At 67.1% G+C, this 56,689-nt stretch carries 57 protein-coding genes and 1 pseudogene (2 of these 58 only partly in view); 26 read left to right on the top strand and 32 right to left on the bottom strand.

The window, feature by feature from the left end; genetic code table 11:
• On the top strand, positions 1-842 hold the 3' portion of the coding sequence (locus ACTWPB_RS02695) for a sensor histidine kinase (protein ID WP_446224156.1). The gene continues 574 nt to the left of window position 1, outside the view; 842 of the gene's 1,416 nt are visible here — the last part of the coding sequence; its start codon lies beyond the left edge, outside the window; it ends in the stop codon at positions 840-842.
• Positions 843-974: 132 nt separating this feature from the next.
• On the opposite strand, the gene ACTWPB_RS02690 is transcribed toward ACTWPB_RS02695, so the two are convergent.
• The 12 genes from ACTWPB_RS02690 to ACTWPB_RS02635 form a co-directional block, all read right to left on the bottom strand.
• Complete coding sequence (locus tag ACTWPB_RS02690) at positions 975-1,460, bottom strand: h domain protein (RefSeq protein WP_446224155.1); 486 nt, start codon at positions 1,458-1,460, stop codon at positions 975-977.
• Complete coding sequence (locus tag ACTWPB_RS02685) at positions 1,457-2,197, bottom strand: hypothetical protein (protein WP_446224154.1); 741 nt, start codon at positions 2,195-2,197, stop codon at positions 1,457-1,459. The genes ACTWPB_RS02690 and ACTWPB_RS02685 overlap by 4 nt, the downstream gene beginning before the upstream one ends.
• Positions 2,194-3,597: an MCE family protein gene (locus ACTWPB_RS02680; RefSeq protein ID WP_446224153.1), complete on the bottom strand. Its 1,404-nt coding sequence runs from the start codon at positions 3,595-3,597 to the stop codon at positions 2,194-2,196. The genes ACTWPB_RS02685 and ACTWPB_RS02680 overlap by 4 nt, the downstream gene beginning before the upstream one ends.
• Positions 3,594-4,820, bottom strand: coding sequence for an MCE family protein (locus ACTWPB_RS02675; RefSeq protein ID WP_446224152.1), 1,227 nt, complete (start codon positions 4,818-4,820; stop codon positions 3,594-3,596). Before ACTWPB_RS02675 ends, ACTWPB_RS02680 begins: the two co-directional genes overlap by 4 nt.
• Positions 4,817-6,082 carry an MCE family protein gene (locus tag ACTWPB_RS02670; protein ID WP_446224151.1) on the bottom strand — a complete coding sequence of 422 codons (1,266 nt, stop codon included), beginning with the start codon at positions 6,080-6,082 and terminating at the stop codon, positions 4,817-4,819. The genes ACTWPB_RS02675 and ACTWPB_RS02670 overlap by 4 nt, the downstream gene beginning before the upstream one ends.
• Positions 6,079-7,146 carry an MCE family protein gene (locus tag ACTWPB_RS02665; protein ID WP_446224150.1) on the bottom strand — a complete coding sequence of 356 codons (1,068 nt, stop codon included), beginning with the start codon at positions 7,144-7,146 and terminating at the stop codon, positions 6,079-6,081. The genes ACTWPB_RS02670 and ACTWPB_RS02665 overlap by 4 nt, the downstream gene beginning before the upstream one ends.
• The gene (locus ACTWPB_RS02660) at positions 7,139-8,167 is read right to left on the bottom strand and encodes an MCE family protein (protein ID WP_446224149.1); all 1,029 of its coding nucleotides are present in this window, start codon (positions 8,165-8,167) and stop codon (positions 7,139-7,141) included. Before ACTWPB_RS02660 ends, ACTWPB_RS02665 begins: the two co-directional genes overlap by 8 nt.
• On the bottom strand, positions 8,164-9,366 hold the full coding sequence (locus tag ACTWPB_RS02655; protein WP_446224148.1) for an MCE family protein: 1,203 nt from the start codon (positions 9,364-9,366) through the stop codon (positions 8,164-8,166). The genes ACTWPB_RS02660 and ACTWPB_RS02655 overlap by 4 nt, the downstream gene beginning before the upstream one ends.
• 4 nt (positions 9,367-9,370) lie before the next feature.
• Positions 9,371-10,222, bottom strand: a complete 852-nt coding sequence (locus tag ACTWPB_RS02650) for an MlaE family ABC transporter permease (protein ID WP_446224147.1) — start codon at positions 10,220-10,222, stop codon at positions 9,371-9,373.
• A 4-nt stretch (positions 10,223-10,226) separates the two neighbouring features.
• A complete protein-coding gene (locus ACTWPB_RS02645) occupies positions 10,227-10,991 on the bottom strand; it encodes an MlaE family ABC transporter permease (protein ID WP_446224146.1) in 765 nt (254 codons plus the stop codon).
• A gap of 324 nt (positions 10,992-11,315) precedes the next feature.
• Positions 11,316-12,218 (bottom strand): 3-oxoacyl-ACP reductase, encoded by a 903-nt coding sequence (locus ACTWPB_RS02640; protein WP_446224145.1) that lies wholly within the window; start codon positions 12,216-12,218, stop codon positions 11,316-11,318.
• A gap of 43 nt (positions 12,219-12,261) precedes the next feature.
• Positions 12,262-12,450, bottom strand: coding sequence for a ferredoxin (locus tag ACTWPB_RS02635; protein ID WP_446224144.1), 189 nt, complete (start codon positions 12,448-12,450; stop codon positions 12,262-12,264).
• 187 nt (positions 12,451-12,637) lie between these two features.
• Between ACTWPB_RS02635 and ACTWPB_RS02630 the strand changes: the two genes are divergently transcribed.
• Entirely contained in the window at positions 12,638-13,831 is a 1,194-nt protein-coding gene (locus ACTWPB_RS02630) for an acyl-CoA dehydrogenase family protein (protein WP_446224143.1), read from the top strand.
• Positions 13,832-13,852: 21 nt separating this feature from the next.
• Complete coding sequence (locus ACTWPB_RS02625; RefSeq protein ID WP_446224142.1) at positions 13,853-14,950, top strand: acyl-CoA dehydrogenase family protein; 1,098 nt, start codon at positions 13,853-13,855, stop codon at positions 14,948-14,950.
• 61 nt (positions 14,951-15,011) lie between these two features.
• Here the strand turns inward: ACTWPB_RS02625 and ACTWPB_RS02620 are convergent, their stop codons facing one another.
• Both ACTWPB_RS02620 and ACTWPB_RS02615 read right to left on the bottom strand, forming a co-directional pair.
• Positions 15,012-15,170, bottom strand: a complete 159-nt coding sequence (locus ACTWPB_RS02620; RefSeq protein ID WP_446224141.1) for a hypothetical protein — start codon at positions 15,168-15,170, stop codon at positions 15,012-15,014.
• 191 nt (positions 15,171-15,361) lie between these two features.
• Positions 15,362-17,005 (bottom strand): acyl-CoA synthetase, encoded by a 1,644-nt coding sequence (locus ACTWPB_RS02615; protein ID WP_446224140.1) that lies wholly within the window; start codon positions 17,003-17,005, stop codon positions 15,362-15,364.
• A gap of 59 nt (positions 17,006-17,064) precedes the next feature.
• Here ACTWPB_RS02615 and ACTWPB_RS02610 point away from each other — a divergent pair, with 59 nt between their 5' ends.
• Positions 17,065-17,847 carry a crotonase/enoyl-CoA hydratase family protein gene (locus ACTWPB_RS02610; RefSeq protein ID WP_446224139.1) on the top strand — a complete coding sequence of 261 codons (783 nt, stop codon included), beginning with the start codon at positions 17,065-17,067 and terminating at the stop codon, positions 17,845-17,847.
• A 518-nt stretch (positions 17,848-18,365) separates the two neighbouring features.
• Here ACTWPB_RS02610 and ACTWPB_RS02605 read toward each other — a convergent pair.
• Positions 18,366-18,782 (bottom strand): VOC family protein, encoded by a 417-nt coding sequence (locus ACTWPB_RS02605; RefSeq protein WP_446224138.1) that lies wholly within the window; start codon positions 18,780-18,782, stop codon positions 18,366-18,368.
• Between the two features lie 140 nt (positions 18,783-18,922).
• Between ACTWPB_RS02605 and ACTWPB_RS02600 the strand changes: the two genes are divergently transcribed.
• A complete protein-coding gene (locus ACTWPB_RS02600) occupies positions 18,923-19,921 on the top strand; it encodes a sigma-70 family RNA polymerase sigma factor (RefSeq protein WP_446224137.1) in 999 nt (332 codons plus the stop codon).
• 39 nt (positions 19,922-19,960) lie between these two features.
• Here ACTWPB_RS02600 and ACTWPB_RS02595 read toward each other — a convergent pair whose 3' ends face one another.
• The gene (locus ACTWPB_RS02595; RefSeq protein WP_446224136.1) at positions 19,961-21,496 is read right to left on the bottom strand and encodes an acyl-CoA synthetase; all 1,536 of its coding nucleotides are present in this window, start codon (positions 21,494-21,496) and stop codon (positions 19,961-19,963) included.
• Between the two features lie 24 nt (positions 21,497-21,520).
• Positions 21,521-22,555 (bottom strand): LLM class F420-dependent oxidoreductase, encoded by a 1,035-nt coding sequence (locus tag ACTWPB_RS02590; protein WP_446224135.1) that lies wholly within the window; start codon positions 22,553-22,555, stop codon positions 21,521-21,523.
• Positions 22,556-22,615: 60 nt separating this feature from the next.
• Here ACTWPB_RS02590 and ACTWPB_RS02585 point away from each other — a divergent pair, with 60 nt between their 5' ends.
• From ACTWPB_RS02585 to ACTWPB_RS02565, 5 genes are read left to right on the top strand one after another with little or no spacing between them, the layout of a single operon-like run.
• Positions 22,616-23,587, top strand: a complete 972-nt coding sequence (locus tag ACTWPB_RS02585) for a Zn-ribbon domain-containing OB-fold protein (protein ID WP_446224134.1) — start codon at positions 22,616-22,618, stop codon at positions 23,585-23,587.
• A 16-nt stretch (positions 23,588-23,603) separates the two neighbouring features.
• On the top strand, positions 23,604-24,617 hold the full coding sequence (locus ACTWPB_RS02580; protein ID WP_446226216.1) for a thiolase domain-containing protein: 1,014 nt from the start codon (positions 23,604-23,606) through the stop codon (positions 24,615-24,617).
• Positions 24,614-25,783 (top strand): thiolase domain-containing protein, encoded by a 1,170-nt coding sequence (locus tag ACTWPB_RS02575; protein WP_446224133.1) that lies wholly within the window; start codon positions 24,614-24,616, stop codon positions 25,781-25,783. The genes ACTWPB_RS02580 and ACTWPB_RS02575 overlap by 4 nt, the downstream gene beginning before the upstream one ends.
• A complete protein-coding gene (locus tag ACTWPB_RS02570; RefSeq protein WP_446224132.1) occupies positions 25,780-26,670 on the top strand; it encodes a TIGR03619 family F420-dependent LLM class oxidoreductase in 891 nt (296 codons plus the stop codon). The genes ACTWPB_RS02575 and ACTWPB_RS02570 overlap by 4 nt, the downstream gene beginning before the upstream one ends.
• Entirely contained in the window at positions 26,667-27,086 is a 420-nt protein-coding gene (locus ACTWPB_RS02565; RefSeq protein ID WP_446224131.1) for a nuclear transport factor 2 family protein, read from the top strand. Before ACTWPB_RS02570 ends, ACTWPB_RS02565 begins: the two co-directional genes overlap by 4 nt.
• A gap of 59 nt (positions 27,087-27,145) precedes the next feature.
• On the opposite strand, the gene ACTWPB_RS02560 is transcribed toward ACTWPB_RS02565, so the two are convergent.
• Positions 27,146-28,438, bottom strand: a complete 1,293-nt coding sequence (locus ACTWPB_RS02560) for a cytochrome P450 (protein WP_446224130.1) — start codon at positions 28,436-28,438, stop codon at positions 27,146-27,148.
• Between the two features lie 132 nt (positions 28,439-28,570).
• Between ACTWPB_RS02560 and ACTWPB_RS02555 the strand changes: the two genes are divergently transcribed.
• On the top strand, positions 28,571-29,734 hold the full coding sequence (locus ACTWPB_RS02555; protein ID WP_446224129.1) for a steroid 3-ketoacyl-CoA thiolase: 1,164 nt from the start codon (positions 28,571-28,573) through the stop codon (positions 29,732-29,734).
• 365 nt (positions 29,735-30,099) lie between these two features.
• Positions 30,100-30,516, top strand: a complete 417-nt coding sequence (locus ACTWPB_RS02550) for a helix-turn-helix domain-containing protein (protein WP_019044759.1) — start codon at positions 30,100-30,102, stop codon at positions 30,514-30,516.
• Between the two features lie 156 nt (positions 30,517-30,672).
• Here ACTWPB_RS02550 and ACTWPB_RS02545 read toward each other — a convergent pair whose 3' ends face one another.
• The 5 genes from ACTWPB_RS02545 to ACTWPB_RS02525 all read right to left on the bottom strand — a co-directional run bounded on the left by ACTWPB_RS02545 (position 30,673) and on the right by ACTWPB_RS02525 (position 35,624).
• Positions 30,673-31,686 carry a hypothetical protein gene (locus ACTWPB_RS02545; protein WP_446224128.1) on the bottom strand — a complete coding sequence of 338 codons (1,014 nt, stop codon included), beginning with the start codon at positions 31,684-31,686 and terminating at the stop codon, positions 30,673-30,675.
• Complete coding sequence (locus ACTWPB_RS02540; RefSeq protein ID WP_446224127.1) at positions 31,683-32,198, bottom strand: ImmA/IrrE family metallo-endopeptidase; 516 nt, start codon at positions 32,196-32,198, stop codon at positions 31,683-31,685. The genes ACTWPB_RS02545 and ACTWPB_RS02540 overlap by 4 nt, the downstream gene beginning before the upstream one ends.
• Before the next feature lie 11 nt (positions 32,199-32,209).
• Positions 32,210-33,430 (bottom strand): hypothetical protein, encoded by a 1,221-nt coding sequence (locus ACTWPB_RS02535; RefSeq protein WP_446224126.1) that lies wholly within the window; start codon positions 33,428-33,430, stop codon positions 32,210-32,212.
• A gap of 283 nt (positions 33,431-33,713) precedes the next feature.
• Positions 33,714-34,625, bottom strand: coding sequence for an SDR family oxidoreductase (locus ACTWPB_RS02530; RefSeq protein WP_446224125.1), 912 nt, complete (start codon positions 34,623-34,625; stop codon positions 33,714-33,716).
• Between the two features lie 222 nt (positions 34,626-34,847).
• Positions 34,848-35,624, bottom strand: a complete 777-nt coding sequence (locus ACTWPB_RS02525; protein ID WP_446224124.1) for an SDR family oxidoreductase — start codon at positions 35,622-35,624, stop codon at positions 34,848-34,850.
• A gap of 70 nt (positions 35,625-35,694) precedes the next feature.
• On the opposite strand from ACTWPB_RS02525, the gene ACTWPB_RS02520 reads away from it, so the two are divergent.
• The 6 genes from ACTWPB_RS02520 (at position 35,695) to ACTWPB_RS02495 (ending at position 42,359) form a co-directional block, all read left to right on the top strand.
• Positions 35,695-36,459, top strand: a complete 765-nt coding sequence (locus ACTWPB_RS02520) for an enoyl-CoA hydratase family protein (RefSeq protein ID WP_446224123.1) — start codon at positions 35,695-35,697, stop codon at positions 36,457-36,459.
• Entirely contained in the window at positions 36,456-37,346 is an 891-nt protein-coding gene (locus ACTWPB_RS02515) for a CoA transferase subunit A (protein ID WP_446226215.1), read from the top strand. Before ACTWPB_RS02520 ends, ACTWPB_RS02515 begins: the two co-directional genes overlap by 4 nt.
• Entirely contained in the window at positions 37,343-38,110 is a 768-nt protein-coding gene (locus tag ACTWPB_RS02510; RefSeq protein WP_446224122.1) for a CoA-transferase subunit beta, read from the top strand. Before ACTWPB_RS02515 ends, ACTWPB_RS02510 begins: the two co-directional genes overlap by 4 nt.
• A gap of 83 nt (positions 38,111-38,193) precedes the next feature.
• Complete coding sequence (locus tag ACTWPB_RS02505; protein WP_446224121.1) at positions 38,194-39,267, top strand: NAD(P)H-dependent flavin oxidoreductase; 1,074 nt, start codon at positions 38,194-38,196, stop codon at positions 39,265-39,267.
• Positions 39,268-39,641: 374 nt separating this feature from the next.
• Entirely contained in the window at positions 39,642-41,081 is a 1,440-nt protein-coding gene (locus tag ACTWPB_RS02500; RefSeq protein ID WP_446224120.1) for a basic amino acid/polyamine antiporter, read from the top strand.
• 27 nt (positions 41,082-41,108) lie between these two features.
• Positions 41,109-42,359 carry an arginine deiminase gene (locus tag ACTWPB_RS02495; RefSeq protein WP_446224119.1) on the top strand — a complete coding sequence of 417 codons (1,251 nt, stop codon included), beginning with the start codon at positions 41,109-41,111 and terminating at the stop codon, positions 42,357-42,359.
• Between the two features lie 20 nt (positions 42,360-42,379).
• Here ACTWPB_RS02495 and ACTWPB_RS02490 read toward each other — a convergent pair whose 3' ends face one another.
• From ACTWPB_RS02490 to ACTWPB_RS02460, 7 genes are all read right to left on the bottom strand, one after another.
• Positions 42,380-42,667, bottom strand: a complete 288-nt coding sequence (locus ACTWPB_RS02490; RefSeq protein WP_446224118.1) for a molybdopterin dinucleotide binding domain-containing protein — start codon at positions 42,665-42,667, stop codon at positions 42,380-42,382.
• A 26-nt stretch (positions 42,668-42,693) separates the two neighbouring features.
• Positions 42,694-42,825: a hypothetical protein gene (locus tag ACTWPB_RS02485; protein WP_446224117.1), complete on the bottom strand. Its 132-nt coding sequence runs from the start codon at positions 42,823-42,825 to the stop codon at positions 42,694-42,696.
• Positions 42,791-43,312, bottom strand: a complete 522-nt coding sequence (locus ACTWPB_RS02480) for a hypothetical protein (protein WP_446224116.1) — start codon at positions 43,310-43,312, stop codon at positions 42,791-42,793. The genes ACTWPB_RS02485 and ACTWPB_RS02480 overlap by 35 nt, the downstream gene beginning before the upstream one ends.
• Before the next feature lie 242 nt (positions 43,313-43,554).
• A complete protein-coding gene (locus ACTWPB_RS02475; protein WP_446226214.1) occupies positions 43,555-44,718 on the bottom strand; it encodes an acetyl-CoA C-acetyltransferase in 1,164 nt (387 codons plus the stop codon).
• A 46-nt stretch (positions 44,719-44,764) separates the two neighbouring features.
• Positions 44,765-45,376 carry a TetR/AcrR family transcriptional regulator gene (locus tag ACTWPB_RS02470; protein WP_446224115.1) on the bottom strand — a complete coding sequence of 204 codons (612 nt, stop codon included), beginning with the start codon at positions 45,374-45,376 and terminating at the stop codon, positions 44,765-44,767.
• A 55-nt stretch (positions 45,377-45,431) separates the two neighbouring features.
• On the bottom strand, positions 45,432-46,253 hold the full coding sequence (locus ACTWPB_RS02465; RefSeq protein ID WP_446224114.1) for an SDR family oxidoreductase: 822 nt from the start codon (positions 46,251-46,253) through the stop codon (positions 45,432-45,434).
• On the bottom strand, positions 46,250-47,437 hold the full coding sequence (locus tag ACTWPB_RS02460) for an acyl-CoA dehydrogenase family protein (RefSeq protein ID WP_446224113.1): 1,188 nt from the start codon (positions 47,435-47,437) through the stop codon (positions 46,250-46,252). Before ACTWPB_RS02460 ends, ACTWPB_RS02465 begins: the two co-directional genes overlap by 4 nt.
• 79 nt (positions 47,438-47,516) lie before the next feature.
• Here ACTWPB_RS02460 and ACTWPB_RS02455 point away from each other — a divergent pair, with 79 nt between their 5' ends.
• The 7 genes and pseudogenes from ACTWPB_RS02455 (at position 47,517) to ACTWPB_RS02425 (ending at position 54,357) form a co-directional block, all read left to right on the top strand.
• Positions 47,517-49,070, top strand: a complete 1,554-nt coding sequence (locus tag ACTWPB_RS02455; RefSeq protein ID WP_446224112.1) for a FadD3 family acyl-CoA ligase — start codon at positions 47,517-47,519, stop codon at positions 49,068-49,070.
• The gene (locus ACTWPB_RS02450) at positions 49,067-49,942 is read left to right on the top strand and encodes an enoyl-CoA hydratase (protein WP_446224111.1); all 876 of its coding nucleotides are present in this window, start codon (positions 49,067-49,069) and stop codon (positions 49,940-49,942) included. The genes ACTWPB_RS02455 and ACTWPB_RS02450 overlap by 4 nt, the downstream gene beginning before the upstream one ends.
• Positions 49,943-51,085 (top strand): acyl-CoA dehydrogenase family protein, encoded by a 1,143-nt coding sequence (locus ACTWPB_RS02445; protein ID WP_446224110.1) that lies wholly within the window; start codon positions 49,943-49,945, stop codon positions 51,083-51,085.
• A gap of 49 nt (positions 51,086-51,134) precedes the next feature.
• The gene (locus ACTWPB_RS02440) at positions 51,135-52,205 is read left to right on the top strand and encodes an acyl-CoA dehydrogenase family protein (protein WP_446224109.1); all 1,071 of its coding nucleotides are present in this window, start codon (positions 51,135-51,137) and stop codon (positions 52,203-52,205) included.
• Complete coding sequence (locus ACTWPB_RS02435) at positions 52,192-53,247, top strand: acyl-CoA dehydrogenase family protein (protein ID WP_446224108.1); 1,056 nt, start codon at positions 52,192-52,194, stop codon at positions 53,245-53,247. Before ACTWPB_RS02440 ends, ACTWPB_RS02435 begins: the two co-directional genes overlap by 14 nt.
• A pseudogene (locus ACTWPB_RS02430) lies at positions 53,232-53,496 on the top strand (MFS transporter); the annotation flags it as partial. The gene ACTWPB_RS02435 and the pseudogene ACTWPB_RS02430, both read left to right, overlap by 16 nt.
• Before the next feature lie 111 nt (positions 53,497-53,607).
• The gene (locus ACTWPB_RS02425) at positions 53,608-54,357 is read left to right on the top strand and encodes a DUF427 domain-containing protein (protein ID WP_446224107.1); all 750 of its coding nucleotides are present in this window, start codon (positions 53,608-53,610) and stop codon (positions 54,355-54,357) included.
• On the opposite strand, the gene ACTWPB_RS02420 is transcribed toward ACTWPB_RS02425, so the two are convergent.
• Both ACTWPB_RS02420 and ACTWPB_RS02415 read right to left on the bottom strand, forming a co-directional pair.
• Entirely contained in the window at positions 54,358-54,729 is a 372-nt protein-coding gene (locus ACTWPB_RS02420) for a hypothetical protein (RefSeq protein ID WP_446224106.1), read from the bottom strand.
• Between the two features lie 179 nt (positions 54,730-54,908).
• Positions 54,909-56,084, bottom strand: coding sequence for a Rieske 2Fe-2S domain-containing protein (locus ACTWPB_RS02415; RefSeq protein WP_446224105.1), 1,176 nt, complete (start codon positions 56,082-56,084; stop codon positions 54,909-54,911).
• Positions 56,085-56,278: 194 nt separating this feature from the next.
• On the opposite strand from ACTWPB_RS02415, the gene hsaA reads away from it, so the two are divergent.
• Positions 56,279-56,689 carry the 5' end (the start) of a 3-hydroxy-9,10-secoandrosta-1,3,5(10)-triene-9,17-dione monooxygenase oxygenase subunit gene (gene hsaA, locus ACTWPB_RS02410; RefSeq protein ID WP_446224104.1) on the top strand. The gene runs 753 nt beyond the window's last position, so the window shows 411 of its 1,164 coding nt (coding positions 1-411); it begins with the start codon at positions 56,279-56,281; its stop codon lies off the right edge, out of view.

Genomic DNA, 56,689 nt, shown 5'->3' with positions numbered 1-56,689 from the left:
CGATCGCGAGCGGCGAGCTGCATCATCGAATCCCGGTGCACGGCAACGTCACCGAGGTCGACCGGCTGTCCCGCTCACTGAACAGCATGCTGACCCAGATCCAGCAGGCCTTCGCCGCGACCGAGTCCTCCGAGACCGCCGCGCGCGCATCCGAGGCGAAGATGCGCCGTTTCGTCGCCGATGCCAGCCACGAACTACGCACACCCCTCACCACCATCCGCGGCTTCGCCGAGCTGTACCGCCAGGGCGCGACCACCGACCCCGCGATGTTCATGAACCGCATCGAACACGAGGCCCAACGCATGGGCCTGCTGGTGGAGGACCTGCTCATGCTGGCCCGTCTCGACGCCCAACGCCCCGTCGAACTCGGCCCGGTGGACCTGCTGGCGTTGGCAGGCGACGCCGTGCACAGCGCCCGCGCGGTGGAAGCGGCCGCGGGCGGGCACCACCCGATCACCCTCGACATCGCCGCAGGTCCGGGCACCCTCGAGGTCCGCGGCGACGAACACCGCCTCCGCCAGATCCTCACCAACCTCCTCGACAACGCCCGCACCCACACCCCTGACGGCACCACGATCACCGTCCGCCTGACCCCCGCCGACGACGAGGTCCAACTCGAGGTCGTCGACACCGGCCCCGGCCTCAACCAGGCGGACGCCGCGCAGGTCTTCGAACGGTTCTACCGCACCGATACCTCACGCACCCGCAGCAGCGGCGGCACCGGACTTGGACTATCTATCGTGCGGGCCCTGGTGACTGCCCACCGCGGCACCGTAGAAGTCGCCAGCACTCCGGGTACCGGGACGGCGTTCATCGTCCGGCTCCCCCGCGAACAAGCCTGACACTGGACGAGCCGGACACCACCAGATGTACTGGGCAGTTGATCACCAGGCCTTCAGGTAAACATCTCCCGAGAAGGAAAAACCACCAGGTCCTAGTGATCAACCGACCAACTAAGTTGGGGCTGCCGGTGGTCAGACCGGCGTCACTTGGGCGACCAGCCAGCGGTTGCCGGCCTTGTCCAGGGTGACCCGCACCCGGCTGCCCGAGGTGGCACCCTCAGGTGAATCCTTGCTGGTGGTCAGCTGGTTCAGGTACAGCAGGACGACGGCATGCTCCGGCTCCGCCGAGACCACGCCCTCGGCCTGGGTGGTGGCCTTGACGGTGAGCTGCTTCTCCTTGGCGCCCGGCGCGATGGCCTGCTCGACCAGCTTCAGATACTCGGCGCGGAACTGTTCGGTGAGATTGTCGGCGGCCCTTGGTAATTCGGTGTCGACAGTGGCGGGCTCATAGGTGAACATCGCGCTCACCGTGCGGCCGGCGGTGGTCATCGCATCGGTGCGCGCCTGGTCGGTCTTGTCCTGCTGCCACAGCTGATAGCCGCTGATGCCGAGGACGACAGCCGCGACCACACCGATCGCGGCGAGGGCGCTGAAGACGATCTTGATTCGCTTACTCATCCCACGAACTCCACTTTCGACACGGTCATCCCGGTATCGCCCTTCGACACCGTGATCCGGAATCGGTACTGCCGCGACTGCGGTTCGGCCGAACCGGTATTACTCACCATCTGCTTGGCGGCGACCAGCACCTTCGCCGAATTCTCGCCGACGGACTCGATGCCCGACTCGACCACCTCGCCGCTGGAGACCACCTTGGCCTGCTTCACCACATCCATGAACGGGTCGACGCGACCGTCGAACTCGGTCTTGAACTCGCCCGAGGCCACCGACAGGATCCGCTCGATGTCCTCCTTGGCGGAATCGGCGCGAATGGTGGTCAGGTTGATGACCGCCTGACGCGCGGTCTGGGTGTACTGCGCGCGCAGATCCTCGTCCTGGCTGCCCGACCGCGCGGCGAGCGCGGTGAACGTGGCACCGACGACCAGCGCCAACACCAGCACCGCGGCGGCGGCGAGCCCGATGATCTGCCCCAGCCGCGTCAGCTTCGCGTCTTCTTCGTCGAGCTCGGCCGAATCATCGTCGGCGTCCTCGGACACCACCGCGGACTTCGTCAGCTCGACGGCAGCCGCGACCACCGTGACATCCTCGTCCGGAGCCACCTCGGCATCGGCTACCTCGGCCGATGCACCCGCAGCCGCGTCGACTGTCACGTCGACGACCTGCACATCCTCCACCGGCGGACCCGCCGACCTGGCTGCCCGCCGACGCGGACGGGCGTTGTTGCTCTCACTCATCTCTGCTGCTCCTCCAACATCGCCTGCCAGCTGGCCGGAACAGTGCCCGAACCATCGGCGGCGATATCACCTTGGCGGTACATGCGTCCGTCGGGGCCGAGATAGCTGCCCGTGGACGGATCGTAGGGGCGCGCAGCGGCGGGGGTGACTCCGCCGGTGGACGCGCCGGTGGGGGCCGAGGCCGGGGCTACCGGCTGCGGCGCGCCGAACGGCGGGTTCGTGCCCAGCGGCACGTACCCCGTCCGGCACAGTTCGGGAGTGGGCGCCCGGACGCCGGGATACTCCATGCACGGACTGTTGCGAATACCGCGCACTTCGATCGGAGAATCCTGAGCTACCTTGCAGTACAGCCCCTCGGGGGTGTCGATCGGGGTGAAGTCACTCGGCTCACGCCACTGGTCGGGGGGCAGGAAGCCGGTGGTGCAGGCGGGTGGGTCGTGGACCACGGTCATGAAGTCGACCATCGCGCCGTACTTGGTTGGTCCGCGCAGGATCGTCCGCAACGCCGCGATCAGCGGCGGGAAAACGACCAGGAGTTGTTCGAGGCCAGCGTGATACGTCACCGCGACCTGGCCGAGACTCACCAGATTGCCCGCCAGCAGGGGCAGCGTCGGACGCAGACTCTGGAACTGCTCGGTCACCTTCTGCATCGCGGAAGGGCTGTTGTGCAACAGGTTTCGCAACGTCGGGTCGGACTCGCGGAGCTGATCGGTGAGGGTCGCGAGATCTGTTGTCCAGGAACGAATATTGGCATCGGACTGGATCTGGGTGTCCAGCAGCGGGCCGATCTGATCGAGCAGTTTCTTCGTCGGATCCACATCGGTTTCGGCCTGCTGCACCAGCAGCGACGCCGAGTCGATGAACCGCTGCAGGTCAGGGCCCGCGCCGTTGAACGCCTGGAACGCCTCGTCGATCACCTGGCGCAGCCGGGTATCGGCGACGGTCGAGAGCAGCTTGTCGGCCTGGTCGAGCATCGTGCCGACATCCTGGGGCAGCTTGGTGCGCTGCACCGGGATTACCGAGCCGTCGCGCAGATTCGCCGAGCCCGCGTCGGCCTCGGGCACCAGGTCGATGTACTGCTCACCGATCGCCGAAACACTGCGTACCCAGGCGGTCGAGTCCGACGGCACCTGGTAATCGCTGTCGATCGACAGGTCCGCCTCGACCCCGGCCGGGGTGAGCCGCACCGCCTCGACCTTGCCGATATTGGTGCCGCGGTAGGAGACATTGGCGGTCGGATACAGCCCGCCGGTGGCGGCTAGCTGAACCGTCACGTCGTAGCGGCCGATCCCGAACATCGCGGGTAGCTGGATGTATGTCCCGCCCATCACGACGAGACCGATCACGGTGAGTACCGCGAAGATCGCTAGCTGAACGTGGACGAACCTGGTGAGTTTCATCGTCCGGTCCCTTCCTGGCCGGGCAGCGGCACGGTGATTCCGGGGATGGCCGGCAGGCCGGGTATGGGCGGCAGGCCGGGCAGTGTCGGCGTCGGTGCCGCACTGGGTGCGGGCGCCTGCGGGAGCTTGGTCGGATCGCCCGCGTCGGTCGCCGTCGACGGCGCGAAACTACCGAGCACACCCTCGACACCACCGAAGCGTCCGCCGAGCGGAGTACCGGTGAGCCAGTTGCTGTCCAAGCGCTTACCGGTCAGGTCGAAGGTGATGTAGAGGTTGAGGTAGTCGCCCTTGATCGCGTTGCCGATGTTCTTGATCGGGAACGGGAAGGAGGGAATGATGCCCAGCGCGTCGACGAGGTTGGTGCCGGTGTTGGCCAGGGTCTCCAGCACCGGGCCGAGGCTGGCCAGGTTGGCCTTCAGATCGTCACCGCTGGTCTGGATGATCCGCTCGGTGACATCGCTGAGCTCACCCAGCGCGGTCACCGCCCTGGTGATGTTGGCGGTGCGGTCGGCGAGTGCGGTCAGTGCCGGGTGGATCTCGTCGATCGCGCGGGCCAGCACGTCCTTCTGGTCGGCGAGGTTGCCCGCGAGCCGGTCGAGGCCCGCCATCGCGGCGATGATGCTGCCGGTCTGCCTGTCCAGGCCGGTGAGGAGCTGGTCGAGCTGCGGCAGCAGATCGGCGATCTCGGCCTCGCGGCCGTTGAGCGCCGCGTTCAGCTCCCTGGTGATGGTCTCGAGCTGGGCGATGCCACCGCCGTTGAGCACTACCGACAGTGAGGAGAGCACCTGTTCGGTGGTGGGGTAGGCGCCGGCCCGCTCCAGCGGGATCACGTCGTTGTTGCGCAGCTGACCCTGGGCCGGCGTCGCGGTAGGCGCGGACAGCTCCACGTGATTGCTGCCGAGCAAGCTGGTCTGGCCGATCTTGGCGATCGCGTTGGCGGGCAGTTTCACCTCGGGATTCAGCGACACCGTGACCAGCGCGTGCCAGCCCTCGACATCGATCCCGGTGACATTGCCGACCTCGACGTCGTCCACGCGCACCGGCGAATTCCGGGTCAGTGTAGTGACATTGGGCATCTGGATCCGCACAGTGTACGAACCGGGGCCCCTGCCCTCTGAGCCTGGCATGGGTAGCGAGTTGAGCCCGTCCCATTGACAGCCGGTCGTGCCGAGCGTCACGGCGACGCCCACCGCCAACCCGGCGAGCATGCGTTGGGGCGTCATCGTTGTCCTCCTGGAACCGCAAGTCCGGCAAGACCGTTCGGCACGGTGATCGGAGCCGTCGTCGGGGCCACCGGCGCGGACGGCACCTCTGCGGCCAAACTCGGCGGGCTGTACGTCAACTGGCCGGGCAGGGCCTGCGTGCCGCCGACCGGGTTGAGCATGATCGGCACGTAGTTCATCGCCAGCGAACTGATCACCGGGGCGATGAATTCCGCGCACAGATCCGCCGACCGGTCCGAGTCGTTGTGCTCGAGCGCGCGGATGGAACCGCAGAGGAAGGTCAGCGGGCTGGACGTATTGTTCAGTGACACAGAGCCGCTGAGCGAGCCCTGGGCCGGCTTGTAGATCTGGTAGAAGTTCACCAGCGCGGTCGGCGCGGAATGCAGCAGCCGTTCGATCTCCGGCCGCTTGTCGACCAGCGTCTGGGTGACATCGGCGAGCCGCTCGACACCGTCGGTGAGCTCGGCACCACTGCCTTCGAGGAAGCGCTGCACATCGGCGAGCGCCACATCCAGACTGTCCAGTCCCGCACCCAGCTCCTCCGACGCACCGGCGAGTACCGAGGCCACCGAGGCCAGGCGGCCGCCGAACTGCACGATCTGCTCGTTGCTCGCCGAGAGCACCTCGACGAACTTCTGCAGGTTGCGGATGGTGCCGAACAGGTCGGTTCGCCCGTCGGACAACGTATTCAGCGTCGCCGACAGTTCGCGCAGGGTGTTACGGAACTTCTGGCCGTTGCCGTCGAGATTGTTCGCGGCAGTGTCGACGACACGCCCGAACGAACCCTGCTTGTCATCGCCTACCGGCCCGAGAGCGGTTGCGAGATTGGTCAGTTCGGCCTTGATGTCGTCCCACTCCACCGGGACGGCGGTGCGCTCGATCGGGATCTGCGCACCGTCGGCCAGCTTCGGGCCACCGTCGTAGGCGGGCGCGAGCTGGATGAACCGGGCCGACACCAGCGAGGGCGCGATGAGCACGGCGCGCGCGTCGGCGGGCAGGTCGATGCCGCGGTCGACCGACATCCGCACCTGCACCCGGCCCTCGCCGGGCTCGATCGCGTCGATCTTGCCGATCTTGACTCCGAGCATCCGCACCTCGTCGCCCACGTACAGGCCGGTGGTGGAGGTGAAGGCGGCGGTGATCTTGGTCTTGCCGATACCAAGGGTGGTGTAGACCCCGACCACGACCAGCGCGACGATCACCACTACGGCGACCGCGAGCGTCCAACGCGGCACGCCGCGGACTTTCGATGCGATGCTCATCGCGGCGGATCCTCCTCGGTCGGCACGATGCTCGGCGGCGCCGGGTGCGTGAAGATGTCGATCAGGTCCTGCGGCAGGTGCTCGGGCCAGACCAGTGCGTCCACCAGCGGACGCAACTCGGTACTCGACGCGTTCACCACGTAGGCGTTGAACCACGGACCGTTGCCGACCTGCTCGCCGAGCGCCGAGGCGTAGGGGCCGATACCCTCGAGCGCTTCCGACAGGTTCTGCTTGTTGCGCTGCAACAGGCCGAGCACCGAATTGAGCCGGTCCAGTGTCGGTTTCATCTGCGCCTCGTTGTCGGCGACCAGCCCGGAGAGTTGCTTGGCGACCGAGTCGACGTAGACGATGAGCTGGTTGATGGCGGCGCGACGGTTGTCGAGTTCGCCGAGCAGGTTGTTGCCGTCGAGCAGTAGCGCGTTGAGCTGCGAACTACGGTCGGCCAGCACCTTGGTGACGTTCTGGGCCCGGCCGAGCAGATCGGTCAGCGCCTGGTCGCGCGTATTGATGCTGCGCGAGAGCGCGGTGACGCCGTCGAGGGCGTTGCGCAGCGGGCCCGGTGTCTCGGCGAAGGCCGCCGACAGGGCGTCCAGGGTCTTGTCGACCTGATCCAAGTCGAGATCGCGGACGGTCGCGCCGAGGTCGCTGAGCGCCTCGTTGAGCGAGTACGGCGAGGTGGTCCGGTCGAGCGGGATGGTGTCGGAAGTACGCAGCGCGCCCTGTCCGGTCGGCACCACATCCAGGGACTTGCGACCGAGCACCGTGTTGGTCTTGATCGCGGCGGAAGTCTTGTGGCCCAGCACAATCGACTCGTCGAGGGTGAACTTCACCAGCACCTTGGGACCGTCGAGCGAGACCTGGTCGACTTCGCCGGAGCGCACGCCGGCCACATGCACCGGGTCGCCCGGCACCAGCCCGCCCGCGTCGACGAAGAACGCGGTGAAAGTCGCGCCGGAGCGAATGAACGGCAGCTTGGTGAATTGCAGGGTGGCGAGCGAGATCGTCACCACCAGCACAATGCCGACGATGCCGATGGTGACGGCCGACGACTTCTTCTCACTCATTGGGCGTACACCTTCCGGTCGCCTGCAGGCCCGGCAACTTCACTTCCATCGGCTGGCCGTTCGGGCCGTCGACAACGAGGTTGGTGCCGCAGATGTACAGCTGCAGGAACGAACCGTAGGCACCGACGCGGACGAGTTGCTTGTAGGTTTCCGGCAGCTTCTCGAGGACCCATTGGATGTGGTCGGAGCCGTTGTCGAGGTTGGTGGCCAGCCTGCCGGTCTGCGCGATCGTGTTGCGCAGGTCGGGGCGTGCGGTGGTCAGCAGGTCGTTGAGTTCCTTTGTCGCACCGGCGATCCGCGGTAGCGCGGCGCCGATCGGGTCGCGATCGGCGGCCAATCCGCTGACCAGGCGCTGCAATTCGTCGATCGTGGTGGCGAACTGCTCGTCGCGATCGTCGATGGTGGCCAGCACGGTGTTCAGGTTGTCGATCACGCTGCCGATCAGGGCATCGCGATCGGCGAGGGTATCGGCGAAGCTGCCACCGCTGTTGAGCAGCGAGACCAGCGTGCCGCCCTGGCCCTGGAAGATCTGCAGCAGCGCCGAGGTCAGGTCGTTGACCTGGCCGGGATCGAGCCCACGCAGCAGCGGTTTGAAACCGCCAAGCAGCAGGTCCAGATCCAGCGCGGGCGTGGTCTGCTCCTTGCCGATGGTGGCGCCGTCGGGCAGCTCGCGGGGCGAGCCCGGACCTTCCTTCAGCTCCAGGTACCGGTCACCGACCAGGTTCTCGTACTTGATCGCCAGGCGGGTGCTGGCGAGCACGGAGTATTTGGTGTCCACGTCGAACTCGACCTGGGCGAGATCGTCGTCGCCGACCTTCACCGAGGTCACCGAGCCGACCGGCACACCCGCGATCCGCACCTTCGACCCCGCCAGCATGCCCGAGGAGCTGGTGAACACCGCCTTGTACCCGTTCTCGCTGGAGAATCGTGCCTGACTCAGCACGATCGCCAAGCCGGCGAACACGAGCGTCATCACTACGGTGAAGATCGCGAGCTTGACTGTCGTCGCTGTGTTCTTCACCGTGTCACTCCCGGCAATCCTTCCAGCAAGAGCTGGAAAACCTTTGGTGCGCTGTTCAATTCGGGCGGCCCGGTACGCGGTGTGTACACCGTGCCCTGACTGGTATCGGTCACCACATAGTTCGAGTGGCTGTCCGGCACACGGGTTACCACGCCCTCACAATGCGGTCCGCCGGTGGCGTTCACCTTGGGCAGGTCCTCGGGGTAGGTGTAGGGCTTGGAGCCGGGCATGAGCGAGGCGTTCATGCCGACGCCGGGCAGCCCGCCGCCGAATACCTCCTCGGCCAACGGCATAAGCGGGCCGAGTCCATCGATGATGCAGCTCAGCGCCGGCGCGTATTCGAACAGCAGGCTGGTCGTCGGCCGCAGCAGGTCGAGCGCGGTGACAAGGTTGGATTCGTTGTCCCGCAACACCGAACCCGTCGTGTCGGACAGTCCGATCACGTTCACGAGCACATCGTCGAGCTGAGCTTGCAACTCCGACAATGTCTTCGCGGTGACCGTGGCGTTGTCCACGGTGCGCAGCAGCGCGCCGGAAGCGTCGGCGTAGATGTTGGTCACCTGGGCCGTCTTGTCCAGATCCTGTTGCAGCGTAGGCAGATACGGGTTGATCTCGCGCAGGTAGCGGTCCGAGCTCACCAGCAGTTCGCCCAGCTTGTCGCCGCGGCCCTGCAGTGCGGTACCGAGCGCGGTGAGCGTGGCATTGAGCTTCTCCGGTTCCACCTGGGCGAGCACATCGGACAGGTGCTGGAACAGCGTGTTGAACTCCACCGTCACCGCACTCGCCGCGACCGTACTGCCCGCCTTCAGCGAGCTGGACGCAGGCTGTTCGGGGACAATGAAATTCACGTACTTGGCGCCGAACACCGTGGTCGAACGAATGTCGACACCCGCGTTCGACGGCACCAGCTTCAACTGGTCGGGGTCGACCTCGAGCCGTATCTGTGCGCCGTCCTCGCGCAGGCTGATCTCGGCGACCCGGCCGATCTCGACGCCGCGCACCTTCACCTTGGCGTCAGGGTCGAGCACGAGGCCGGCGCGTGGCGCGTCGACCAGCACCTGTGCGGTGGTGGTGAACGCGCCTTGGAAGAGGGCGAAAGCGAAGGCCGCAAGCCCAACGAGCAAGCCGACCATCGTGAGCGCGGCGAGCTTGCGCCCGAGCCCGCCCTGCAATGCGGCAACGATCCGTGAAATGTTCATCACGCTATCCCGAGAGGTGGAAGTTGCCGGAGGTGCCGTAGATGGCCAGCGAGATCAGCAGCGTCACAGTGACGACCGCGATCAGCGACGAGCGCACCGCGTTACCGACCGCGACGCCGACGCCCACCGGACCACCCGCGGCGTGGAAGCCGTAGTAGGTGTGGATCAGCATCACGGCCAGCGCCATCACGATCGCCTGCGCGAACGACCAGAGAATGTCGCTCGGGATGAGGAACGTCGAGAAGTAGTGGTCGTAGACGCCGCCGGACTGCCCGTAGATCACCACGGTCGCGAAGCGGCTGGCGATGAACGAGGCGATCACCGCCAGTGCGTAGAGCGGCACGATCGCGATCATGCCCGCCAGCACCCTGGTGCCGACCAGGAACGGAATCGGCCGAATAGCCATCGATTCCAGCGCGTCGATCTCCTCGGCCACGCGCATCGCGCCGAGCTGGGCGGTCGCGCCGGCGCCGATCGTGGCGGCCAGCCCGATACCGGAGATCACCGGTGCCGCGATGCGCACATTGATGAGGGCGGCGAAGAAGCCGGTCAGGGCCTCGACACCGATATTGCCGAGCGAGCTGTAGCCCTGCACCGCGATGGTGCCGCCTGCCATGAGAGTCAGGAAGCCGACGATCACCACGGTGCCGCCGATCACGGCCAAGGCGCCACTGCCCATGCTGATCTCGGCGATGAGCCGGATGGTTTCGGTGCGGTAGTGCACCAGCGCGCGCGGCACCGAGCCGAGTGCCTTGACGTAGAAGATGGCCTGATCGCCCAGGGAATCAACCGATTTCGACATCCGGTCGAAACGGCGGACCGTGCGCGGAAACTTACTGCGAACTATGAATGCCATGTGGTCACCGCACCGTGAATTTCAGGCCGATCGCGGTGACAACCACATTCACCACGAACAGCGCCATGAACGCGAATACCACTGTTTGGTTCACCGCGTCACCGACACTCTTGGGTCCACCTTTGACCTGGAGCCCGAGATAACAGGCGACCATTCCGGCGATCAGGCCGAACAAGCCCGCCTTGATTTCGGAGAGGATCAGCTCGGACAGATTCGTCAGCAGCGGAATCCCGTTGACGAACGCGCCGGGGTTCACGCCTTGGAGGAAGACCGAGAACACGAAACCGCCGGCGATGCCGATGGTGCACACCAGGCTGTTGAGCATCAGTGCCACGAACATCGAGGCGAACACGCGCGGCACGACCAGTCGGCTGACCGGGTCGATGCCGAGCACCTTCATCGCGTCGATCTCTTCGCGAATCGTGCGCGCGCCCAGGTCGGCGCAGATCGCGGTGGCGCCCGCACCCGCCACGATCAGCACCGTGACGATCGGGCCGACCTGGGTGACGGCACCGAACGCGGCGGCCGCTCCGCTGAGATCGGCGGCGCCGATCTCGCGCAGCAGGATGTTGAGCGTGAAGACCACCAGCACGGTGAACGGGATGGCGACCAACAGCGTCGGCACGATCGAGACCCGAGCCACGAACCAGGCCTGGTCGATGAATTCGCGCCATTGGAACGGCTTGCGGACGGTGGCGCGTGCCACCTCCGCGCCGAGTTCGAAGAATCCGCCGACCGCCCGCAACGGGACAGCAAGGAGGTTGTTCATTCCGAATCCTCCTCTTTCGACGGGCGGACCGATTTGTCCGCGTACCCGTACTGCACTGCCACCCCGATCTGAAGACTGCCCAAAGACTAGAACATGTTCCTGCTAACGTCTGCCATTTTCGTAGACTCAGACCAGGACTTTTTCTGGTAAATCGCTGTCAAAACTGAAACGGATTCTTATTCAAATCGGCAGCCCTCCTGTGAGGCGTCACACACCCCGACGGTCATGTCTACCAAGACCTGGACTGGTGATCAACACGACAGGCAAGACAAAACCGGCGGGGTGCGCGGCGGGCCAACATCGGGCAACCGCGGACCGGACTTCTCAGCCCAGATCTCGGAGGTCGCGCGCCGAAAAGGTGTGGTCGGCGGGGCGGTCTGCGAAGTAGCCACCGAGGGTGGCGGCGAGGTCGGCCTCGGACCATTCGGCGCCCGCGGCGTCGAAGCGCTGCTCGACCGTCGGTGCCGCCATCAGCGCCACCATCGGGCCGTAGACGACGAACACCTGACCGTTGACCGCATCGGCGGCGGGCGAGGCGAGGTAGGCGACGAGCTTGGCGACGTGCTCGGGCGCCAGCGGGTCGACGGTGCCCTCGGGCGCTTCGGCGAAGACCGCTTCGGTCATCGCGGTCCTGGCCCGGGGGCAGATCGCGTTGGCGCGCACGCCGTACCTGGACAGCACGCGCGACGCGGTCAGCGTGAGGGCGGTGATGCCCGCCTTGGCCGCGCCGTAGTTGGCCTGGCCCTCCGGTCCGAGCAGACCCGCCTCCGAGGAGGTGTTGACCAGCCGGCCGTAGACCGGCGCGCCCGCCGCCTTGGACGCCGCGCGCCAGTAGGCGGCCGCGTTGCGGGTGAGCAGGAAGTGTCCGCGCAGGTGTACCGCGATCACCGCGTCCCAGTCCTCGTCGGACATGTTGAACAGCATGCGGTCGCGGGTGATGCCCGCGTTGTTGACGACGATGTCGAGCCCGCCCAGCGATTGCTGCGCGGTCGCGACGAGCGCGTCGGCTGTCGAGCGCTCAGCGATGGAGCCGCCGACGAATTCCGCCTTGCCACCGAGCTCGCGGATCGCGGCGATGGTCTCGGCCGCCGCGTTCTCGGTGAGGTCGTTGACGACCACCGCCGCACCGGCCGACGCCAGCGCGAGAGCTTCAGCCCTGCCGAGCCCGGCGCCCGCGCCGGTCACGATAGCGACCCGACCCTCCAATGAAATCTGCGTCACACTCATTCGGCCGACTCTAGAACGTGTTCCACCATCCGACAAGAGCCGATCACGCCAACCTCAGCGCGGCCTTGGGGCACTGCGCCACGGCCTCCTCTGCGTCGGCGAGGCGATCGGGCTCGACATCACCCTCGGCGACGGTCAACAGATCGTCGTCATCGAGTTCGAACATGTCAGGGGCGATTCCGACACAGACGCCGTTCGCTTCGCACCGGTCGAAATCGACGATGATCTTCATGAGAACTTCCTTCCACACGGTATTGGCGACACTAACTCAGACCGCCTGGCCCGCGAAGCGGAACAGACACCAAATCACCATCAATACTGGAACATGTTCCAGTTCGTATGCAATGATCGGTTTCGGCGGGGCTCAAACCCCTGCGCCCCGCCACCCGCCCGTTCAGCTCGACACCGAGGTAGGAAGCATGCGCGTCGCGTATACGCCGCAGCAGGAAGAATTGCGCGCCGAGCTGCGCGAATATTTCGCGAAGCTGATGACACCGCAACGCCGCGCGGCGCTGAGCATGACGACCGGCGAATACGGCTCCGGCAATGTCTACCGCGAGGTCGTGCGCGAGATGGGCCGCGACGGCTGGCTCACCCTGAGCTGGCCCAAGGAGTACGGCGGCCAGGACCGCACCACGATGGATCAGCTGATCTTCGTCGAGGAAGCGGCCATCGCGGGCGCGCCGGTCCCGTTCCTCACGCTCAACTCGGTCGCGCCGACCATCATGCAGTACGGCACCGAAGAGCAGAAGAAGTTCTTCCTGCCCAAGATCGCCTCCGGTGAGCTGCACTTCGCCATCGGCTACTCCGAGCCGGGTGCCGGCACCGACCTGGCCTCGCTACGGACCACCGCGGTGCGCGACGGCGACGACTTCGTGATCAACGGCCAGAAGATGTGGACCAGCCTCATCGCCTACGCCGACTACATCTGGCTGGCCGTGCGAACCGATCCGACGGCCAAGAAGCACAAGGGCATCACGATGCTCATCGTGGCGACAAACGCCGAAGGGTTCTCCTGGACGCCGGTGCACACGATGGCCGGGCCCGACACCAGCGCCACCTACTACCAGGACGTGCGGGTGCCCGCCTCGGCGATGGTCGGTCCGGAGAACGGCGGCTGGTCGCTGATCACCAACCAGCTCAACCACGAGCGCGTCGCCCTCACCTCGGCGGGTCCGCTGAGCCTCGCGGTCGCGCAGACCGTCGAGTGGGCCAGGGAAACCACCCTGTCCGACGGCAAGCGCGTGATCGATCAGGAATGGGTGCGGCTCAACCTGGCTCGCGTGTACGCCAAGGTCGAATACCTCAAGCTGCTGAACTGGGAGATCGCCAGTCGCGCCGATCTGGGCGGCGAAGCGGCACCCAAGCCGTGGGACGCGTCCGCGTGCAAGGTCTACGGCACCGAACTCGCCACCGAGACCTACCGCCTGCTGATGGAAGTCGTCGGCCCGCACGCCTACCTGCGCCAGGACTCCCCCGGCGCGCACATGCTCGGCAGGCTAGAGCGGATGCACCGTGCCGCGCTGATCCTCACCTTCGGCGGCGGCACCAACGAGGTGCAGCGCGACATCATCGCCATGACCGCCCTGCGCCAGCCCGCATCCGCCCGCTGATCCCGAAAGCCGGTATCTCCCATGGATTTCACTCCCACCGAAGCCCAGACCGATCTCGCCCGGCTGACCGGCGAGGTCTGCGCCAAGCTGGTCACCGCCGATCGCCTGCGTGAACTCGACACCGCCGCCCGCTTCGACGAGCAGCTCTGGAAGGCGCTCGCCGAGACCGGCGTGCTGGCCGCCGCCCTGCCGGAAGCACTGGGCGGCAGCGATTTCGGCATGCTCGAGCAGACCGCGATCCTGCGTGAACTCGGCCGCGTGGTCGCCGCCGTGCCCTACCTGTGGTCGATCGTCCTCGGCGCGGGCGCGCTGGCGAAGTTCGGCGATGCAGGCCAGCAGCAGCTGGCCGCGCGGGCAGGCGCGGGCGAGATCGTGCTGACCGCCGCGCTCGCCGAGGAACTGCGCGCCACCACCAGCGCGCCGGGCATCGTCGCCGCGGCCGCCGGTGCCGCATGGGCGCTGACCGGTACCGCGACCACCGTCGCCTGTGCCGACCGGGCCGAACGAATCCTGGTGCCCGCCATCACCGCCACCGGTGTCGGCGTCTTCGTGGTCGATCCGGAGCACGCTTCGGTCACCCGTACCGCCCAGCAGGTCGTCGACCTGAGCCCCGAGTTCGCCGTCGAGCTCGCGGCCACTCCGGGCGAACTGCTCGGCACCATCGAGGCAGGCGCCGACATCCTCACCTGGCTGCGCGAACACGCCTGGCTCGGCCTGTCGGCCCTGCAACTGGGCACCCTGGAGCGCGCGCTCGAGCTGACCGCCGAGCACACCCGCACCCGCGAACAGTTCGGCAAGCCGATCGGCTCGTTCCAGTCGGTGGCCCAGCGCCTGTCCGACGCCTACATCGACATCGGCGGCCTGCGCCTCACGGTCACCCAGGGCGCCTGGCGCCTCGCGGAGGACCTGCCCGCCGCCGAGGCCATCCACATCGCCAAGTTCTGGGCGGCCGAGGCCGGGCACAAGGTCGCCCACACCGTCGTCCACGTCCACGGCGGCCTCGGCATCGACCGCGACCACATCACCCACAACTACTTCACCGCCGCCAAACACCACGAATTCGCCCTCGGCGGCGCAACCCCGCACCTCCTAGCTTTGGGCGCGGAGCTGGCAAGCTAGCTTCCTGCTGTTCACTGGCGCTCGTATTCACAATGTTGTGTGAGTACGAGCGCCGTCTTGTCTAACGGGCGAAGCGGACAAGTTCCTTCGCGATGACAGGCACCTCGAGCGCGATGACAGGCACCTCGAGCTGCCCCTGGCACACTTCGAGGACAAAAACCTCGGCACGGTCGTTATCCAACGTCTCGCCCAACGGGAACCCGTTGATGTGCAAAAACACCCACGGACTGCGGCCGAGCCAACGCCGAATCCAGCAAGCCGTAGTCCCGAACATACCCGCGGACACCACATCACCCCGCCCGGCGACAACGCCGAACGGGGTGACGAGATGGACAAGCGATCACCAGGCCATGGTGGCGGCATCGGCCGAGTACAAAAATCCACCATGGCCTGTTGATCTTGATTGTCTGGCTAGGCTGAACCCGCTTCGGCGTGTTCGTCGGCGGGGCGCTCGTCGGTTTGGGATTTGGCCCAGCGGTAGTCCGGTTTGCCCGCGGGTGAGCGTTTGATCTCGTCGACGAACCACAGGCTGCGTGGCTGCTTGTAGGACGCGATCTCCTGGGCCAGTACGGGTTTCAGGTCGGCCAGGGTGGGGCGCTTGCCGCCACGGCACTGGACGACGGCGACGACGCGCTGGCCCCAGCGGGGGTCCTCGACGCCGACGACGATGGCGTCGAAGACGTCGGGGTGGGCCTTGAGGGCACCCTCGACCTCTTCGGGGTAGATCTTCTCGCCACCGCTGTTGATGCTCACCGAACCACGGCCGAGCATGGTGACCGAGCCGTCCTCCTCGACGCGCGCGTAGTCGCCGGGGATCGCGAACCGGACCCCGTTGAACTCCTTGAACGTCGCGGCCGACTTGACCTCGTCCTTGTAGTAGCCGAGCGGGATGTGCCCGCTGCGCGCCAGCAGGCCGACGACACCGGAACCCGGTTCGACCGGATTGCCTTCCTCGTCGAGCACCTGGGTGGCCGCGTCGATCTTCACCCGGGGGCCACCGGTGTGGGTGGCGCCCTTGGCGACCAGCGACAGTCCGCCGAAACCGGTCTCCGAGGAGCCGATGGAGTCGGAGATCATCCGGTTGGGCAGCACTTCGAGGAACTTGTCCTTGAGCGATGGCGAGAACAGCGCCGCACTGCTGGCCAGCACGTACAGGGTCGAAAGATCGTAGGGCTCACCGGTTTCCGGGTTGCCTTCGGCGAGGGCGTCGAGCATCGGGCGCGCCATCGCGTCACCGGTGATGAAGATCAGGTTGATGCCGTGCTTGTCGACGGCCTGCCACACACCGTGCCCGCTGAACTCGGGGATCATCACGGCCTTGCCGCCGCCGAACAGGCTGTGGAAGGTGGCCCACTGCGAGCCACCGTGGATCATCGGCGGGATCGGGAAACGCACCATCTGCGGGTTGGCCGCGCCGACCTTGGCCAGCTCCCATTCGTCCTTGGTGTACTCGCCGGTGACGAAGTTGATGCCGGCGCCGAGCACCCGCCAGACATCCTCGTGCCGCCACATCACGCCCTTGGGCAGGCCCGTGGTACCGCCGGTGTAGAGCATGTAGATGTCGTCGGGAGAGCGCTCCCCGAAGTCGCGTTCGCCGGACGCATCAGCCAACGCCGCTTCGTATTCAATGGTGCCGGCGCCGGTGGGGCCATCGGTGCCGTCGTCGACGACGATCACCGTCTTCAGGCCGGGCACCTTGTCCCGAACCGCCGCCACCCTGTCGGTGTAGCGGCGCTCGTGGATCAGCGCCACCATGTCGGAGTTGTCGAAGATGTGCAGCAACTCGTTCTCGACATAGCGGAAATTGACATTGATCATCACCGCCCGTGCCTTGAAGACAGCCACCATCGCTTCGACGGCCTCGACGGTGTTCCTGGAATAGATCCCGACTTTGTCGCCGGGACGCACACCCTGTTCCTGCAGGTAGTGGGCCAATTTGTTGGCCCGCTCCTCCAGCTGGGCGTAGGTCGACTCTCGATGCTCGCCGACCAGCACGATCCGGTCGGGCATCAAGTCGACGGCATGTTCGACGAGATCGGCTATGTTGTAGCTCACAAGGACAAAAATAGAACGTGTTACTGTTTCTGACAAGACCAGATCGTCAGGAGATTCAGATGGCCCACTGCTTGGTCGAGAAGCGCGACCATGTCCTCATCGTCACCATGAACCGGCCGGAGGCACGAAACGCCCTGTCCGGCGAGATGATGGCGATCATGCGCGACGCCTGGGACCAGGTGGACAGCGATCCCGACATCCGCGTCGCGATCCTCACCGGCGCCGGTGGCGCGTTCTGCGCCGGCGCCGATCTCAAGGCGATGACCACCCAGCACCCCGGCGATTCCTTCAAGGGCGGCGGCTGGGACCTGTCCCGCATCGACGCACTGCTCAAGGGCCGTCGGCTCACCAAGCCGCTGATCGCCGCTGTCGAGGGCCCTGCCATCGCGGGCGGCACCGAGATCTTGCAGGCGACCGATATCCGCGTCGCGGGTGAGAGCGCGAAATTCGGTGTCTCCGAGCCCCGTTGGGGCCTGTTCCCACTCGGCGGCTCCGCGGTCCGGCTCCCCCGCCAGATCCCCGCCACCGTGGCCGCCGACCTACTGCTGACCGGCCGCCACATCAAGGCCGCCGAAGCCAAGGAGGTCGGGCTGATCGGCCACGTCGTGCCCGACGGCACCGCGCTGGACAAGGCCCTCGAACTGGCCGCGCTGATCTCCGCCAACGGCCCGCTGGCAGTACAGGCGATCCTCAAGACCATCCGCGACACCGAGGGCATGCACGAGAACGACGCCTTCAAGGTAGACGCCGAATTGGGCGCCGCCGTCTTCAAGTCGGCCGACGCCAAAGAAGGCCCCAAAGCCTTCGCCGAGAAGCGCAAGCCCGATTTCACCGGGTCGTGAAACCGCGATAACCGCACCCACCCGGGTCATGAACGGTCACAACCGCACCACCAGGGCGCGAACCGCCGCAACCGCACCCACCAGAGCGCGAACCGCCATGACCGCACCCACCGGGTCGTGAAACGGTCACAACCGCACCACCAGCGCGCGAACCGCCATGACCACACCCACCGGGTCGTGAACGGTCACAACCGCACCACCAGGGCGCGAACCGCCGCAACCGCACCCACCAGCGCGCGAACCGCCATGACCACACCCACCGGGTCGTGAATCCGCCATGACCGCACTCCCAGCCCCGCACGACCCGACCTCGAGGAGGGTCCGCCGCGAAGCGGCGTAGCGGCCCGGCCGCGAGTTAGCCGCCGTTGCGTCCGCGACGAAGTCGCCAGCAACGGTGGCTAACTCGCGGCCCCCCAGGGGCCGCGCTCGAGCGCGCCAGCGCTCCAAAAACACAGCGTCAAACCTTCTGGGACTACCAGACCCCTGGCGCCCTGAAACCCAGAGCAAGCCGCAACGCCTCACGCCCCCGGGTAGTCCATGAAGAACGGCTCCCACTGATGCCCGTCCGGGTCGATGAACGTCCGACCATGCATCCCGACCTGAGCCTCCTGCGCCTTCTTGTCGTCATTCGTCTCCTCAGTGGCGCCCGCCGCCACCGCCGCGTCGGTCAGCGCATCAACCTCCGCCGCGCTGCCGAGTGACAACGCGTAAGCAGCGCCGATGGCGGCAGCGATATCAGCGATCGGGCGCTTGCTGAACGTGGTGAAGAAGTCCTTGGTCAGCAGCATCAGGCAGATGTTGTCGTCGACGACGATGCAGGCCGCGTTCTGATCGGTGAAATCCTCGTTCACCTTCCAGCCGAGTGCCTCGTAGAAGCCTTTTGAGCGGTCGAGGTCGGCGACGGGGAGGTTGATGAAGATCATCTTGTTGCTCATGGGATCAGCCTTTCGGGGCGTCGTTGCGGTCTCGTTCATGTAGACGCGGCGATCGGCGCGGATTCATCGCATCCACGCAAAGTTCGCGAAGTTCGTTTCGCCCCCTGTCGGGTGTCGGACCCCTGTGGCATCGTGAGGCTATGACCGACGCCACAACCGCCACCACCGGCCCCGATCCCGCCGTGCTGGCCGAATTCGAGTCCCATCGGCGCGAGTTGTGCGCGTATGCCTACCGCATGCTCGGCTCCTCGTTCGAGGCCGAGGACGCGGTGCAGGAAACCTTCACCCGAGCCTGGCGCTCCTACGATTCCTTCGAGGGTCGCGCGAGTCTGCGCTCGTGGCTGTACAAGATCGCCACCAATATCTGTCTGGACATGCTCGACCGTCCACAGAGCCGTGCCAGGCCGATGGATCTCAACGGCCCTGGCCGCCCGGATTCACCGCTGCCCATGCCACAGCCCGATTACGTGTGGATCGAGCCGATCCCGAACGCGCTCGCCTTCGGCGCCGATCCGGCCGACCACGCCTCCACCAGAGACACGCTGCGCCTCGCCTTCGTCGCGGCCTGCCAGCACCTGCCCGCCACCCAGCGGGCGATCCTGATCATGCGCGAGGTACTGCGCTTCTCGGCGGGTGAGACCGCCGAGGCGCTGATGATGTCGCCCGCGTCGGTGAACAGCGCGCTACAGCGGGCCAGGGCCACCATGTCGAAGGTGCAGCCCACCGTGGCCGACAGTTTCGACGAGACCGATGCCGATCAGCGCAAACTGATCGACGATTTCGTCAAGGCGTTCGAGGCCTACGACATGGACGCGCTCACCACCCTGCTCAAAGCCGATGTGGCGCTGTCGATGCCGCCGTTCGATCTCTGGATCTCGGGCCCGGAGAACGTGGCCGCGTTCATGCTCAGCACGGGCAGCGCGTGCCGCAATTCGCGGATGGTGCCGCTGCTCGGCGCCAATGGTTCGCCCGCCTTCGGCCATTACAAGCCGAGCGAGGAGCCCGGCGTCTGGGTGCCGTGGTCGATCACGGTGCTCGAACTCGAGGGCGACACCATCGCCGGCCTCAACTTCTTCCTCGACACCGGGCGCCTGTTCCCGCTCTTCGGGCTCGAGCCACAGTGGCGCGAGCCAGTCTGAGAATGCAGTGGCGTGAGCCCGTCTGAGCGAGCACGGTTTTCACAGCAGGCGGCGCTTGTACAGCTTTCCGTTGGGATCGCGGGGCAGCTCCGCACGGTATTCCACCGTGCGGGGCAGCTTGTACTTGGCGAGCTGACTCGCGGCGAATTCGAGGATGTCGGTGGTGAGTTCGTCGCTGCCCTCGGTACCGTCGACCGGCTGGACGAAGGCCTTCACCTGCTGGCCCCAATCCGGGTCCGGCACACCGAGAACCGCCACATCGGCGATCTTCGGGTGGCTCATCAGCACACCCTCGATCTCGGCCGGGTAGATGTTCACGCCGCCCGAGAGGATCAGGTCCGAACGCCGATCACAGAGGAACAGGTACCCGTCCTCATCGAAGTAGCCGATGTCGCCGACGGTGAACATCTCACCGACACGCGACTCCTCGGTCTTCTCCTTGGCCTTGTGATATTCGAAGCTGGACGCGCCCATCTTCATGTAGATCAGGCCCTCTTTGCCCGCGGGCAGTTCGGTGCCGTCCTGCTCGTCGAGGACCTTCACCACCGACCACGGCCACGCCTTGCCCACCGAGCCCGGCTTTTCCAGCCATTCGGCGCCGGTGATCACGGTGCCGCCGCCCTCGGTCGCGGCGTAGTACTCGGTGACGACCGGTCCCCACCACTCGAGCATTCGCCGCTTGGTATCCGGCGGGCACGGTGCCGCGCCGTGGATCATGCTGCGCAGCGAGGACATGTCGTAGCGCGCGCGTACCTCGTCGGGCAGGGCGAGCAGCCGGTTGAACTGTGTGGGCACCATGTGGCTGTGGGTGACCTTGTACTTCTCGATCAGCGCGAGCATGCCCTCGGCGTCCCAGCGATCCATCAGCACGAGCTTGTGCCCCATCTGGATCGAGATCGTCGAGTTGTTCAGCACGGCCGTGTGATAGAGCGGCGAGCCACAGATGTGCACATGATCGTCGTAGGGACCGAGGCCGAACAGGCTGAAGTAGGCCTGGTTCGCCGCGGGAACGACATCGGGATCGGCGCCGGTCAGCGGGCGGCGAACACCCTTGGGCCGACCGGTGGTTCCCGAGGTGTAGAGCATCGGCGCACCGACCGACCGCTCGTCCGGACGACCGGTGTCGGCGGCGCCGAGCCACGACACCGGCCGGAAGCCGGGGATGGCCCCCGCCGAGAAGCGGGCGTCGGCGGACAGTTCCGCGAGGTCGGCCGCCTCGGCCGCGGTGTCGGCGAACCGCTCACTGGCCAGGAACGCCGCGGCCTCGCTGTCGCCCAAGATGTAGGCGATCTCCGGCGCGGTGAGGTGCCAGTTCACCGCGACGATGTAGAAACCGGCCTGATAGGCGGCGAAGTACGCGGCGATCGCCTCGACCCCGTTGTGCAGCATGCTGACCACGACGTCGCCGGTGCGCAATCCGATGCCGCGTAGTCCGTTGGCGTAGCGGTTGGCGAGGGTGGCCAATTCTCGATAGCTGATCTCCCTACCGTCAGGGTCGACGAGGGCGATCCGTTCAGGATCGGCCTCGTCGATATTCCACAGTCCGAGGACTTCCGTTGTCTGCTGGCTGCTCACCCTTCGAATTTAGAACGTGTTCTACTAGGTGACAAGGGGTTGGAGCCGACGCATTTGTTCGGGATCCGACACCGAGATCAGCATCATCGTCACGCCCGCGTCTTCCCATTCCTTCAGCCGGGAGCGCACATGCGCCTCGTCACCGAAGATCGCGGTGTCGGTGATCAGCTCGTCGGGCACCGCCGCCGCGGCCTCGGCCTTGCGGCCCGCCTGGAACAACGCGGAGATCTCGTCCACCTCGGCGCCGTAGCCCATCCGCGTGTAGACCTGAGCGTGGAAGTTCAGCTCGGGCGCTCCCATGCCGCCGATGTAGAGCGCGCTCACCCAGCGCATCCGCTCGATCTCCGCCGCCGGATCGTCGGTGATCACCACTTGCGCGCTCGCCGCGATCTCGAAATCGGCGCGCGAGCGGCGGGCACCGGGCCGCGCGAAACCCTCGTCGAGCCACTCGTTGTACATGCCGGCCAGGCGCGGGGCATAGTAGATCGCCAACCAGCCATCGGCGATCTCGGCGGTCTGGGCGACGTTCTTCGGGCCCTCCGCGCCCAGCCAGATGGGCAGATCAGCGCGCAGCGGGTGCACGATCGGCTTGAGCGGTTTGCCGAGCCCGGTGGCACCTGGACCCCCGTACGGGAGGCCGTAGTGCTTGCCGTCCGAGGTCACCGGCGCCTCGCGGGCCAGCACCTTACGCACGATGTCGACGTACTCGCGCGTGCGCCGCAGCGGCTGGGCGAAGGGCTGCCCATACCAGCCCTCCACCACCTGCGGACCCGAGACGCCGAGGCCGAGAACGGCCCGGCCACCGCTGAGGTGATCGAGCGTGAGCGCGTGCATCGCGGCCGCCGCTGGTGTGCGTGCCGACAGCTGGGCGACCGAGGTGCCAAGGCGCACGCGCTCGGTGGAAGACCCCCACCAGGCCAGTGGCGTGAAGGCGTCCGAGCCCCAGGACTCGGCCGCGAACACCGCGTCGAACCCCGTTTCCTCGGCCGCGATGACCAGTTCGCCCGCGTTGACGGGCGGCTGCGCGCCCCAGTATCCGAGTTGAAGTCCGAATTTCATGATCGGCGTCCTTTCGTCGAATCCTTGCGAGCAGAATAAGAACCTGTTCTACTCGATATCGTGACCCAGGGGAATACCGCAGTGGAAGTATTGAGTGCACCCCTCCGGGTGCGATTCGACTACACCAGGTCCGTCGGACCCATCATCGGTGCATTTCTGACCGGACTGCGCGAGGGCCGAATACTCGGCGCTCGCGGCAGCGACGGCCGGATACTCGTGCCACCACCCGAATACGATCCACTCACCTGCGCGGCGTTGGACGAGCTGGTCGAGGTCGCCGCGACCGGCACCGTCATGTCGTGGACCTGGGTGCCGGAGCCGCTACCCGGCCAGCCGTTCGACCGCCCGTTCGCCTGGGCGCTGATCCAGCTCGACGGCGCCGATACCGCCCTGCTGCACGCGCTCGACGTCTCCGAACCCGGTCAGCTCAGCACCGGAATGCGGGTCAGTGCCCGCTGGGCCGACGAGCGCACCGGCCGCATCCAGGACATCGCCTGCTTCGCGCCGGGCGAGACCACCCAGACCGCCATCTGTTCCGAAGACACCGAAGCTCTGGTCACCATGCTGACCACTCCCGTAGACCTGAACTACAAGCACACCGCCTCCCCGCAGGAGAGCATCTACCTGCGCGGCCTCGCCGAGGGCAAGCTCATCGGCGGCCGGTCCGAGGCGGGCGGGCCGGTCTACTTCCCGCCGCGTGGCGCCAATCCGACCGACGGCACCCCGACCAACGACCTGGTCGAGCTGCCGGACAAGGGCACCGTCACCACCTTCTGCATCGTCAACGTGCCGTTCCTCGGCCAGCGGATCACGCCGCCGTATGTGGCCGCCTACATCCTGCTCGACGGCGCCGACATTCCGTTCCTGCACCTGGTGCTCGGCTGCGAGGCCAGCGAGGTGCGGATGGGTATGCGGGTCGAGGCGGTGTGGAAACCCCGTGCGGAGTGGGGTCACACGATGGCCAATATCGACCACTTCCAGCCCAGCGGTGAGCCCGACGCACCGTACGAGTCCTTCCAGAACCACCTCTAGAGAGGCGACGGTGACCATTCCCGAAATCGCGGTGGTGGGGTTCGCCCACGCACCGCATGTGCCGGAGACCTTCGGCACAACCAATGGCGTCGAGATGCTCGTGCCGTGCTTCCAGCAGCTCTACGCGACCCTCGGCATCACCAAGACCGACATCGACTTCTGGTGCTCCGGCTCCTCGGATTACATGGCAGGTCGGGCCTTTTCGTTCATCTCCGCGGTCGACGCGATCGGCGCGGTGCCGCCGATCAACGAATCGCACGTGGAGATGGACGCGGCATGGGCCCTCTACGAGGCATGGGTGAAACTGCGTTCCGGCCAGGCCGAGACGGCGCTCGTGTACGGCTTCGGCAAGGCCTCGGCAGGTGATCTGCATCAGGTTCTGACCATGCAGCTCGACCCGTATCTGGTCGCGCCGCTGTGGCCGGACGCCGTCTCGATCGCCGGACTGCAGGCGCGAGCCGGGCTCGATTCCGGCCGGTGGACCGAGCAGGAGATGGCCGCTGTCGCCGGCGGTGACATCGAATCCTTGCTCGCCGCACCGTATGTGGCCGATCCGCTGCGCGCCCACGACATCGCGCCGATCACCGACGGCGCCGCCGCGATCGTGCTCGCGGTCGGCGACCGGGCCAGGCAACTGTGCGAGCGCCCGGCGTGGATCACCGGAATCGCGCACAACATCGACGCCCAGGCGCTCGGTGGTCGGGACTTGACCCGCTCCCCCTCCACCACCAGGGCCGCCGCGGTGGCGACCGGTGGCAACACCACCTTCGATCTCGCCGAACTGCACGCGCCGTTCAGCCACCAGCAGCTGATCCTGGCCGAGGCGATCGGTCTGCCCACGGGCACGCCGGTGAATACCTCCGGTGGCGCGCTCGCCGCCAACCCGATGTTCTCGGCAGGACTGGAACGGATCGGGTGTGCCGCCGAGGCCATCATCTCCGGCACCGCCAACCGGACCCTTGCTCACGCGACCAGCGGCCCTGCGCTGCAGCAGAACCTGGTCGCCGTTCTCGAATCGGAGGCACGATGAGCTTCCCCGCGGCGGTGCTCGGCACCGGCCAAACTCATCACGTGACAAAACGTACGGACGTGTCCATGGCGGGCATGTGCCGTGAGGCCATCGATCGCGCACTCGATGACGCGGGCCTGACCATTGCCGATATCGACGCCGTCGTCGTCGGCAAGGCGCCCGATATGTTCGAGGGCGTCATGATGCCCGAGCTGTACATGGCCGAGGCGCTCGGCGCCGCGGGCAAGCCGTTGATCCGCGTGCACACCGCGGGCTCGGTCGGCGGCTCGACCGGCGTCGTCGCCGCCAACCTGGTGCAGGCGGGCGTGCACAAACGCGTCCTCGCCATCGCCTGGGAGAAGCAGTCGGAGTCGAATGCCATGTGGGCGTTGTCGATTCCGGTGCCGTTCACCATGCCGGTCGGCGCGGGCGCGGGCGGCTACTTCGCTCCCCACGTGCGCTCCTATATCCGTCGCTCGAACGCACCACTGCACATCGGTGCGATGGTGGCGGTGAAGGATCGGCGCAACGGCGTGAAGAACCCGCTCGCGCACCTCCATCAGCCCGACATCACCGTCGAGTCGGTGCTGGCATCCCAAATGCTCTGGGACCCCATCCGTTTCGATGAGACCTGCCCGTCCTCCGACGGCGCGTGCGCGGTGGTGATCGGCGATGCCGAGGCCGCGGCGGTGGTCGAAGCCGACGGCAAGAAGGTGGCCTGGGTGCACGCGACCGCGATGCGCACCGAGCCGACCACCTTCTCCGGTCGCGACCAGGTGAATCCACAGGCGGGCCGGGACGCGGCCGCCGCCCTGTGGAAGTCGGCCGGGATCACCGATCCCCTCGAAGAGATCGATGTCGCCGAGATCTACGTGCCGTTCTCCTGGTTCGAGCCGATGTGGCTGGAGAATCTCGGCTTCGCGGCCGAGGGCGACGGCTGGAAACTCACCGACAAGGGTGAGACGGAAATCGGCGGGCGCATCCCGGTGAACCCGTCGGGCGGCGTTCTCTCGTCCAACCCGATCGGCGCCTCTGGCCTGATCCGCTTCGCCGAAGCCGCCAAGCAGGTGATGGGCCGTGCGGGCGACTACCAGGTGCCCAACGCGCGCAAGGCACTCGGCCATGCGTACGGCGGTGGCTCCCAGTACTTCTCGATGTGGGTCGTCGGCAGCGAGCGTCCGGCATGAAATTCACCCTCGGTGTCGCACTGAGCCCCTTGGATCAGCTCACCGAACTGGCCAAGACAGCCGAAGAATGCGGGTTCACCTCGATCGGCCTGCCCGACTCGCTGTTCTACATGAAGTCGCAGGCCGCCGACTACCCGTACACCCCCGACGGCAGCCGCTTCTGGGGCCCGGAAACTCCGTGGGTGGATCCGCTGATCGCCGCCGCGTCCATGGCGGCGGTCACCACGAAGCTGCGGTTCTACACCAATGTCCTCAAGCTCGGCTCGCGCAATCCGCTGCTGCTGGCCCGCCAGGTCGGCTCGATCGCCACTATGTCGGGCAACCGGTTCGGCTTCGGCATCGGAATTGGCTGGGCACCTGAGGAATTCGCATGGTGCGGGGTTCCTTACGCCCGCCGTGGCGCGCGGGTCGACGAGATGATCGAGGTCATCCGGCTCGTTCTCGACGGTGGCATGGTCGAATTCCACGGCGAGTTCTTCGATTTCGACCAGCTGCAGATGAGTCCGGCGCCGAGCGAGCGGGTGCCGTTCTACGTCGGCGGGCACACCGGTCCGGCGTTGCGCCGGGCCGCCCGCATCGGCGACGGCTGGACCTCGGCGATGATGAAGTTCGACGATCTTGTCCGCACCATCGGCACGCTGGGCGAGCTACGTGCGGAATACGGCCGGTCCGAGGAGCCGTTCGAGATCCAGTCCGTCTGCATCGACAAGTTCGGTCGCGACGGCTATCAGGATCTGGCCGACGCGGGTGTCACCGACAACATCGTGGTGCCCTGGCTGGCCGACGGTATCGGGTTCGACGGCGAGCTGGCAGCCAAGCAGGACTCGCTGCGCAAGTTCGCCGAAAAATACATCGCCGACCCCATCATCGCGAAGGTAGCGCCATGACCGACACCGCAGTCGAGAACTCCGCCCGCGCCGCGGGCCTGGCATCCCAGGCCGCGGTCCGGGCCAAGGACCGCGCCGCCTGGGTCGCCCTGTTCGCCGAGGACGGCATCGTCGAGGACCCCGTCGGCCCTTCGGGTTTCGATCCCGAGGGCGTAGGCCACCGCGGCCACGAGGCCATCGGTGGCTTCTGGGACAAAGCCATCGCCCTCACCGAATCCATCGAATTCCGCTTCGAAGACTCCTTCGCCTGCGGTAATGAAATCGCCTTCACCGGCCTGATCCGCACCGCCATGGCCGGCCACCTCATCGACGCCGAGGGTGTGTTCACCTACAAGGTCGACGCCAGCGGAAAGATCGCCGCTTTGCGCGCTTTCTGGGAAGTGGACCGCGCGGTCGCGACCACGCGCCCCGCATAGCCCACGCGGTAAACACGAGAACGGCCCTTTCGGTCTCGGGCCGTTCTCGCTGTTATGACTCAGTGCGCGACAGGGCAACCGGCGGGCTTGTAATCGACCGGTAGCTCCTTGATCCCATTGAGCCAACCCGAGCGCAGACGCTTCGGATCACCGGCTTGCGTGATATCGGGCAGATGATCAGCAATCGCGTTGAAGATCAGATCGACCTCGAGCCGAGCCAGGTTCGCGCCGACGCAGAAGTGCGCGCCGGTGCCACCGAAGGCCAGGTGCTGGTTGTCGGCGCGGGTGATGTCGAACTTCTCCGGGTTCTCGAAAACCTCTTCGTCGAAGTTTGCCGAGCGGTACAGCATGACCAGGCGCTGACCCTTCTTGATCTGCACGCCGCCGAGCTCGGTGTCCTCGAGCGCGGTGCGCTGGAAGGAGGTGACCGGGGTGGCCCAGCGAATGATCTCGTCCACCGCGGTGGCCGGGCGCTCGGACTTGAACAGTTCCCACTGGTCCGGGTTCTCCATGAACGCGATCATCCCGTGGCTGATGGCGTTGCGGGTGGTCTCGTTGCCCGCGACCGCCAGCAGGATGACGAAGAAGCCGAACTCCTCGGCCGTGAGCGCCTCACCGTCGACGTCGGCCTCGATCAGCGTGGTCACCAGATCGTCGGCGGGATCGGCCTTGCGCGCCTCGGCCATCTGGTAGGCGTAGCCGAGCAACTCCATCGACGCGGCCACCGGATCGATACCCACATTGTCGGGATCGTCGTAGCCGGTCATGTCGTTGGACCACTCGAAGACCTTCATCCGGTCCTCCTGCGGCACCCCGATCAGCTCGGCGATCGCCTGCAGCGGCAGCTCACAGGCCACCTGGGTGACGAAGTCGCCGGTGCCGGACTCGGCGGCCCTTCGCACGATGTCGGCGGCACGGGCCGACAGCTCGGCACGCAGGCCGTTGACCGCGCGGGGGGTGAAGCCCTTGGAGATGAGCTTGCGCAGCTTCGTGTGCTCGGGCGCGTCCTTGTTCAGCAGGACGAAGCGCTGCAGTTCGATCTGCTCGCGCTGGATGTCGTCGTTGAACCGCGGGATGGCGGTGTTCTCGTAGGTGGAGAACACCTCGCTGCGACGCGACACCTCTTTGACGTCGGCGTGCTTGCTCACCACCCAGAAGCCGTCGTCGTGGAAACCGCCGACGTCGGGCGACTGCTCGTTCCACCAGATCGGGGCCGACCGCCGCAGTTCGGCGAACTCCTCCACCGGAACACGCTCGGCGTAGATGTTGGGGTCGGTAACGTCGAACCCGTCCGGCAGGTTCGGCCGGGCACCCGTCACAGGGCCGGCTTGTTCGGTGCTCGGATCTACCACCAGATGTCTCCTTCGACAAACTGAAACACGTTCTACAATCATTCAAGCATAGGGGTTGACGCGACGGAAGAACCTCGCGGTTTTACCCTGGACTCAAGATCAGAACCTGTTGCAGTTATGAGGGAGATTCAGATGGGCACACCCGTGATCGTCGAAGCCGTGCGTACCCCGATCGGCAAGCGGCGAGGGCAACTGTCGGGACTGCACGCCGCCGAACTGCTCGGCCTGGCCCAGCGCGGACTACTCGACCGGGCGGGCCTCGACCCGGCCGAGGTCGAGCAGGTGATCGGCGGCTGCGTCACCCAGGCGGGCGAGCAGTCCAACAACGTCACCCGCGTCGCCTGGCTGCACGCGGGCCTGCCGTGGCAGACCGGCGCGACCACCATCGACGCCCAGTGCGGTTCGGCCCAGCAGGCCAACCACCTCGTCGCGGGTCTCATCGCCACCGGGGCGATCGACGTCGGTATCGCGTGCGGCGTCGAGGCGATGAGCCGGGTGCCGCTCGGCGCCAATGTCGGCACCGAGGCGGGTACGCGACGGCCCGCGTCCTGGTCGATCGACCTGCCCGACCAGTTCGGTGCCGCCGAGCGCATCGCCCGCAGGCGCGGGATCACCCGGTCCGATATCGACGAATTCGGCTTGCGCTCACAGCAATTGGCAGCCAGGGCGTGGGCAGAAGGCCGCTACGACCGCGAAGTACTCCCGATCTCGGCACCGGTACTCGACAGCGAGGGCGTGGCCACCGGCGAGAAGGTGGAGGTCGCCCGCGACCAGGGTCTGCGCGCGACCACCATCGAAGGACTTGCCGCGCTGAAACCGGTCGTGGCCGACGGCATCCACACCGCGGGCACCTCGTCGCAGATCTCCGACGGTGCCGCCGCGGTGCTGCTGATGGACGAAACCGTCGCGCGCCGAAAGGGTTTGCGCCCGCGCGCCCGAATTCATACTCAGGTACTCGTCGGCGCCGAACCGGAGTTCCATCTCGACGGTCCGGTACAGGCGTGCACCCGGCTGCTCGAGCGCTCCGGAATGACGATGGGCGATATCGATCTATTCGAGATCAACGAAGCATTCGCGTCGGTCGCCCTGTCGTGGGCTGCCGTACACCAACCTGACATCGAACGTGTGAATGTCAACGGCGGCGCGATCGCAATCGGGCATCCTGTCGGCTCCACCGGCTCCCGATTGATCACAACCGCGCTACACGAACTCGAACGCACAGGTCAGGGCACTGCCATGGTGCTCATGTGCGCCGGCGGCGCACTCGCGACCGGCACAATCATCGAACGCCTGTAGACTGGTCCATACCGAAACCGGGCGCCTAGGTTGAAGATTCATCCCACGGCGCCCGGAACGTGTCGTACGCCACAAAGTTGCGGGGGGCAGGGGGACGATGAGATGTCAGCTATCTTTGGGCTACCATAGAGTTGGGGCGGAAGAACTCTGCGACGGGCACGAACCCGGGCACCCGCGCCCTCCACAAGAGTCGTTGGCGTGACCCGCAAACGCGGCCACCGCCGCCCCTGCACGCAGGTGAGCGTCGGAAATCGTAGAGAAATCCCCAATCAGGCGTAGGTTTTCAGTTACTGAGCCGCTAATATCAATGATACGTATCCGAGATAACGACTGTTAGTACAGTGAAGGGAATTGGGCGGCTCACAATGGCTGATTTCGCGGCGCGGCTGAACAAGCTGTTCGAAACCGTGCATCCCCCGGGGCGCAAGCCGCACACCAACGCAGAGGTTGCGGCTGCGCTGACTGCCTCCGGGCATCCGATCTCGAAGCCGTATCTCTCGCAGTTGCGGTCGGGACAACGAACGAATCCGTCCGATGAGACGGTGGCCGCCCTGGCGAAGTTCTTCAAGGTCAAGCCTGACTACTTCTTCAACGATATTTACGCGGCCAAGATCGATCACGACCTGGAGCTGCTCGCGCAGCTGCAGGGTTACGGACTTCGTCGACTGTCGAGTAGGGCATTCGACCTGTCCGAAGAATCACAGAATCTGCTCACCTCGATGGCGGAGAAGCTGCGGGCCAGCGAAGGCTTGCCCGAAATTCCTCCGGACGGAACGGAATAGGATCCACGCATCGGCCGGCCTGACGCACCTGATGGTGTCCTGGGTACGGCTGTAAAACATCGGATACGCAGACAACGGGCCTGAGACGGTGAAACCCACCAGCTCAGGCCCGTTTTCTGTGCCCTGACCGGCCGGTCAGCTCGAAGTAGCGGCGTTCTACGGCGCCGTCTTCGCCGCCGCCACCGCGTTCTCGTACTGATTCGCGAGCGCGAGCACCCAGCCGCGCGGGCTCGATCCGGGTGGCGGCGCGATCCAGCGCGCGTCGACGAACAAGTCCCCCAACGGATTTCGCGCCCACTCGGCCACCACCGCGGCCCGCTGCGGCACCGAGTTCGGCGGCTCACCGGCCGCCGGGATGACGATGCCGCTGCCCGAGAGCAGATACAGCGCGTCCATCACCTGTGCCAGGTGATCGGAGGCCTTGAGCTGCGCGGAGGTGGCGTTCTGTTCGGGCGCGACCACCTCGGGGAAGCGTCCGACCATCAACGTGTGCAGTGGCTGGATCCGGCGCAGCACGACCTTGGCCCGCCACCACAGCTCGATCACGATCGACACGGCGCCCAGCGCGATCAACAGCGCGGCGATCTCCCACGCGGCCCATCCCCACAGCGGCTCGTTGGGCGGCGTCGGTGCGGCGTGCTGGAAGGCACGGCCCACATTGGCGACGGCGAGCACCGCGACCAGCGCGGTGCCCGTGATGTAGATGGCGATGCCGCGACCGAGGATGGTCCAGTCCAGGTTGCGCAGACCGGTGGTCACGATGAACACCGCGCCCAGCGCGACCACGATCCAGCCGAAGGTGAACGACCAAGCCAGCGTGATCGCGATCGCCACCGCGCCGATGCCGTAGACGACCATCGCGACCTGGCGCAGGTTGCGCCGCGAGACCACCGGCCACGCGGCCGAGGCCACCACCGAGGTGGCCGTGGTGAACAGGATCCAGGCGCAGATCACGAGGCCGGTGGACAGCCAGCCGCTGTGCACACCGCCCTTCATCAGATTGTCGATGGCAACAGCCATCTCGGGAATGGCGACGGTGACCGCGAGTGCCACGGCGGCGACCGCTACGACGATGGCCACGCGGGCGGTCGTCGCGGGCTTCACCAGCACGCGACCCACTCGCGCACCCGCGGCAACCCAGACCAGCAGGGCTGTCAACCACAGTGTCATCCGAGTGCCTCATCGAATCGAAGGACCGAGACGCCTGCGCCCCGGTTGCTGAATACGCGCAGTCGAGTCATGAGCATGGCCGCGAAGGTCTCGGCCTCCCATTCGGCGAGATCGTCGGAGCCATCGTCGACGATCTGCGCGTGGGCGCGCTGGCTGAGCATGTAGGCGATCAGGTCGTCGCTGACTTCCAGGGTCGTCTCCGCCGCGGGCGCGCCCTCGTGGTCGAAGACGATGTGGCCGAGTTCGTGCGCGAGGGTGTGATCGCGACTCGGCAGGGCGTCGGCGAGCACGATGATGTCGCGTTCGGGATAGAACCGGCGCTGACCGCAGACGCCGGGACCGAGGTTCGCGCTGGTGATCTCGATTTCGCGTTTACGCTCCAACGAGATGGCATGGACCACCTCGTCGAGGCTGGTGGCGTCGGAGTCGGCGGCCACCGCGCACACCGCGTCGACGGCGGCGGCGACGCGGCGATAGGACCGGGAGGTGCTCTGGGTCGTGCTCTTACTCATCGAAGATCCCCTCACGACCTCGGTCCGAAGAACTCGGCACGCGCCGCGTTCACCCGCGCTTGGGCTGCCGCGGCACCATGGAAACTCACTGCGCCCGAACCGGTTCCGGCCAGGGTGAGCGCGATCAGGCCGCCGATCACCGACAGGAGTTCGGGTTCGGGCAGGCCACTGTTGTCGCTGGTCGGCGTGAACTCGTGGTTCGGCTTGGCCGCCGGGGCCGGTGCGGCGGCGGGCGGTGGTGCGGCCGGGGCTTCGACCGCGGGCGGTGCGGCTGCCGGAACAGGCACTGCCACAGCGATATTCGGAACACCCGGGATCGCGGGCGCGGGCGGGATGGCGATCGACGGAAGGGCAGGTGCGGCCGGAGCGGAAGGGATCGGGATCAGGAGCAACAGCAGTGGCGAGGCCGATCCGACTGCCGCCGAACCGACCGCGGCCGAACCCACCGCGGCTGAACCCGCACCCGCGGAACCTACCGCCGCGGAACCGGCAGCGGCGGAACCGACTGCGGCAGAACCTGTTCCGAGCACAGCCGAGCCCGCGCCGAGAGCGGCCGAACCGGTGCCTGCCGCTGCCGAGCCGACCGCGGCCGCCGAACCCGTACCGAGCACCGCAGCCGCACCCGCCGAACCCGTACCGAGCACCGCAGCCGCACCCGCCGAACCCGTACCGAGCACCGCAGCCGCACCCGCCGAACCCGTACCGAGCACCGCAGCCGCACCCGCCGAACCCGTACCGAGCACCGCGGCCGCGCCTGCCGAGCCGGTACCGAGGATGGCGGCCGCGCCCGCGGAGCCTGAGCCGAGGACCACTCCGAGACCTGCCGACCCGGTGCCGAGTAGCACGCCGAGGCCGGCCGAGCCGGTACCGAGGACCACGCCCGCGGCTGCCGAGCCCGCGCCTGCCGCGGCGGAGCCAGGGGCGGCCGAACCGGAGAGGGGGCCCGCGACTTCCTTCTTGGGGACGTCGTCGCTCGATTGGCCGGGGATGGTGAGGGGGGCCCAGTCGCCGGCGACCGACGCACCCGACTGCGAATTGCCCGGATCGTCCTGCTGGCTGTTGCCCTGGTTCTGGCCTCTACCGTTGCCCTGACCGGGCAGGCTCAGCTCACCGAGCTTCGGGGCCGGGGTGCTCTGACCGCCGTTTCCCCCACCACTGCCGTTGCCCTGCCCGCTGCTTCCGCTGCCGGGTGCCCGCGCGGCAGGTGTGGACGGTTTTTCCGGGGCGGCCATTGCGACAGCCGGCCCTAATATCGCACAGCCGGCCAGCACACTCGCAGCGGCAAACACGCGCAACATGCGACCAATGGCCATGCGCTAGATCATCCCCTTTAGTTTTTCAGCGCAGAATTACCCCCGGTCGCAACACATTCCGGGATTGGCGAACAGTAGCCCATAGTAAACCCACGGTCCCGGTCCCGCAGCGGAGAGCAAGAGTCGTCCAGCCCCCTCGACGTGTGTGACGTGCCATAAGTGCAGGCCGGGACATTTCCCCGGCCGCACACCTCAGAGTTAGCTATGCGCCGTAAACCGGCTCCGGCGGAGTGCTCTTCTCGATCAGTTCTTTCACGACTGGACCGAGCTCGGCGGGGTGCCAGCGGGCACCGCGATCGACCGGGGCGCCATGGAGCCAGCCCTGCGCCAGCGCGACCTTTCCGCCCTCCACCTCGAACATCCGGCCGGTCACCCCCGCGGATTCGGTGCTGCCGAGCCACACGACCAGCGGCGAGATGTTCTCCGGGGCCATCGCGTCGAAGCCCGCGCCGGGGGCGGCCATGGTGTCGGCGAAGACCGTCTCGGTCATCCGGGTGCGGGCGGCGGGGGCGATGGCGTTCACGGTCACGCCGTAGCGCCCGAACTCCGCCGACGCGGTCAGTGTGAGACCCGCGATGCCCGCCTTGGCCGCGCCGTAATTGCCCTGGCCGACGCTGCCCTGCAGCCCGGCACCGGAGCTGGTGTTGATCACGCGGGCGTCCACCGGGCGGCCCGCCTTCGACTCGGCCCGCCAGTACTCGGCCGCGTGCCGCATGGTGGCGAAGTGGCCCTTGAGATGCACGCGAATCACGGCGTCCCACTCGTCCTCGCCGAGGTTGACCAGCATGCGGTCGCGCACGAAGCCCGCGTTGTTGACCAGCACATCGAGCCCGCCGAACGTGTCGACGGCCTGCCGGATCAGGCGACGAGCACCGTCCCAATCGGCGACGTCGTCGTAGTTGGCGACGGCCTCGCCACCGGCCGCGACGATCTCCTCGACTACCTGCTGCGCGGGGGTCTCGGTCGTGGCGGCGCCGTCGAGCGCCGTGCCGACATCGTTGACCACCACGCGGGCACCCGCGGCGGCGAACGCGAGCGCGTGCGCGCGGCCGATTCCCCGGCCCGCGCCGGTCACGATCACCGTGCGTCCGGCGCAGATCAACTGGTTGTCCATCTCAAAACTCCTGTGTCTGTGTTTATTTGCGGCTGGCGCCGCTGGGTTTTCGGCCCTGTGGGCCTCACATCCGAAGGGCGATACTGCGCCTTCGGCGTTCCGTCTCGCCCTTCGGATGCGAGGCGGCCGAAAACCCGTGATGGCTGGTCAGGGGGGTGGCGTTGGTCGCGTCATGGGGATTGTTCAGTCGCGAGGCGGGGTGGCGAGGCATGCGCGAAGCGATCAGTTGTTCGTGTTTGCGGCGTCGAGGAAGGCTGGGCGTTCGCCGCCGCCGTGGACGAGCAAGGTCGCGCCGCTGATGTGAGCGGCCAGGGGTGAGGACAGGAAGAGGGCGGCGTTGCCGACGTCGGCGGGGCGGGCGAGGCGGCCGAGCGGGACGGTTTTCGCTACGGCGGCTACTCCGTCGGCGTCGCCGTAGTGCAGGTGGCTGAGTTCGGTTTCCACCGGGCCGACGACGACGGAGTTGAGCCGGACCTTCGGTGCCCACTCGACGGCCAGCGAGGACGCGAGGTTGTCCAGGCCCGCCTTGGCCGCGCCGTAGGCGGCGGTGCCCGGCGAGGGCCGGTGCCCGCTCACACTGGTGATCATCACGATCGAGCCGCCCGTGTCCTGCTTTTGCATCAGCGCATTGGCCTGCTGGGAGATCAGCAGGGGCGCGAGCAGATTCAGCTCCACGATCTTGGTGTGGAAGTTGGGGCTGGCGGCGTCGGCCATCGCGAACGGCGCGCCACCGGCGTTGTTCACCACATGGTCGATCCGGCCGTGCCTGGCGACGATCTCGGCGAACATCGCCGCCACCGCGTCGACATCGCGCACATCGCAGGTGAGGTGTTCGGTGCTGCGATCCCCCACCGTGATCGGCTCGTCGGCCGGTCTGCGCGCGCAGGTCAGCACGGTCGCGCCCGCGGCGAGGAAGGCCCGGCTGATTCCGGCGCCGACGCCGCGCACACCACCTGTCACCAGAACGATCTGCTCGGAAAGGTCTATTTCTACAGCCACCGTGTTAACCTACCAAGCAATTGCTTGCTTTGTCTCGGGTTCGCCGAGGCGTGCACGAGGAGACATCGCGATGGGGATAAACCGTCACACCGAAGCCGACGGGGTAGAGGTCGTCACAGTCGACTACCCGCCGGTCAACGCCCTGCCCTCGGACGGCTGGTTCGCACTGGCCGAAGCCGTCAGGGCCGCGGGCCGCAACCAGGAGACCCGGGTGGTCGTGCTGCGCGCGGAAGGCCGCGGGTTCAACGCGGGCGTCGACATCAAAGAGATGAACGCCGACGTCGGCCATACCGCGCTGATCCGCGCCAACCACGGCTGCTTCGAGGCCTTCGCCGCGGTCTACGACTGCGAGGTGCCCGTGGTCACCGCCGTGAACGGCTTCTGCCTCGGCGGCGGCATCGGCCTGGTCGGCAATTCCGATGTCATCGTCGCCTCCGACGACGCCACCTTCGGGCTGCCCGAAGTGGACCGTGGCGCGCTCGGCGCCGCCACGCACCTGTCTCGGCTGGTCCCCCAGCACCTGATGCGCACCATGTTCTACACCGCGGGCAAGCTCACCGCCCAGCAGCTGCACCACTTCGGTTCGGTGTACAAGGTGGTGCCGCGCGCCGAACTCGACGCCGCCGCGATGGACGTCGCCAAGAACATCGCGAACAAGGACGGCCGCGTGATCCGCGCCGCCAAACGCGCGCTCAACGGCATCGACGTGCAGGACGTGCACCGGTCCTACCGCTACGAACAGGGCTTCACGATGGAGCTCAACCTCGCCGGTGTCGCCGACGAGATCAGAGCGCGCTTCGACGACGATCTCGCCGCGCAGAAGAAGGAGAGCTGAAAGCCATGCGCGACAAGAGAATGACCCTCGACGAGGTGGTCGGTGAGCTGCGCAGCGGCATGACCATCGGGATCGGCGGCTGGGGTTCGCGACGCAAACCGATGGCGCTGGTGCGCGCGCTGCTGCGTTCCGACGTCACCGATCTGACCGTGGTCACCTACGGCGGCCCGGATCTGGGTCTGCTGTGTTCGGCGGGCAAGGTCCGCAAGGCGTACTACGGGTTCGTGTCGCTGGATTCGGCGCCGTTCTACGACCCGTGGTTCGCGAAGGCGCGCACCGAGGGCGCGATCACCGTGCGCGAGATGGACGAGGGCATGGTCAAGTGCGGGCTGCAAGCGGCCGCCGCGCGACTGCCGTTCCTGCCGATCCGGGCCGGGCTCGGATCCGCGGTGCTCGACTTCTGGGAAGGCGAGCTGAAGACCATCCCGTCGCCGTACCCCGCCGCCGACGGTCGCATCGAGACCCTGGTCGCGATGCCCGCGCTGAACCTCGACGCGTCGTTCGTGCATCTGGATCTGGCCGACAAGCACGGCAACGCGGCCTACACGGGCGTCGATCCGTATTTCGACGACCTGTACTGCCTGGCGGCGCAACGCCGCTACGTCTCGGTGGATCGCATCGTCGAGACCGAGGAACTGGTGAAAGCCGTTCCGCAACAAGCGATCATCCTCAACCGCATGCTGGTCGACGGTGTGGTCGAGTCGCCCGGTGGCGCGCACTTCACCTTCGCCGGCAGCTACGGGCGCGACGAGAAGTTTCAGAAGCACTATGTGGCGGCCGCGAAGACGCCGGAGTCGTGGGCCGAGTTCAAGGCTCGCTATCTCGACGTCTCCGAGGACGAATACCAGTCCGCCGTAGCCACTTTCGCCGAGGAGCAGAACCTATGAACGCCGCAGTGCACAGCGGACCCATCACCCGCGCCGAGGTCTGTGTCGTCGCGGCGGCGGAGATCTTCCGTGGGGCGGGCGAGATCATGGCGAGCCCGATGTCGACGATCACCACCATCGGTGCGCGGCTGGCCCGGCTCACCTTCGAACCCGATCTGCTGCTGTCCGACGGTGAAGCGCTGTTGTTCGCCGAGGTACCGGCGATCGGCGCGAAAGCACCTGTGGAGGGCTGGATTCCGTTCTCGCGGGTGTTCGATGTGGTCGCCTCGGGCCGTCGCCACGTGGTGATGGGCGCCAACCAGATCGACCGGTTCGGCAACCAGAACCTGTCGGCCTTCGGTCCGCTCCAGCAGCCGTCGCGGCAGATGTTCGGTGTGCGGGGCGCGCCCGGCAACACCATCAACCACGCGACCAGCTACTTCGTGCCGAGGCACAACAATCGGGTATTCGTCGAGAACGTCGACATCATCTCCGGAATCGGTTACGACCGAATCGATCCCGAGAATCCGGCGTACCGCTTCCATCACCTGCACCGCGTGGTGACCAACCTTGGCGTGTTCGACTTCAACGGCCCCGACCACACCCTGCGCGCACTGTCGCTGCACCCGGGTGTGAGTTCCGCCGAGGTCGCGGAGAACACCTCCTTCGAGATCGCCGAATTGGGCGAAGCGGGCCAGACCAGGCTGCCCACCGAAGAAGAGCTGCGGATCATCCGAACCGTGCTCGACCCCAAGGGTTTCCGTGAGAAGGAAGTGGCGGCGTGAGCGGTCAGCGGCGGGAGGCCGAAGCGGAGCATAACCACGCAGGCCGCCCGAGCACGCGGAAAGGAGACAGTCCCAGCGCGCGGTTGCGGACCCCGCTGACCGAGTTGGTCGGGATCGAGCATCCCATCGTGCAGACCGGGATGGGCTGGGTCGCCGGTCCTCGCCTGGTCTCGGCAACGGCGAACGCGGGCGGACTCGGCATTCTCGCCTCGGCGACAATGACTTTCGAGGAGCTAGAGGCGGCGGTCGCCAAGACCAAGTCGCTCACCGGCAAGCCCTTCGGCGTGAACATCCGCGCCGACGCCACCGACGCGGGCGAGCGCATCGAACTGCTCATCCGCGAGCAGGTCCGCGTCGCCTCCTTCGCACTCGCACCCAAGAGGGAACTCATCGCCCGGCTCAAAGATGCCGGTGTCGTTGTCGTTCCGTCGATCGGTGCGGCCAAGCACGCGGTGAAAGTGGCGTCCTGGGGCGCCGACGCGGTGATCGTGCAGGGCGGCGAGGGCGGTGGGCACACCGGTCCGGTCGCCACCACGCTGCTGCTGCCGTCGGTACTCGACGCGGTGGATATTCCGGTGATCGCGGCGGGTGGCTTCTTCGACGGTCGGGGCCTGGCCGCCGCACTGTCCTACGGCGCAGCCGGTGTAGCGATGGGCACCCGCTTCCTGCTCACCCAGGAAAGCACCGTCCCCGAGGCCGTGAAGCAGGAGTACTTGGCGCGTGGCCTGCAGGACACCGTCGTGTCGGTGAAGGTCGACGGGATGCCGCATCGGATGCTGAACACCGAACTGGTCGAGAAGCTGGAACACTCCGGCGGCTGGCGCGGGCTGTCGGCGGCGGTGGGCAACGCGGCCAAGTTCAAGAGCATGACCGGCATGAAATGGTCGACGCTGATGCGCGACGGTCTGGCGATGCGAAAGACCAAGGACCTCAGCTGGTCTCAGGTCGTGATGGCGGCGAACTCGGCGATGCTGACCAAGGCGGGTCTCGTCGAGGGTCGCACCGATGCGGGCGTGCTGCCCGCGGGTCAGGTCACCGGCATCATCGACAGCTTGCCGACCGTGGCCGAGCTGATCGACGGGATCGTCACCGACGCCGTCGCCCGGATCGAGGCGCTCTCGGCGCTGACCATCGAGCCTGCCGCCGACGCCCACTGACCCGGAGCCGACCCGGCTCCCTCCACGAGCTCGCTTCGATCGACGGCCCTGAGCCAACCGTCGGTCCCACGGGGCGGGCGATCGAACACCGGACCCGGTGCCGCACCCACGAGGTGCGCATCGGGTCCGGTGCTTTTTCGGCGCTCCAGAAGCTGCCGCGCGGGTCTCGTGGTCGCGACACGCTCTCGAAGCGGCTACCGACGTTGCCCGGTCGCCCAAAATTTGCCGGACATCGATATCGCAGCGGGAGGTCGCGTGGACGCCGGGTGTAAGCGGCAGGTCCGGGCCTCGCCGATGCCGATATGCGCGATGATTGCCACCCTCGTCGCCGCCCCCTCCTGCCCGCGTCCGTCCAGATCCGGAGGAGTAGCGCGATGACAGTCTCGGAACAGACCGCGACCAAGAAGATGCCGTTGCTGACCTTGTCGGCGATGGTGGTCGGCTCCATGGTCGGGGCGGGCGTCTTCTCGCTACCGCGCAACTTCGGCCAGGCCACCGGCGGATTCGGCGCGATCATCGCCTGGTCGATCGCGGGCACCGGAATGCTGATGCTGGCGTTCGTCTTCCAGACGCTGGCCGTGCGCAAACCAGACCTCGACGCCGGTGTCTACGCCTACGCGAAGGCCGGCTTCGGCGAGTACCTCGGCTTCTTCTCCGCGTTCGGGTACTGGGCGAGCGCCTGCGTCGGCAACGTCAGTTACTGGGTGCTGATCAAGTCCACCCTCGGGCAGGTGCTGCCCATCTTCGGCGAAGGCAACACCGTTCCCGCGGTGCTGCTGTCGACGGTGTGCATCTGGGCGTTCCATTTCATGGTGCTGCGCGGGGTCCAGGAGGCCGCCACCATCAACCAGATCGTCACCGTGGCCAAGCTGGTGCCGATCCTGGTGTTCATCGTGGTGCTGCTGTTCTTCTTCGACCCCGGCGTCTTCGCGGACAACTTCTGGGGCGGCGACGCGTATTCCGAATCGCTGGTCGAGCAGGTGCGTTCGACGATGCTGGTGACAGTCTTCGTGTTCCTCGGCATCGAGGGTGCGAGCGTGTACTCCAGGTACGCGCGCAAGCGCGAGGACATCGGTCGCGCCACCGTGCTCGGATTCCTCAGCGTGCTGGCCATTTTCGCGTCGGTGACCATGGTGTCGTTCGGCATCATGCCGCGTACCGAACTCGCCGTCGCGCAACAGCCGTCGATGTCGCCGGTCTTCGAATCCGCCGTCGGTACCTGGGGTGCCTGGTTCATCAGTATCGGACTGATCATCTCGGTCCTCGGCGCCTACCTGGCCTGGACGCTGATGGCCGCCGAGGTGTTGTTCGTGGCGGCGAAAGACCGGGACATGCCGTCGTTCCTGGCCCGGGTCAACGCCGCGAATGTGCCGGTGGTGGCGCTGATCTTCACCACCGCGCTGATCCAGATCGTGCTGGTCACCACCCTGTTCTCCGACGACGCGTTCACCTTCACCCTCAAGCTGTGCAGTTCGCTGTCACTGGTGCCGTACCTGCTGGCCGCGGCCTACGCGCTCAAACTCGCCTACACCAGGGAGACCTACGAGCAGATCCAGCCGAACAACCGAGTCAAAGAGCTCGTCATCGCCTTCGTCGCCACCTTCTACACCGCGTTCATGCTCGTCGCGGCCGGACTCGAATTCCTGCTGCTGTCGTGCATCATCTACGCGCCCGGCACCATCTTGTTCGCGCTGACCCGCCGGGAGGCGGGCAAGCGGACCTTCTCGCCCTGGGAGGCGGTCCTGTTCGCGGCGGTCGCCCTCGGCGCCGTCATCGGCATCGTCGGCCTGGCGACCGGCGCCATCTCGATCTGAGTCCGCCCGATCTTTCGAGGAGCAGAAATGACTGGAACCCCCGCCACCGCGTTCGGCGTCCATTCCGAAGTCGGCACGCTGCGCAAGGTGCTGGTATGCGCGCCCGGCCTGGCACACGAGCGGCTCACTCCGACCAATTGCGATGACCTGCTCTTCGACGACGTGCTGTGGGTGCAGAACGCCAAACGCGACCACTTCGACTTCATGACGAAGATGCGCGACCGCGGCGTCGAGGTGGTCGAGCTGCACAATCTGCTCGCCGAAACCCTGGCCGTGCCCGGCGCGAAGGACTGGATTCTCGATCGCAAGATCGTGGCCAACGAGGTCGGGCTCGGGCTGATCGACGACACCAGGGCCTACCTGAACTCGGTGGACGACCGCACCCTGGCGACCTACCTCATCGGCGGACTCGCGACCGCGGACCTGCCCGCCGAATTCCGTTCCGGCTACCTGGCACTGGCGCGCGAGCAGACCGGGGTCCGCGAGTATCTGATGCCGCCGCTACCGAACACCCTCTACACCCGCGACACCACCTGCTGGCTCTACGGCGGCGTCACGCTCAATCCACTGTACTGGCCCGCCCGGCACGACGAGACGCTGCTGATGGGCGCGATCTACGCCTTCCACCCCGACTTCACCGGCGCGAAGGTCTGGTGGGGCGATCCCGGAAAAGATTGGGGGCTGGCAACTTTCGAGGGTGGCGACGTGATGCCGGTCGGCAACGGGGTGGTCCTGGCCGGGATGAGCGAACGGACATCGCGGCAGGCGATCACCCAGGTCGCCGCGTCGCTGTTCGAGGCCGGTGCCGCCGAGCGGGTAATCGTGGCCGGAATGCCGAAGCTGCGCTCGGCCATGCACCTCGACACGGTGTTCACCTTCGCCGACCGCGACCTGGTCACGGTGTACCCCGACATCGTCTACGGCATCCACCCGTTCTCCCTGCGGCCCAGCGACCGCGCACCCGGGGTCGAGGTGATCGAGGAGACCGCGCCGTTCCTCGACGTGGTGGCCGCGTCACTGAACCTGCCGAAGCTGCGGGTGGTGGAGACCGGCGGCGGCTACTACGCCAACGAACGCCAGCAGTGGGACAGCGGAAACAATCTGGTCGCCGTCGAACCCGGCGTCGTGTTCGCCTACGACCGCAACACCCACACCAACGCGGCCCTGCGCAAGGAGGGCGTCGAGGTGATCTCCATTGTCGGCGCCGAACTCGGCCGCGGCCGGGGCGGCGGCCACTGCATGACCTGCCCGCTGATTCGCGACGCCGTCGACTTCTGAGCGGTCCCGGCGGCGGGTGATCAGCGGGGACGCACCTCGACGCGGTTGTCATGAAACACCGCGCCGCCGCCGTAGTCCGAATCCCGTTCGGCGACCGTGGCATTCACGGTGGCGCCGTTGGTGAATTTTGCCCAGCGGCCCTTCGTCGTGCCCGCGACGCCGGGGCGGACCCGGTCCGACACCTCGGCCACAGCCTCGAACGACCCGCGCGCGTTGGACACCAGCACGGGTTCACCGTCGGCGATACCGCGGGCGGTGGCGTCGTCGGGATGCAGGGTGATGGCGGCTTCGCCTGCCCGGCGGCGCAATTCGGGGTTGGCGCCGAACGAGGTGTTCAGGAAGTAGTGTCCTCGTCGGAGTCGTAGAGCGCCGGTTCGGTGAGGCCGAGGCGACGGGAGAGCATGCGGAAGGTCTCGGTGGTGGACAGGCATTCACCCGGCGGCTCGACGGCGGGTTCGTTCCACATCGTCGATACGGAAGTGCCCGCTCGTCGAATAGTGCAGTCCGCCACCGGGTATCGCCCAGTCGCCGGTGACGCCGGGCAGGCAGCCGAGCACCCGAAGCGCCATGCCACCGCCCGCATGCCGCTGCATACCTTGCGACGCGCGGATGGCAGTCGGCCTGGTGCGGGCGATCCGCTCGCCGAGCGCGACGATCTGCTCCCGTCGCAATTCCGAGATCGCGGTGACCCGTTCGGGCGTGAATTCCTCGATACGGTCCCGGAATTCGGGCCAGCCCTCGGTGTGCTCGGCGATGAACTCGGTGTCATGGGCGCCCAGCGAGACCACCACGTGCCCCAGCTCGAGATAGCGGTTCACCTTCACGCACAGCGCGCCGCGCGTGACCAGATGTTCCTTGTTCCCCCGCAGCCCCGTGGCGACCCCGTCCTCGACGGTCACCACCCACGAGCACGCGTCGGGGCAGTCAAGGGGGCAAGCACCGAGCACCTTCACCAGGCCGATCGTAGGCCGACGATCCGCGATCACCGGGACGCGGTCCAGCTCTCGAACACGGGAGCGCCCGGGACGCGGAGTGCGGCCTACTCGTAGTTTTTTGGCCGGTCCGGCATCAGGTGCGGGGCGCACTGCGATTTTCCCGGCACGCTCCAGCGAGGGGACGTGGTGACTACTGGTGGTGAGACAAGTGTGGTCCTCGGCGAAACTCGCCGAGGACCACAACTTTTCGAACAGCTGACCTACACCGGGTCGGCGTCGAGGCGCTCGATGATGGTCACGTTGGCCGTGCCGCCACCCTCGCAGATGGTGAGCAGGCCGTAGCGGCCGTTCACGCGCTCGAGCTCGTGCAGCAGGGTGGCGAACAGCTTCGCGCCGGTCGCACCGAGCGGATGGCCGAGCGCGATGGCGCCACCGTTGACATTCACCTTCGCCGGATCGGCGCCGATCTCCTTGATCCAGGCCAGTACCACGGGCGCGAAGGCCTCGTTGATCTCGATGACGTCGATATCGTCGATGGTCAGGCCGGTCTTCTCCAGCGCCCACTTGGTCGCCGGAATCGGCGCGCTGAGCATGAAGATCGGGTCCGCGCCGCGCGCGCTGACATGGTGGATGCGGGCGCGCGGGGTGAGGCCGTACTCCTTGACCGCCCATTCGGAGGCGAGCAGCGTCGCGCTGGCGCCGTCGGAGATCTGGCTGGCGACAGCGGCGGTGAGCGGGCTGCCCTCGCCGAGCGGTGGCAGGGTCGCCATCTTCTCGAGGCTGGTCTCGCGCGGACCCTGGTCGACCGCGAAGTCACCGACCGGCACGATCTCGGCCTCGAAGCGGCCTGCGGCGATGGCGGCGCGGGCGCGTTCGTGACTGCGCAGCGCCCACTGCTCCATGTCCTCGCGGGTGATGCCCCACTTCTCGGCGATCAGCTCGGCGCCGCGGAACTGCGAGACCTCGCCGGTGCCGTAGCGCTCGTCCCAGCCGGTGGCGCCGACGAACGGGGAGTCGAAGCCGTATTCCTTGCCCGCGAGCATGGCGGCCGAGATCGGGATGGCGCTCATGTTCTGCACGCCCGCCGCGACGATCACCTCGGCGGTGCCGCTCATGATGGCCTGCGCGCCGAAGTTCACCGCCTGCTGGCTGGAACCACACTGCCGGTCGACGGTGACCCCGGGAACCTCTTCGGGGTATCCCGCGGTCAGCCACATGGTGCGGCCGATATTGCCTGCCTGCGGACCGACATTGTCGACACAGCCGACGATCACGTCGTCGACGACGGCAGGGTCGATGCCGGTGCGTTCGATGAGCCCGCGCAGGGCGGCGGCGCCGAGGTCGGCCGGGTGCACGCCGGCCAGCGCGCCATTGCGCTTGCCGACCGCGGTACGCACCGCATCGATCACATAGGCCTCCCGCAACGGGGTGTAGGGGCGGCGCTCGGCGGGTGCGGTCATCGGGGAACTCCTATGGCGTGGTGCTCCCGGGCAGGGTGAGCCCGTCGAGCACGATGGTGAGATATTGCTGGGCAAGGTTTTTCACGGTGATCGGGCCACCGGGGGTGTACCAGCGGACCGCCACCCACACGGTGTCGCGCAGGAAGCGGAACGCGAGTTCCACGTCGAGTTCGGGACGGAAGCTGCCATCGGCGACGCCGGTGGCGAGCACCCGGTGCCACAGCTCGCGGAACTCGATGTTGAAGTCACGGATGTAGGCGAAACGTGCTACGTCGCGCAGGTTCTTGGCCTCGGCCTGGTAGATCGCGACCGCGGCGTGGTGCCGGTCGAATGCCTCGTAGGAGGCGATGACCAAGGCCTCCAAGGTGTCTCGCGAACTCAGCGAGGCGGCCGCGATCTCGCGGTAGCGGCCGAACAGGTCGTCGAGGAAGCCGCGCAGGATCTCGTCGACCATCGATTCCTTGGAGTCGAAGTGGTGGTAGAGGCTGCCGGAGAGGATGCCCGCCGAGTCGGCGATGTCGCGCACTGTGGTGGCACGCAACCCACGCTCGGCGAACAGGCGGGCGGCGAGGTCGAGCAGTTCGGCGCGGCGGGTGCGTTTCACGGTGTCGGGAGCGGTCACACCCCTCAACGTAGCACCAAGCACTTGCTTGGTTTCCGGGAACCCGCCACGGCGATCATGCGCGCTGACTACTCACCGAGACAACCTCGCCGGTCAGATACGAGGTGTAGTCACTGGCCAGCATGGCGATCGTTGCCGCTACTTCCCAAGGCTCGGCGGCCCGACCGAAGGCCTCGCGCTCGCTGAGCGAGTCGAGCAGCTCGGTCGAACTCACCTTGTCCAGGAACGGATGACGGGCGATGCTCGGCGCGACAGCGTTGATCCGCACCCCGAATTCGGCGGCTTCGACCGCACTGCACCTGGTGAGCGCCATCACACCGGCCTTGGCGGCGGCGTAGTGCGCCTGGCTGTGCTGGGCACGCCAGCCGAGGACGGAGGCGTTGTTGACGATCACGCCGCCGTGGCCCGCGCCGCGGAAGTACCCCAGCGCCGCACGAGTGCAGCGGAAAGTGCCGGTGAGGGTGATGTCGAGAACCTGGTCCCACTGCTCGTCGGTCATGTCGACCACCGGGGTCTCACCGCCGAGGCCCGCGTTGTTGACCATGATGTCGATCCGGCCGAGTTCGGCGGCGGCATCGGTGAGCAGCTGGTTGACCTGCGCGGTGTCGCGGACGTCGCACACCACGGCGCCGACAGTGCGCTCCGGGAATTCCTTCGAGAGCAGCTCGGCGGTCTCGGTCAAGCGGCGCTCGTGCCAATCCGAGACCACCACGTCGGCGCCCTCGTCGAGGAGCCTGCGCGCGGTGGCCGACCCGATGCCGGTGCCCGCGGCGGCGGTGATCACGGCCGTCCGGCCTGCGAGCAGGCCGTGTCCCGGAATCGAGGCCGGCGCGATCGACAGCGACTTGTTCGCGCCCGAATAGGTCTGCTCACTCACGGGCGTGCCTCTCGCGGGAGACCGAGCACACGCTCGGCGATGATGTTGCGCTGCACTTCGTTCGAACCTCCATAGATCGTGTCGGCGCGGCTGAACAGGTACAGCCGCTGCCATGCGGTCATGTCGTCGGGGCCGGTGATCAGGCCCGCCGCGCCTTGGACGGCCATCGCCAGCTCGCCGAGGTCGCGATGCCAGTTGGCCCACAACAACTTCGACACCGAGGCACCGCCCGAATCGTCGTGGTCCTCGCTCATGGTGCGCAGTGCGTGCGCGCGCAACACCCGGAGTCCGACCCAGGCGCGGTCGAGGCGGTCGGCGATCAGCGGGTCGTCGGCGGTGCCGGTCCGCCGCGCGAAGTCTTCGATATCGGCGAGCTCACGCGCGAAACGGATCTGCTGGCCGAGGGTGGAGATCCCGCGTTCGAAGGTCAAGGTGCCCATGGCGATTCGCCAGCCGTCACCGGGTTCGCCGACGACCAGGTCCGCGTCGGTCACGGCGTTGTCGAAGAACACTTCGTTGAATTCGGAAGTGCCGGTGAGCTGTTCGATCGGGCGCACGTCGATGCCGGGCTGGTTCATCGGGACCAGCAGGTAGGACAGGCCCTTGTGGCGGGTCGAGCCGCGTTCGGTGCGGGCGATCACGAAGCACCAGTCGGCGACGTGGGCGAGCGAGGTCCAGATCTTCTGGCCGTTGATCACCCACTTGTCGCCCTCCAGCCGGGCGGTCGTGCTGACCGCGGCGAGGTCGGAGCCCGCGCCCGGCTCGGAATAGCCCTGACACCACAGCTCGCCGACCGAGCGGACACCGGGGAGGAAGCGCTGCTTCTGCTCCTCGGTGCCGAAGGCGAGCAATGTCGGGCCGAGCAGTTCCTCACCCACGTGCGAGACCCGCGCGGGGGCGTCGGCCTTGGCGTATTCCTCGTGGAAGATCACCTGCTGGTGCACACTCGCACCGCGGCCGCCGTATTCGACCGGCCAGCCGAGGCAGGTCCAGCCCGCCTTCGCGAGGTGTCGGTCCCACGCCAATCGCTCGTCGAAGAATTCGTGCTCGCGGCCCGGTCCGCCGGTGCCGCGCAGGTCAGCGAACTCGCCCGAAAGATTTTCGGCGAGCCAATCGCGTATTTCCGCGCGAAACTCCGCGTCGGAGGTCGCGGTATCGGAATCTGAGGTCTGGATCACGCCCACGCCGATAGGATAACCTACCAAGCACTTGCTTTGTCAGCTGCTTCGGAAGAACAGCGAACCGCACAACGGTGAGGACTCCGTGACACCCACTGCACAAACCACTCCGCAGGCGCTGCGACACATCGCCGCGGCGCATCCGCACGAGCCTGCCCTGATCGACGGCGCGACCCGCCTGACCTGGGCCGAACTGCTCGACCAGGTCCGCATCGCCGCGCGCGGCCTGATCGCGCGCGGCATCGCCCCCGGCGACCGGATCGCGATGTGGGCACCGAACACCCACCACTGGGTGATCGCCGCGCTGGCCGCGCATTCCGTCGGGGCCGCGCTGGTTCCGTTGAACACCCGCTATGTGGCGGCCGAAGCCGTCGATGTGCTGACCCGCGTGGATGCGAAGGCGTTGTTCGTCGCCGGTCCGTTCCTCGGTCGCGATCGGGCCGCGGAACTCGTGGCGACGGCACCGGGGCTCGGCATCGGCACCGTCGTCGTCATCCCGGTCGAGACCGCCCCCAGCGCGGCGGCCCAGACAACGGTGACGTGGGCGGAGTTGCTCGCGCAGGCCGAGACCGTCTCCGAGGCGACCGGCGACGCGCGGGCCGACCAGGTCTGTCCCGACGACATCGCCGACATCCTGTTCACCTCCGGCACCACCGGCCGCAGCAAGGGCACGCTCGTCGCGCACCGGCAGGCCCTCGATGTGGTGCGCGGCTGGGTGGAATGCTCGACCCTGCGCGCGGGCGACCGCTACCTGGTGATCCCCCCGTTCTTCCACAACTTCGGTTACAAGGCGGGCATTCTCGCGTGCCTGGTCACCGGGGCCACGATCGTGCCGCAGGCCACCTTCGACGTCCCCGCGGCGCTGGCCATGATCGAGTCCGAGCAGATCACCGTGCTCACCGGTCCGCCGACGATCTACCAGACCATCCTCGCCCATCCCCACCGCGCCGAGCACGACCTGACCTCGCTGCGGGTGGCGGTGACCGGCGCGGCGACCGTGCCGGTGGTACTGATCGAGCGGATGCGCGACGAACTCGCCTTCGAGGTGGTCATTACCGCCTACGGCCTGTCCGAGTCGGCGGGTTTCGGCACCATGTGCCGACCGGAGGACGACGCGGAAACCATCGCCAACACCTGCGGCGGGCCGATCGCCGGGTTCGAACTGCGCCTGTCCGAGGCCGGTGAGGTGCTGCTGCGCGGCCCCAACGTGATGCTCGGCTACCTCGACGACCCCGAGGCCACTGCCGAGTCCATCGACGCCGACGGCTGGCTGCACACCGGCGACATCGGCATCGTCGACGAGCGCGGCTATCTGAAGATCACCGACCGGCTCAAGGACATGTACATCACCGGCGGATTCAACGTGTACCCCGCCGAGATCGAACAGACCCTGGCCAGGCTCGACGGCGTCGCCGAGTCGGCGGTCATCGGCGTGCCCGACGAGCGGATGGGCGAGGTCGGCAAGGCCGTTGTGGTCCGCAAGGCCGGATCGGCGCTGACCGCGGACGAGGTGATCGCCTTCGCCGCGAGCACCTTGGCGAATTTCAAAGTGCCGAGGCTTGTCGAGTTCCGCGACCAGCTGCCCTACAGCGCCGCGGGCAAAGTGCTCAAGCGTGAGCTACGTGAGGAGAAGTCGTGAGTTCCGAAACCGAGACCGAGGTCGTCACCTATGAGGTGCGCGGATCGGTCGCCGTCGTCACCATGAACCGGCCCGATGTCCGCAATGCGCAGAACTCGAAGATGACCTACTCCCTCGATGCCGCCTTCGTGCGCGCGGTCGAGGATCCCGAGGTCAAGGTGATCGTGTTGGCGGGCAACGGAAAACACTTCAGCGCCGGGCACGACATCGGCACACCGGGCCGCGACCACGATGTGCACTACGAGAACAAGGCCGCACTGTGGTGGGACCACCTCGACCGGCCCGGTGGCGATCAGCGGTTCGCGCGCGAGTCCGAGGTGTATCTCGGAATGTGTCGGCGCTGGCGGGAAATCCCCAAGCCGATGGTGGCGATGGTGCAGGGCGCGTGCATCGCGGGCGGCCTGATGCTGGCCTGGGTGTGCGATTTGATCGTCTGCTCCGACGACGCGTTCTTCTCCGATCCGGTGGTCCGGATGGGCATCCCGGGTGTGGAGTACTTCGCGCATCCGTGGGTGATGGGTCCGCGCGCGGCCAAGGAGTTCCTGTTCACCGGCGATCGGTTCGGGGCGGCGCAGGCCAAGGAGTGGGGCATGGTCAACCGCGTCGTGCCGCGCGAGGAACTCGAAGCCGAGGTATTCGGTCTCGCCGAAAAGATCTCCGCCATGCCGCAATTCGGGCTGGCGCTCACCAAGAAGGCCGTCAACCAGGCCGAGGATCTGATGGGCATGCGCACCGGCATGGACTCGGTCTTCGGGCTGCATCATTTCGCGCACGCGCACAACGCCGAGGTCGGCGCCGATTCCCTCGGCGGGATGAACGCCCGCTCGATGAAGAGCGCCGCCACCGCTACCGAACAGAACGGGACGAAGTAAGTGGATCTCGAGATCGACCCGGCCGCCCGGGAATTCCAGCTGGAGGTACGCGAGTTCCTCGCCGCCCAGGTGCCGAGCGAGCCGCTGCCCTCGATGGATACGGCGGCGGGATTCGAAGCCCATCGCGCCTGGGAGGCCACGTTGGCGAAGGCCCGCCTGTCGGCGGTGTCGTGGCCGGCCGAGTACGGCGGCCGCGATGCCTCCATCCTCGAGTGGGTGCTGTTCGAGCAGGAGTACTACGCGGCGGGGGCGCCGGGCCGCGTCGCCCAGAACGGCATCTTCCTGCTCGCGCCGACCCTGTTCGAGCACGGCACCGCAGAGCAGCTGGCCCGGATCCTGCCGCGGATGGCGCGCGGCGACGACATCTGGGCGCAGGCCTGGTCGGAGCCCGAATCCGGCAGCGACCTCGCGAGCCTGCGCTCGACCGCGCGGCGCACCGAGGGCGGCTGGATCCTCAACGGCCAGAAGACCTGGAGCTCGCGCGCCACCTACGCCGACTGGGCCTTCGGCCTGTTCCGCAGCGATCCCGAGGCACAGCGCCATCACGGCCTGACCTATGTGATGTTCCCGCTGTCCGCGCACGGCGTGAGTGTGCGGCCGATCCCGCAGCTCGACGGCGAGCCCGGCTTCGCCGAGATCTTCCTCGACGACGTCTTCGTCCCCGACCGCGATGTGATCGGCGCGCCGAACGAGGGCTGGCGGGTGGCGATGGCGACCTCGAGCAACGAGCGCGGCCTGTCGCTGCGCAGCCCCGGCCGGTTCAGCGCGACCGCCCAGCGGCTGATCGAGTTGTGGACCGAGACGACCGAACCCACCGACACCGCCGCGCGCAATGCCGTGGTGGACGCCTGGATCGGCAGCGAGGCCTACCGGCTGCACACCTTCGGCACCGTCACCCGGTTGACCGACGGCGGTCAGCTCGGCGCCGAGTCCTCGATCACCAAGGTCTACTGGTCCGAGCTCGACATCGCCATGCACCAGACGGCACTGGACCTGCTCGGCCCCGCCGCCGAGCTGACCGGCATGTGGACCGACGGCTACCTGTTCTCGCTGTCGGGCCCGATCTACGCGGGCACCAACGAGATCCAGCGCAACATCATCGCCGAGCGCATCCTCGGTCTGCCGCGGGAGAGCAAGCGATGACCGTCGACGCACCGGGCACCAACGCCGGTCCGAGCACAGGAGGACAGCGATGAAGTTCGCCCTCAGCACTGAACAACTCGATTTCGCCGCCGAACTGCGCAAGGGCCTCGACGCCGCGCAGGTGCCCGCGGCGGTCCGCGGTTGGGCCGACGGCGAGACCGCCAAGGGCACCGCGTTGCTGCGGCAGGTGGCCGAGATGGGCGTCTTCGGCCTCATCGTCGACGAGCGGTACGACGGCGCCGGGGCCACGCCGGTGGACCTCGTCGTCGCGCTCGTCGAACTGGGCCGGGCCGCGGCGCCGGGCCCGGTGATCGAATCGACCGCGGTGATTCCGGCACTGCTGCAGCGTCTGCCGAACGCCGAGCCCGCACGACGCTGGCTGCCCGCGCTCGCGGGCGGTGCGCTGCTCGGCACCGTCAGCTTCGGCACCCCGCAGCGCGGCATCGCCCTCGATGCCGACGTCGCCGACCTGGCGCTCGTCGCGGACGGCGCGCAGCTGTCCGTCGGCCGGCGCACCTCCACGGGCGACGAGCAGTCGGCGCAGACCGGACCGATCGCCTCGATCGACCCGGCGCGCAAGCTGTTGCGGGTCGAGGCCGACGAGACCGTGGCCGACAACGTCGCCGACGCGATCGACTACGCCTTCGACATCGGTGTCCTCGCCTGTGCCGCCCAACTGCTCGGCGCAGGCCGCGCGATGCTCGACCAGACCACCACCTACGCCAAGCAACGCAAGCAGTTCGGGCGTGCCATCGGCGAATTCCAAGCGGTGAAGCAGCAGCTCGCCGACGTGCTGATCGCCCTGGATCTAGCCGAGCCGCTGCTCTACCGCGCCGCGCTCACGCTGGACTCCGATGATCGCGCCCGGGATGTGTCGGCGGCCATCGTGGCCTGCGGCGACGCCGCCCATCGCGCCTCGCGCGCGGGCCTGCAGGTGCACGGCGCGATCGGCTACACCGCCGAATGCGATCTGTCGCTGTGGATCACCAAGGTGGCCGCGCTGCGCACCGCCTGGGGCAGCGCCGACTTCCATCGCGGCCGCATCGCCGACGCACTGCGCGCGGCCGAACCCGCGGTGACCATCACCGATTCTGCCGAGGAACCCCATGTCATCGAATGAACTGCTCGAATTTCGCACCTCCGTCCGAGCCCTGCTGGCCAAGCACGCCACGCTCGCCGCGCTGCGCGCCGCGATGGACACCGACCTCGGGTACGACCCGAAGTTGTGGCGGATGCTGTGCGAGCAGGTCGGGGTAGCCGCGCTCGCGGTGCCGGAACAGTGGGGTGGCGCGGGCGCCGGGCTGGTCGAATCACTCGTGGTCGTCGGCGAATTGGGGCGCACGCTGGGCGGGGTGCCGATGCTCGGGTCGGCGGTGCTCGGAGTACAGGCGATTCTGCTGGCCGGTGACGAATCCTCCTGCGCCCGGCTGTTGCCCGATCTGGCGGACGGGTCACGCACGGCGGCCCTGTGCTGGGCCGACGCCGACGGCTGGGAATCGGCCGGAGTCGGGGTGACCGACGGGAAGCTCAGCGGCGCGGCCCATTACGTGCTGCACGGCGCACAGGCCGAGCTGCTGTTGGTACTGACCGACGACGGGCTGTTCGAGACGACAGCGGACGCACCCGGCGTCGCCGTCACCGCGACTCCCGCGCTCGACCCCACCCGCGCACTCGCCACCATCACCTTCACCGATGCCCCCGCCACCCGGATCGGCACCGGCGACCCCGTAGCGCTGCGCCGGCGATTGCGCGAAATCGCTTGGGCGGCACTGGCTGCCGAGCAGGTCGGCGCTGCCAGGCGCTGCCTCGAGATGACGGTCGAATACACCGCATCGCGCGTGCAGTTCGGTCGCCCGATCGGCAGCTTCCAGGCGCTCAAGCACCGGATGGCCGATATGTACGTGCTGGTCGAGTCGGCCGAATCGGTGGCACAGGCCGCCGCCAAGGCGGTCGCCGAGGACAGTCCGTCGGCCGCCGAGGATGCCTGGGTCGCCCGCAAGTACTGCACCGAGGCGTTCTCCACGGTGGCCGGCGAGACCATCCAGCTGCACGGCGGCATCGCCATCACCTGGGAACACGACGCCCACCTCTACTTCAAGCGGGCGCACGCCACCGCCGAACTGTTCGGCACCGGCGGACGCCCGGTCTCACCGAGGCCGTGATCTCGGCACCGGTCGAACGGTAGACCGCGTCGGTGGCGCACAGCTTCGTCCGGTTCGGTGGCGGTGCGGCCGCGCCGTGAGTGGGCGAGCTCGGTGAACACACCATGTCGCTGCCGTTCTGGCTCGGCGCGGCATGCACCGCCGCCGTGGTCGCGGGTGCGGTTCCTCGGCCGCAACGCACTGGCCCACATCGATGACCCCGCCCCGCACTCCGTCGGGGAAGCGCAGGCCATCACCGTCGGCGATTGAGCTGTGTTTGGAGCGCTGGCGCGCTCGAGTTCGCGGCCCTGGCGGTCACGAACCGGCCGACCCCTCCCCTAAAGGGTCGGGGTTCGGGGTTGGGGCGGGTAGCGTCGATGTATGGCCGAGGACCGACGTGGACTTGTCAAGGTGGAGACCGGGCAGAAGCGAGTACGGGTCTATCTGCGCGGGAAACTGGTGGCCGACACCTTGCGGCCGCTGCTGGTCTGGGAAATCCCCTACTACCCGACCTACTATGTGCCACTCACCGATGTACACGCCGATCTCGATCCGAACGGGGTCACCGAGCACTCCCCCAGCCGCGGCGAAGCGACGGGCTACGACGTGGCGGTCGAGGGCCTGCGGGCCGACGGTGCGGCGCTGCGCTATCTCGATTCGCCATTGCCGGAGCTGAAAGACGCTGTGCGACTGGATATCACCGCGTTCGACTGGTTCGAGGAAGACGAGCAGATCTTCGTCCATCCGCGCGATCCGTATTCGCGCGTGGACATCCTCGGCAGCTCCCGGAACGTGCGGGTGGAGATCGACGGGGTCACCGTCGCCGACTCGCCATCGCCGCGCATTCTGTTCGAAACCGGTTTGCCCGCACGGTATTACCTGCCGCTGACCGATGTCCGGATGGATCTGCTGACACCGTCGGACACCCACACCAGCTGCCCGTACAAGGGCACCGCCGACTACTGGAATGTGCGAGTCGGCGACACCGAACACCGCGACATCGTCTGGATCTATCGCACACCGCTGCCGGAGAGCCAGAAGGTCGCCGGCCTGGCGTGCTTCTACAACGAGAAGGTCGACATCTACCTCGACGGGGTGCGCCAGGATCGCCCGCACACACCGTTCAGCTGACTATTCGCCGACGTCGAGCACGCCCTCATCGACCGCCCATTGGATCGACTTCTCCAGTGACGGACACGATTCCGGCCGACCCGGCCGCGCACCGTGTTCGGACATCTGCGCGAAGACCGGGCAGTGCGCGTCGGGGCGTTCGGTCCACTGCACCGAGGTCTGATGCGCGCTCGCCTTACGCACCAAGACCTGCGCCGAGCACTCCTGACACCGCAGCGGGGTCAGCCCGGTATCGAGATAGTGCTGTTTGTCGACCACGGTTTGGGCCCGCACCGCGGCCTGTCGCGCGGGCTGATCCGCGAAATCAGGCGCTTTGGCCCAGGTCGGGCGAGTCGCCGCACGCTGCGGAGAATCGCCCGACCCCGGTTCCACCGAAGCGAGCCGCGACGGATCGCCGGACCTTTGCGGCTCGCTCGGACTGGTCGATGCGCGCTGCGACGGATCGCCAGACCTTGGCGGTTCGCTCGACATCGACCTCGAGCGGGTCGATGCGCGCTGCGACGGATCGCCAGACCTCGGCGGTTCGCTGGGCATCGACCTCGAACTCATTTTCAGACGCCCGCTTCTTCGGATTCGGCCTTGCGCCGCAGATTCTCCGCCACTTCGGCCTCCCATGCCAGATTCGCCTTGGTCGTGTCGACCTCGAATTCGAAGCGCTGTGTCATCTGCTCGGTGACATCGGCGATGTCTACGTAGAACTGGTCGTACCAGCGGCGCAGCTGGTAGACCGGGCCGTCCTCCTCGCAGAGCAGCGGGTTGTCGACCTTGGACTTGTGCCGCCAGATGTCCACGTCTTGCAGGAAGCCGTCGCCGAAGAACTTGGTCATCGTCATGGCGAGCTTCTGCGCGGCCTCGTCGGGGATGCCCTTGGGCTTCTCGACGGCCAGGCCCCACTGCAGCACGAACGAATCCTGGCTGACCGGGTAGTGGCAGTTGATCAGCTGCACCTTGATCTCGTATCCGCTGTAGATGTTCACCAGCGGATTGACCATGTAGGACGGCCCGAAGTAGGACGCCTCCGATTTGAGCAGCGTGTCAGCGCCGTGCTTGGCTGCCATGCCGACGTCGGGGCGGCCCTTGGTCTCCAGGAACTGCGTCGCCACATGACCTTCGAAGACGTTCTTGAAGTATGTCGGGAAGGCGTAGTGGATGTAGAAGAAGTGCGCCATGTCCACGACGTTGTCGATGATCTCGCGGCAGTTGGCGCCCTCGATCAGCAGCGAGTTCCACGTCCAGTCGGTCCAGCCGCTGTCGTGGGTCTCGGTGGGATTGCCCTGCGCGTCGGTGTAGGGGCCCTCGATATACGGGATCGTGACGTCGTCGGGCGGCGGGTTGCCCTCGTGGTCGTGCCAGACGAACAGCTGGCCGTTGCGCTCGAGTGTGGTCCACTTCCTGGTGCGGGCCAGCGGCGGAACGCGGCGCGCGTACGGAATCGCGGTGCACTTTCCACTGGCGCCCCAGCGCCAATCGTGGAACGGGCAGGCGATGTCGTCGCCCTTCACCGTTCCCATGCTCAGATCGCCGCCCATATGCCTGCAGTAGGCATCGAGCACGCGGATCTCGTCGTTGGTATCGGTCCATACGACGAGCTTGGTACCGAAGATCTCGACCGCGTGCGGCTTGCCGTCGCGGAACGTCGCCGCGAGACCGACACAGTGCCAGCCGCGCGCGAACCTCGTCGGCGGTGCACCGACGTCGAGTTCCCTCACCTTGGGGTTGATCGCCATCCCGAACCCTCCTCGTTCACTAGAACACGTTACAAAACTGAGCCACTTCACGCCAGTTGTCCAGCGAACTTCTCTGTTGACTCCTGTTATATCCGAGGTAGGGCGATCTTCTCGACAGAAACGAGAACCTGTTCTAATCTCAGAGACGAATAGAACCGGTTGTCGATCCGACACAGGCAGGAGCGGGCTCCGAAATGACGCAAGAAGTGACCGAACGGGTCGAGGCACTGCTGCCGACGCTGCGTGAGCGCGCGCAGGAGGCCGAGGACCTGCGCCGCATTCCCGAAGAATCCATGAAGGCGCTGCAGGAGACCGGCTTCTTCCGGCTGCTCCAGCCCAAGCAGTGGGGCGGCCATGCCGGCGACCCGGTGGTCTTCTACGACACCGTGCGCAAGATCGCCAGCGCCTGCGGCTCCACCGGCTGGGTGGCGGGCATCATCGGGGTGCACAACTGGCACCTCGCGCTGTTCGACCAGCAGGCCCAGCAGGACGTCTGGGGCGATGACACCGATGTGCGCATCTCGTCCTCGTACGCGCCGATGGGTGCGGGACAGGCCGTCGACGGTGGCTACATCGTGCGCGGCTCGTGGGCCTGGTCCTCGGGT

The sequence above is a fragment of the Nocardia sp. IBHARD005 genome (assembly GCF_052814245.1).
The sequence above is the reverse complement of the archived record's forward strand: the minus strand, read 5'-3'. Positions and strand labels throughout refer to the sequence as shown.

Excerpts from the sequence above, each read along its gene's own strand:
- ACTWPB_RS02690 (WP_446224155.1), bottom strand. The coding sequence starts at position 1,460 with ATGAGTAAGCGAATCAAGATCGTCTTCAGCGCCCTCGCCGCGATCGGT.
- ACTWPB_RS02685 (WP_446224154.1), bottom strand. The coding sequence starts at position 2,197 with ATGAGTGAGAGCAACAACGCCCGTCCGCGTCGGCGGGCAGCCAGGTCG.
- ACTWPB_RS02680 (WP_446224153.1), bottom strand. The coding sequence starts at position 3,597 with ATGAAACTCACCAGGTTCGTCCACGTTCAGCTAGCGATCTTCGCGGTA.
- ACTWPB_RS02675 (WP_446224152.1), bottom strand. The coding sequence starts at position 4,820 with ATGACGCCCCAACGCATGCTCGCCGGGTTGGCGGTGGGCGTCGCCGTG.
- ACTWPB_RS02670 (WP_446224151.1), bottom strand. The coding sequence starts at position 6,082 with ATGAGCATCGCATCGAAAGTCCGCGGCGTGCCGCGTTGGACGCTCGCG.
- ACTWPB_RS02665 (WP_446224150.1), bottom strand. The coding sequence starts at position 7,146 with ATGAGTGAGAAGAAGTCGTCGGCCGTCACCATCGGCATCGTCGGCATT.
- ACTWPB_RS02655 (WP_446224148.1), bottom strand. The coding sequence starts at position 9,366 with ATGAACATTTCACGGATCGTTGCCGCATTGCAGGGCGGGCTCGGGCGC.
- ACTWPB_RS02650 (WP_446224147.1), bottom strand. The coding sequence starts at position 10,222 with ATGGCATTCATAGTTCGCAGTAAGTTTCCGCGCACGGTCCGCCGTTTC.
- ACTWPB_RS02645 (WP_446224146.1), bottom strand. The coding sequence starts at position 10,991 with ATGAACAACCTCCTTGCTGTCCCGTTGCGGGCGGTCGGCGGATTCTTC.
- ACTWPB_RS02640 (WP_446224145.1), bottom strand. The coding sequence starts at position 12,218 with ATGAGTGTGACGCAGATTTCATTGGAGGGTCGGGTCGCTATCGTGACC.
- ACTWPB_RS02635 (WP_446224144.1), bottom strand. The coding sequence starts at position 12,450 with ATGAAGATCATCGTCGATTTCGACCGGTGCGAAGCGAACGGCGTCTGT.
- ACTWPB_RS02630 (WP_446224143.1), top strand. The coding sequence starts at position 12,638 with ATGCGCGTCGCGTATACGCCGCAGCAGGAAGAATTGCGCGCCGAGCTG.
- ACTWPB_RS02625 (WP_446224142.1), top strand. The coding sequence starts at position 13,853 with ATGGATTTCACTCCCACCGAAGCCCAGACCGATCTCGCCCGGCTGACC.
- ACTWPB_RS02610 (WP_446224139.1), top strand. The coding sequence starts at position 17,065 with ATGGCCCACTGCTTGGTCGAGAAGCGCGACCATGTCCTCATCGTCACC.
- ACTWPB_RS02605 (WP_446224138.1), bottom strand. The coding sequence starts at position 18,782 with ATGAGCAACAAGATGATCTTCATCAACCTCCCCGTCGCCGACCTCGAC.
- ACTWPB_RS02600 (WP_446224137.1), top strand. The coding sequence starts at position 18,923 with ATGACCGACGCCACAACCGCCACCACCGGCCCCGATCCCGCCGTGCTG.
- ACTWPB_RS02590 (WP_446224135.1), bottom strand. The coding sequence starts at position 22,555 with ATGAAATTCGGACTTCAACTCGGATACTGGGGCGCGCAGCCGCCCGTC.
- ACTWPB_RS02575 (WP_446224133.1), top strand. The coding sequence starts at position 24,614 with ATGAGCTTCCCCGCGGCGGTGCTCGGCACCGGCCAAACTCATCACGTG.
- ACTWPB_RS02570 (WP_446224132.1), top strand. The coding sequence starts at position 25,780 with ATGAAATTCACCCTCGGTGTCGCACTGAGCCCCTTGGATCAGCTCACC.
- ACTWPB_RS02565 (WP_446224131.1), top strand. The coding sequence starts at position 26,667 with ATGACCGACACCGCAGTCGAGAACTCCGCCCGCGCCGCGGGCCTGGCA.
- ACTWPB_RS02555 (WP_446224129.1), top strand. The coding sequence starts at position 28,571 with ATGGGCACACCCGTGATCGTCGAAGCCGTGCGTACCCCGATCGGCAAG.
- ACTWPB_RS02550 (WP_019044759.1), top strand. The coding sequence starts at position 30,100 with ATGGCTGATTTCGCGGCGCGGCTGAACAAGCTGTTCGAAACCGTGCAT.
- ACTWPB_RS02545 (WP_446224128.1), bottom strand. The coding sequence starts at position 31,686 with ATGACACTGTGGTTGACAGCCCTGCTGGTCTGGGTTGCCGCGGGTGCG.
- ACTWPB_RS02540 (WP_446224127.1), bottom strand. The coding sequence starts at position 32,198 with ATGAGTAAGAGCACGACCCAGAGCACCTCCCGGTCCTATCGCCGCGTC.
- ACTWPB_RS02535 (WP_446224126.1), bottom strand. The coding sequence starts at position 33,430 with ATGGCCGCCCCGGAAAAACCGTCCACACCTGCCGCGCGGGCACCCGGC.
- ACTWPB_RS02530 (WP_446224125.1), bottom strand. The coding sequence starts at position 34,625 with ATGGACAACCAGTTGATCTGCGCCGGACGCACGGTGATCGTGACCGGC.
- ACTWPB_RS02520 (WP_446224123.1), top strand. The coding sequence starts at position 35,695 with ATGGGGATAAACCGTCACACCGAAGCCGACGGGGTAGAGGTCGTCACA.
- ACTWPB_RS02510 (WP_446224122.1), top strand. The coding sequence starts at position 37,343 with ATGAACGCCGCAGTGCACAGCGGACCCATCACCCGCGCCGAGGTCTGT.
- ACTWPB_RS02500 (WP_446224120.1), top strand. The coding sequence starts at position 39,642 with ATGACAGTCTCGGAACAGACCGCGACCAAGAAGATGCCGTTGCTGACC.
- ACTWPB_RS02495 (WP_446224119.1), top strand. The coding sequence starts at position 41,109 with ATGACTGGAACCCCCGCCACCGCGTTCGGCGTCCATTCCGAAGTCGGC.
- ACTWPB_RS02485 (WP_446224117.1), bottom strand. The coding sequence starts at position 42,825 with ATGTGGAACGAACCCGCCGTCGAGCCGCCGGGTGAATGCCTGTCCACC.
- ACTWPB_RS02440 (WP_446224109.1), top strand. The coding sequence starts at position 51,135 with ATGAAGTTCGCCCTCAGCACTGAACAACTCGATTTCGCCGCCGAACTG.
- ACTWPB_RS02435 (WP_446224108.1), top strand. The coding sequence starts at position 52,192 with ATGTCATCGAATGAACTGCTCGAATTTCGCACCTCCGTCCGAGCCCTG.
- ACTWPB_RS02425 (WP_446224107.1), top strand. The coding sequence starts at position 53,608 with ATGGCCGAGGACCGACGTGGACTTGTCAAGGTGGAGACCGGGCAGAAG.
- ACTWPB_RS02415 (WP_446224105.1), bottom strand. The coding sequence starts at position 56,084 with ATGGCGATCAACCCCAAGGTGAGGGAACTCGACGTCGGTGCACCGCCG.